This window comes from Gilliamella sp. W8126 (assembly GCF_016102185.1).
Classification (GTDB): Bacteria; Pseudomonadota; Gammaproteobacteria; order Enterobacterales; family Orbaceae; genus Gilliamella; species Gilliamella apis_A.
In genome coordinates, this window is the sequence record NZ_JACFPE010000003.1 from 230,687 (window position 1) to 273,735 (window position 43,049).

Annotated in this window: 38 protein-coding genes (1 of these 38 cut by a window edge); 21 read left to right on the forward strand and 17 right to left on the reverse strand. The window is 34.2% G+C overall.

Annotated elements, in window-relative coordinates; translation table 11 throughout:
- From dnaN to H3S74_RS08170, 5 genes are all read right to left on the reverse strand, one after another.
- Positions 1-582, reverse strand: the 5' portion of a protein-coding gene (dnaN, locus tag H3S74_RS08150; RefSeq protein WP_110447016.1) for a DNA polymerase III subunit beta. 522 nt of this gene lie to the left of the window's left edge; 582 of the gene's 1,104 nt are visible here — the first part of the coding sequence; the start codon lies at positions 580-582; its stop codon lies beyond the left edge, outside the window.
- A gap of 15 nt (positions 583-597) precedes the next feature.
- Entirely contained in the window at positions 598-1,956 is a 1,359-nt protein-coding gene (gene dnaA, locus H3S74_RS08155) for a chromosomal replication initiator protein DnaA (RefSeq protein ID WP_110447017.1), read from the reverse strand.
- Between the two features lie 165 nt (positions 1,957-2,121).
- Complete coding sequence (gene ompA / locus H3S74_RS08160) at positions 2,122-3,225, reverse strand: porin OmpA (protein ID WP_198247644.1); 1,104 nt, start codon at positions 3,223-3,225, stop codon at positions 2,122-2,124.
- A 189-nt stretch (positions 3,226-3,414) separates the two neighbouring features.
- Entirely contained in the window at positions 3,415-4,323 is a 909-nt protein-coding gene (locus H3S74_RS08165) for a recombination-associated protein RdgC (RefSeq protein WP_110447019.1), read from the reverse strand.
- A gap of 119 nt (positions 4,324-4,442) precedes the next feature.
- Complete coding sequence (locus H3S74_RS08170) at positions 4,443-5,192, reverse strand: MipA/OmpV family protein (protein ID WP_198247645.1); 750 nt, start codon at positions 5,190-5,192, stop codon at positions 4,443-4,445.
- 167 nt (positions 5,193-5,359) lie between these two features.
- Between H3S74_RS08170 and H3S74_RS08175 the strand changes: the two genes are divergently transcribed.
- From H3S74_RS08175 to H3S74_RS08185, 3 genes are all read left to right on the forward strand, one after another.
- A complete protein-coding gene (locus H3S74_RS08175) occupies positions 5,360-6,769 on the forward strand; it encodes an aspartate aminotransferase family protein (protein ID WP_232354876.1) in 1,410 nt (469 codons plus the stop codon).
- Between the two features lie 73 nt (positions 6,770-6,842).
- Complete coding sequence (locus H3S74_RS08180; protein WP_110447022.1) at positions 6,843-7,892, forward strand: GNAT family N-acetyltransferase; 1,050 nt, start codon at positions 6,843-6,845, stop codon at positions 7,890-7,892.
- Positions 7,889-8,761 carry an arginase family protein gene (locus H3S74_RS08185; RefSeq protein WP_198247646.1) on the forward strand — a complete coding sequence of 291 codons (873 nt, stop codon included), beginning with the start codon at positions 7,889-7,891 and terminating at the stop codon, positions 8,759-8,761. Before H3S74_RS08180 ends, H3S74_RS08185 begins: the two co-directional genes overlap by 4 nt.
- Before the next feature lie 57 nt (positions 8,762-8,818).
- Here the strand turns inward: H3S74_RS08185 and H3S74_RS08190 are convergent, their stop codons facing one another.
- The 4 genes from H3S74_RS08190 to H3S74_RS08205 are packed head-to-tail and all read right to left on the reverse strand — an operon-like array spanning position 8,819 to position 11,147.
- Positions 8,819-9,217 carry a multidrug efflux SMR transporter gene (locus H3S74_RS08190; protein ID WP_110447024.1) on the reverse strand — a complete coding sequence of 133 codons (399 nt, stop codon included), beginning with the start codon at positions 9,215-9,217 and terminating at the stop codon, positions 8,819-8,821.
- A 1-nt stretch (position 9,218) separates the two neighbouring features.
- Positions 9,219-9,575, reverse strand: a complete 357-nt coding sequence (locus H3S74_RS08195) for an EamA family transporter (RefSeq protein WP_034901884.1) — start codon at positions 9,573-9,575, stop codon at positions 9,219-9,221.
- Complete coding sequence (locus tag H3S74_RS08200; protein WP_198247647.1) at positions 9,575-10,408, reverse strand: carboxylesterase; 834 nt, start codon at positions 10,406-10,408, stop codon at positions 9,575-9,577. Before H3S74_RS08200 ends, H3S74_RS08195 begins: the two co-directional genes overlap by 1 nt.
- A 10-nt stretch (positions 10,409-10,418) precedes the next feature.
- Complete coding sequence (locus H3S74_RS08205; protein WP_110447025.1) at positions 10,419-11,147, reverse strand: MtnX-like HAD-IB family phosphatase; 729 nt, start codon at positions 11,145-11,147, stop codon at positions 10,419-10,421.
- A gap of 161 nt (positions 11,148-11,308) precedes the next feature.
- Between H3S74_RS08205 and H3S74_RS08210 the strand changes: the two genes are divergently transcribed.
- The 4 genes from H3S74_RS08210 (at position 11,309) to purL (ending at position 19,535) form a co-directional block, all read left to right on the forward strand.
- A complete protein-coding gene (locus H3S74_RS08210; protein ID WP_198247648.1) occupies positions 11,309-12,037 on the forward strand; it encodes a response regulator transcription factor in 729 nt (242 codons plus the stop codon).
- Positions 12,034-13,377: an ATP-binding protein gene (locus H3S74_RS08215; protein ID WP_198247649.1), complete on the forward strand. Its 1,344-nt coding sequence runs from the start codon at positions 12,034-12,036 to the stop codon at positions 13,375-13,377. Before H3S74_RS08210 ends, H3S74_RS08215 begins: the two co-directional genes overlap by 4 nt.
- Positions 13,378-13,583: 206 nt before the next feature.
- Positions 13,584-15,260: a glutamine--tRNA ligase gene (gene glnS / locus H3S74_RS08220; RefSeq protein ID WP_198247650.1), complete on the forward strand. Its 1,677-nt coding sequence runs from the start codon at positions 13,584-13,586 to the stop codon at positions 15,258-15,260.
- Between the two features lie 372 nt (positions 15,261-15,632).
- The gene (purL, locus tag H3S74_RS08225) at positions 15,633-19,535 is read left to right on the forward strand and encodes a phosphoribosylformylglycinamidine synthase (RefSeq protein ID WP_198247651.1); all 3,903 of its coding nucleotides are present in this window, start codon (positions 15,633-15,635) and stop codon (positions 19,533-19,535) included.
- A gap of 60 nt (positions 19,536-19,595) precedes the next feature.
- Here purL and H3S74_RS08230 read toward each other — a convergent pair whose 3' ends face one another.
- Positions 19,596-20,675 (reverse strand): 3-deoxy-7-phosphoheptulonate synthase, encoded by a 1,080-nt coding sequence (locus H3S74_RS08230; protein ID WP_110447029.1) that lies wholly within the window; start codon positions 20,673-20,675, stop codon positions 19,596-19,598.
- A gap of 258 nt (positions 20,676-20,933) precedes the next feature.
- The gene (aroB, locus tag H3S74_RS08235; protein WP_110447030.1) at positions 20,934-22,013 is read right to left on the reverse strand and encodes a 3-dehydroquinate synthase; all 1,080 of its coding nucleotides are present in this window, start codon (positions 22,011-22,013) and stop codon (positions 20,934-20,936) included.
- Between the two features lie 113 nt (positions 22,014-22,126).
- Between aroB and H3S74_RS08240 the strand changes: the two genes are divergently transcribed.
- Together H3S74_RS08240 and glnB are read left to right on the forward strand one after the other, a co-directional pair.
- Positions 22,127-23,734 carry an NAD+ synthase gene (locus H3S74_RS08240; RefSeq protein WP_366940001.1) on the forward strand — a complete coding sequence of 536 codons (1,608 nt, stop codon included), beginning with the start codon at positions 22,127-22,129 and terminating at the stop codon, positions 23,732-23,734.
- A gap of 23 nt (positions 23,735-23,757) precedes the next feature.
- The gene (glnB, locus tag H3S74_RS08245) at positions 23,758-24,096 is read left to right on the forward strand and encodes a nitrogen regulatory protein P-II (RefSeq protein WP_065577823.1); all 339 of its coding nucleotides are present in this window, start codon (positions 23,758-23,760) and stop codon (positions 24,094-24,096) included.
- On the opposite strand, the gene H3S74_RS08250 is transcribed toward glnB, so the two are convergent.
- A complete protein-coding gene (locus H3S74_RS08250) occupies positions 24,089-24,730 on the reverse strand; it encodes a hypothetical protein (protein ID WP_198201627.1) in 642 nt (213 codons plus the stop codon). The two genes, glnB and H3S74_RS08250, sit on opposite strands and share 8 nt — an antisense overlap.
- 337 nt (positions 24,731-25,067) lie before the next feature.
- Between H3S74_RS08250 and H3S74_RS08255 the strand changes: the two genes are divergently transcribed.
- Positions 25,068-25,685, forward strand: a complete 618-nt coding sequence (locus H3S74_RS08255) for a TfoX/Sxy family DNA transformation protein (RefSeq protein ID WP_198201626.1) — start codon at positions 25,068-25,070, stop codon at positions 25,683-25,685.
- A 98-nt stretch (positions 25,686-25,783) separates the two neighbouring features.
- Here H3S74_RS08255 and rhlB read toward each other — a convergent pair whose 3' ends face one another.
- Positions 25,784-27,010 (reverse strand): ATP-dependent RNA helicase RhlB, encoded by a 1,227-nt coding sequence (gene rhlB, locus H3S74_RS08260; protein ID WP_198247653.1) that lies wholly within the window; start codon positions 27,008-27,010, stop codon positions 25,784-25,786.
- 153 nt (positions 27,011-27,163) lie between these two features.
- Between rhlB and trxA the strand changes: the two genes are divergently transcribed.
- The 5 genes from trxA to nrdG all read left to right on the forward strand — a co-directional run bounded on the left by trxA (position 27,164) and on the right by nrdG (position 33,660).
- A complete protein-coding gene (gene trxA, locus H3S74_RS08265) occupies positions 27,164-27,490 on the forward strand; it encodes a thioredoxin TrxA (protein WP_198201625.1) in 327 nt (108 codons plus the stop codon).
- A 325-nt stretch (positions 27,491-27,815) separates the two neighbouring features.
- A complete protein-coding gene (gene rho / locus H3S74_RS08270; RefSeq protein ID WP_065577819.1) occupies positions 27,816-29,078 on the forward strand; it encodes a transcription termination factor Rho in 1,263 nt (420 codons plus the stop codon).
- 173 nt (positions 29,079-29,251) lie between these two features.
- A complete protein-coding gene (gndA, locus tag H3S74_RS08275) occupies positions 29,252-30,667 on the forward strand; it encodes an NADP-dependent phosphogluconate dehydrogenase (protein WP_110447036.1) in 1,416 nt (471 codons plus the stop codon).
- Between the two features lie 375 nt (positions 30,668-31,042).
- Positions 31,043-33,178: an anaerobic ribonucleoside-triphosphate reductase gene (nrdD, locus tag H3S74_RS08280; RefSeq protein ID WP_065577817.1), complete on the forward strand. Its 2,136-nt coding sequence runs from the start codon at positions 31,043-31,045 to the stop codon at positions 33,176-33,178.
- 17 nt (positions 33,179-33,195) lie between these two features.
- Complete coding sequence (nrdG, locus tag H3S74_RS08285; protein ID WP_086359305.1) at positions 33,196-33,660, forward strand: anaerobic ribonucleoside-triphosphate reductase-activating protein; 465 nt, start codon at positions 33,196-33,198, stop codon at positions 33,658-33,660.
- A 2-nt stretch (positions 33,661-33,662) separates the two neighbouring features.
- On the opposite strand, the gene can is transcribed toward nrdG, so the two are convergent.
- From can to H3S74_RS08305, 4 genes are all read right to left on the reverse strand, one after another.
- Positions 33,663-34,322 carry a carbonate dehydratase gene (gene can / locus H3S74_RS08290; protein WP_086321232.1) on the reverse strand — a complete coding sequence of 220 codons (660 nt, stop codon included), beginning with the start codon at positions 34,320-34,322 and terminating at the stop codon, positions 33,663-33,665.
- 56 nt (positions 34,323-34,378) lie between these two features.
- The gene (locus H3S74_RS08295) at positions 34,379-35,437 is read right to left on the reverse strand and encodes an FAD-binding protein (RefSeq protein WP_110447038.1); all 1,059 of its coding nucleotides are present in this window, start codon (positions 35,435-35,437) and stop codon (positions 34,379-34,381) included.
- 154 nt (positions 35,438-35,591) lie between these two features.
- On the reverse strand, positions 35,592-36,626 hold the full coding sequence (locus H3S74_RS08300) for a GTP-binding protein (RefSeq protein ID WP_198247654.1): 1,035 nt from the start codon (positions 36,624-36,626) through the stop codon (positions 35,592-35,594).
- Between the two features lie 17 nt (positions 36,627-36,643).
- Positions 36,644-36,841 carry a YbdD/YjiX family protein gene (locus H3S74_RS08305; protein WP_034883017.1) on the reverse strand — a complete coding sequence of 66 codons (198 nt, stop codon included), beginning with the start codon at positions 36,839-36,841 and terminating at the stop codon, positions 36,644-36,646.
- Between the two features lie 305 nt (positions 36,842-37,146).
- Here H3S74_RS08305 and murA point away from each other — a divergent pair, with 305 nt between their 5' ends.
- The 6 genes from murA to H3S74_RS08335 all read left to right on the forward strand — a co-directional run bounded on the left by murA (position 37,147) and on the right by H3S74_RS08335 (position 42,636).
- Positions 37,147-38,400 carry a UDP-N-acetylglucosamine 1-carboxyvinyltransferase gene (murA, locus tag H3S74_RS08310; RefSeq protein ID WP_198247655.1) on the forward strand — a complete coding sequence of 418 codons (1,254 nt, stop codon included), beginning with the start codon at positions 37,147-37,149 and terminating at the stop codon, positions 38,398-38,400.
- A 53-nt stretch (positions 38,401-38,453) separates the two neighbouring features.
- A complete protein-coding gene (locus tag H3S74_RS08315) occupies positions 38,454-39,029 on the forward strand; it encodes a DJ-1 family glyoxalase III (protein WP_110447041.1) in 576 nt (191 codons plus the stop codon).
- 11 nt (positions 39,030-39,040) lie between these two features.
- Positions 39,041-39,937 (forward strand): cation diffusion facilitator family transporter, encoded by an 897-nt coding sequence (locus H3S74_RS08320; RefSeq protein WP_086364378.1) that lies wholly within the window; start codon positions 39,041-39,043, stop codon positions 39,935-39,937.
- Positions 39,938-40,030: 93 nt separating this feature from the next.
- A complete protein-coding gene (pfkA, locus tag H3S74_RS08325) occupies positions 40,031-40,993 on the forward strand; it encodes a 6-phosphofructokinase (protein WP_110447042.1) in 963 nt (320 codons plus the stop codon).
- A gap of 169 nt (positions 40,994-41,162) precedes the next feature.
- Positions 41,163-41,414, forward strand: a complete 252-nt coding sequence (locus H3S74_RS08330) for a GNAT family N-acetyltransferase (protein ID WP_110447043.1) — start codon at positions 41,163-41,165, stop codon at positions 41,412-41,414.
- Between the two features lie 151 nt (positions 41,415-41,565).
- Entirely contained in the window at positions 41,566-42,636 is a 1,071-nt protein-coding gene (locus H3S74_RS08335; RefSeq protein WP_110447044.1) for an acyltransferase, read from the forward strand.
- Positions 42,637-43,049 lie beyond the last annotated feature (413 nt).

Sequence of the window (43,049 nt, forward strand, 5' to 3'; positions counted from 1 at the left end):
AACTGAACAGGATTCTGAGATATTTTGACCTACGGGTTGAGCACACACAGCTAAACGGTGACCATCTGTCGCAACGGTTTTTAATAATCCATCTTCGATCTCAAATAGCATACCATTTAAATAATATCTGACATCTTGATTAGCCATTGAAAATTGGACTGCATCAATAAGTCGTTTGATTGTCTTTTGTGGTATAGATAGATCAACATCACTTTGCCAATTTTCTAAATTAGGAAAATCTGTAGCCGGTAATGTGGCTAAGGAAAATTTACTACGCCCAGATTGAATGATTAATCGATTATCGTCAACGCTTATCGAAATTTGGGCATTACTTGGCAGATTTCGGCAAATATCGAGGAACTTTCTTGCCGGAACTGTTGTTGCTCCTGGCTCACAAGATTCGGTTAAAGGAAGATGAGATATCATCTCAATCTCTAAATCGGTTCCGGTCATTGATAGAGTATTATCGATGACTTGTAATAATAAATTACCTAAAATAGGTAAAGTAGGGCGACTGCTTAATGGTGCGCTAACAAGCTGTAAGGGCTTAATAAGTTTTTCACGATCTATAATAAATTTCATAGTGTTAATTCTTTTTTAAGTTGATAATGTTCTAATTAAATTGGAATAATCCTCTTTAATATCATTGCTTTCTTCTTTTAATTCGGCAATTTTTCGGCATGCATGTAATACAGTTGTGTGATCTCTACCGCCGAAACCATCTCCAATCTCTGGAAGGCTCTTATTCGTCAACTCTTTTGCTAACGCCATCGCGACCTGTCTTGGTCTTGCAACTGAACGGGAGCGGCGTTTTGATAATAAATCAGAAACTTTGATTTTATAATATTCAGCAACCGTTTTTTGAATATTTTCAATAGTAATCAATTTTTCTTGCAAGGCAAGTAAATCTTTCAAAGCATCTTTCACAAAATCAATAGTGATAGATTTGCCTGTAAAATTGGCATTGGCAATCACTCGATTCAATGCGCCTTCTAATTCACGTACATTTGAACGTAAGCGTTTAGCAATGAAAAATGCAACTTCTTCAGGTAGTTTTATATTATTTTCTTCTGCTTTTTTCATTAGAATTGCAACGCGAGTTTCCAGCTCCGGTGGCTCGATAGCAATGGTTAAACCCCAGCCAAATCTTGATTTTAAACGATCTTCAACGCCATTAATTTCTTTTGGATAACGATCAGAAGTTAAGATAATTTGTTGATTACCTTCTAATAACGAGTTGAAGGTATGAAAAAATTCTTCTTGAGATCGTTCTTTATTAGCAAAAAATTGTATATCGTCAATAAGTAGAGCATCAACAGAACGATAATAATTTTTGAATTCTTCAATAGCATTATTTTGTAGTGCTTTTACCATGTCTTGCACAAAGCGTTCTGAGTGCATATAAACCACTTTGGCATTTGCTTTACCGGCCATAATCCCATTGCCAACTGCATGTAATAAATGGGTTTTACCTAAACCGGTTGAACCATATAAAAATAACGGGTTATAAGCTTTTCCTGGATTTTCCGCGACTTGTTTTGCAGCTGCTACAGCTAGTTGGTTAGATTTACCTTCAACAAAACTATTAAATGTATGTTTATGATTAATCCCTGAATAGTAAGTATGGTTACTATTGCTTTCTTTGGTTGTTTTCCAAGCTGGAACAACATCAGATTTAGATTGGTTAACTTCGGATTTTTTTTCTACCGATAGAGTGGAGCCGACTTCAAGGTATAATTTTAATGAATCATTACCTAAAAGTGTGTTCAATAACTGTGAAATAGTCGTTAAATATTTATTTTTGACCCAATCTAATACAAACCTATTGGGTGCATAAATATAAAGTTTATTCTCAATCATTTCTGCTTGCAAAGGGCGAATCCATAAGTTGAATTCTGTTGTTGGAAGAGCTTCTTGTAATTGAGAAAGACAATCTTGCCAAATCGCAGTAGACACGGCTACTCCTTTAACTAGGATACTAACAATATTTTATTGATTATAATCTTTTTTGTGGATAATTTATAGCTTAAAAGCAAGATATAATTTATTAATTAACAAAAGGTATAAATAAAAAACCCAGCTTTAAGCTGGGTTTTAACAGATATCACTAATCAACAATTATTATTTTGTTTGATCAATTACTTGAACTTCTTGAACGTTACGTGCTTTAACTTCAATTTCAACACGACGATCTGGTGCTAAACATGCTTTTAAGTCAGCGCCACGAAGTGCATTACATTTAGTACCAGTAACTGGTTGTGATTTACCCATACCACGTGAAGTGATAATTTCAGCTGGCACACCTTTTTGTACTAAATAGTTTAATACAGTGTGGGCACGACGTTCTGATAGTTTTTGGTTATAGTTATCAGAACCAATACGGTCAGTATGACCAATTACTACGATAGCACTTTCAGATGGATTAATTTTAACAAGCGTTGCTAATAAGTTATCAAGCGCTTGGCGCCCTTCTGCTTTTAAGTCAGCTTTTGCATAAGCAAATAATACATCTTCATTTAAAACATAGCGATTTACTTCAGTTTTGATTTCAACTGGAGCTGCAACCGCTGGTGAACCTAAACGGTAAGTGATACCCAAGCTCACAGTACCTGCGTCTGGAGATGCATCAGTTTTAGTATGAATATGTTGAACATATTGATATTCTAAACGAGTTGAGAAGTTTTCGTCAAAACGATAATCAAGGCCTAAAGCATAAACAGGCGATAAATCAGTTTTTGTTCCGCCTTTACCGTATTCTTCTTTAACATCACCACCATTTTTCCATTTAGCAATAGTTACCATTCCACCCGCGCGGCCATAGATATCTAAATCGTCAGAGATAAATGATAATGGATAGCTTAATTTACCAGTTAAAGAAACACCTTGAGCAGAAACTTTACTGTTTCCTGCTTTAGAATCACTATCATAACGATAATTTCTTTTATATTTTGCTGAACCTAACCAATCATAACCTAGTTCAAATGCTAAATAAGGATTAGCTTGGAAACCTAAGAATGCACCGCCAGCGATGTTACTTCTATTAGAAGTTTTGATTCCAGCTTCTTCTTTATCAAAAGCACGAACTTTATTTGCATCTAAGTTATAAAGCTCAGACCAACCTAATTTAGCACCTGTATAAAAAGTGTTGTCTTCATATGCTGCATTAGCGGCAGTAGCGGTTAAACTTGCAACTGCAATTGCTAGAGCTAGAGTCGTTTTTTTCATTTTTTGCCTCAACTTATTTGTTGTTATAGACGTTGTTTAATTTGATTTTATTGTTTAAATTTACTTCTTATAAATAGATATTACTAATAATTATGTTACACATAATCTAGCTTTAATTATAGCACATAAATTGCGCAAAGCTAGATAGAATAAACTTACATTGTAAAAATTAAATAACTTTAATTTGCATTAACCAATTTGATTAACTGTAATATATAAATCATTTATGGAGTTAGATAAAGTATTGGCCATAATGTAAAAATCCGCTTCAAGTCGTTTATCAAACTCATCAGAACCAATATCTTCATTTTCGTCCATTATAATAGAATCAAATTTTACTTTTTTCAATGTAAAGTCTGGGTTGATAATAAAATTGATACCACGTTCATCAATAATTTTAAGTTTGGTTACCCATTTACCAGAATCTAAGTGAACTAACATTTCGTCGCTAGTAATATCTTGGTTTTTGCAGTTAATAATTCCATTACCTTCCAGTGGATCTTTTAATTCAGCTTCATCACCTAATATAAAAGGAGGAAAATTTAACTTTTCTTTAACCCAATTGGTCATTATCTTTTCAAGTGGTTTATCGATTGATAATGGGGTTAATGCTAAAGATCCAAGCTCTTTACGTAAAATTGCTAAAATATCTTCAGCTAGTTTAAAACTACTACAATCAATAATAATTCTTCTATTTTCAGTATCGATCCATAACCAATAATGGTTATATTTACTAAATGCTCTAGGCATTAAATCGAACATCACTTCATCTTTTAATGTGGCTTTTTCATTTTTGCTGAGCTTTCGACTTAATGCTTTCTCTTGTTTGTCAATTTTATCAATTAGTGCTTGTTTAATTACTGGCGCTGGTAATATTTTAGTTTCTTTTTTAATCCGTAACAGTAAATGTCCTTGCATATCAATAATGAAATCATCTAAGTTATTATCATTATAAGGCGATACCCATCCCATCTTAGTGGTATCTAAATTACCGCACGGCGAAAATGAAGCCGATTTAAGCGCTTGTTCAATAGTTTGTTTATCAAGTAAATTGTCATTATTAAGTTGGTAAATAATTGCGTTTTTAAACCAAAGCATAGTGTTATATTTCCAAATATTTGCTTTACGAAGTTTATTTTATCATAACGATTTATAATAAAAATTTCATAGACGATGATATATTATCGCCTTAGTAATAAGATTTGATAAGAAATTCTTTAAAATTTATAAGATACACCCATATAAATAGATGTTACCGTACTATCATCAACCATTGGGCTATCGGCTGCATCACCTGTTAGTTTATCAATATGGACTCCACCAAAGGTTGCAATATTATCTGTTAACGAATATTGAGCCGCAATTTCAAAGTAAGGCGTAAAAGAGCTATCAGCATTGAAATAACCTAAGCCTGAACGTGCAGATTCTTTGTGCGAGATTCCATAATAATAGTCATTATGTTTACGATTTGCCCAATTTATACCGATAGTTGGTGCAACAATCAAATTATTTTCAATATAAGGTACAGTATAATCAGCATTAACTAAAATACTACTACTAGTATCAAGGATATCAGTGCCAATACTACTAGAAAAAATCCCCCAATTGGTATTAAGTGAATATTCAATATCCGCTAGTAGGGTTGAATGGCGACTATCGAGCTGTTTTAGTTTATGATTATTAGAATCGTGAGGTTTAAATTCATTAGCTAAATAGCGAGCGCCAAAGGATAGACTTTGGTTATCATCATTGAGGGCATAAACCCCAGCAGAAAGATCATCAATAAAAAACGAGCCATTGTCATAATCAATGTGTGGTATAGGATAGTAGTTTGAACTATAACTTTTATATGGTGAAGTTGACCAACCTAAACCGATTCCCAATGAGGTAGATTCTGCTGATACAATTTGCGTATATCCTAGAGAACACATTGATAATAGCGAAATTATACAGCTTATTCTTTTCATTTTGATACCTATTCATAGTGATATGGTTTACGAGAGCTATTGTGATTTCTTTATCTCAAGTCCGTCGTCACAAAATCTATACAGTAATTGTACATTGTTACAATCACTTTTCTCCGATAATAATGCCACATTTTGTCATATTTGAATATGGATTAGTGAGATAAATTATGAGTAAACCAACTAAAGAAATGATTAACAGTCGCCCTGACGACGCAGTATTATTAGCTGATGAAGCAAAATATTGCTCATTTGGTGATACCGTGCATTACGTTGAACCTCCGAAGATTTTTGATGGCTGTGAAGGTAGCTACATGTATGATAAAGAAGGTAAAGCCTTTCTTGATTTACAAATGTGGTACTCAGCTTGTAACTTTGGTTATGCTAATGAGCGTCTAAATAACGTACTTAAAAAACAAATCGATACTTTACCACAATGTGCTAGTCAGTATCTTCATCCAACTAAAATTGAATTAGCAAAAACTATTGCTCAAGGTATGGAACAGCGATTCGGTTACCAAGGGCGTGTTCATTTTAATGTTGGTGGTTCTCAATGTATTGAAGACTCACTAAAAGTAGTGCGTAATGCTACCGGCGGTAAATCACTAATGTTTGCTTTCCAAGGTGGTTACCATGGTCGTACTCTTGGTGCATCATCAATTACTTCAAGTTATCGTTATCGCCGTCGTTATGGTCATTTTGGTGATCGTGCTATGTTTGTTCCTTTCCCATATCCATTCCGTCGCCCTAAAGGAATGACTTCAGAAGAGTATGGTGAACATTTAGTTGCTGAATTTGCTCGTTTATTTGAAACAGAATATCACGGTGTTTGGGATCCTAAAGTAGGTCAAGCTGAATATGCTGCTTTCTATGCCGAACCTTTACAAGCAACAGGCGGTTATATTGTCCCTCCTCGTAACTACTTTAAAGGTTTGAAAAAAGTTTTAGATCAATATGGTATTTTATTAGTCGTTGATGAAATCCAAATGGGCTTTTATCGTACTGGTAAACTATGGTCAATCGAACACTTTGATGTTAAACCTGATGTAGTGGTATTTGCCAAAGCATTAACTAATGGTTTAAATCCACTAGGTGGGTTATGGGCTCGTGAAGAGTTAATTAATCCTGAAGTATTTCCTGTTGGTTCAACACATTCAACTTTTGCTTCAAATCCATTAGGTACTGCGGTTGGCTTAGAAGTATTAAAAATGACTTCAGAAACCGATTACGAAAAAATGGTGATGGAAAGTGGTGCATACTTCCTTGAAGGATTAAAAACACTTGAGAAGAAACATAAAGAAATTGGTGAGGTTGATGGCTTAGGTCTTGCACTACGTGCTGAGATTTGTACCGATGACGGTTTTACAGCTAATAAAGCATTAGTTGATAAAATGGTTGATATTGGTATGTCAGGTGATCTTGACTGGAAAGGTAATAAAATGGGCTTGGTGCTTGATATTGGTGGTTATTATAAAAATGTTATCACTTTTGCTCCTTCATTACATATTACTCGTCAAGAAATCGATCAAGGTATTGAATTACTTGACCAATTAATTACTCGAGCTAAAAAAGAACTTTAAGTCTTAAAGCAAAATAATCCCGCTAATATGTGTTAGCGGGATTCTAGTTATACCCGATCCTTTATAGAAAGTTATGCGATATATCAATCAACTAGAACCAAATGAACTAATCAATAATTTTATTTCTCATCCACCACAGGAATTTACGAGCTGGATGAGTGAAGATGGTGTACCTGCTTTTTCTGCTAAGTTTGATTTGCTCACAACTGCCGATGATGATTTTAAAAATAAAGTTCATAAATTACCTTTTTATAGCAAATGGCGACATTGGTTACAACCAAAAACATGTTTTGTCGGAACGACAGTTTCAGAATACAGTTTGTTAACTGATAAAGTGAATGCACAGCAATTAGCTGATAATGTTAAAACAGCGTATGCAAAGAAATATCCTTTTACTATTGTGAAAGATTTACCTTCCGATTCGCCTTTACTAAGTAAGCAGGATAATCAATATTCTAAACAGGTTATTGGGTCATTAAAAGATAACGGTTTTATTGAAGTTGAAGGACAAGCTTTAGCGTGGGTTCCAATCGATTTCGAATCGATAAATGACTTTTTGGCAAAATTATCCTATAGCCGTCGTAAGAATTTAAGAAGAAAGCTGAAATCTCGTGAAAAATTAGAGATTAATATCTTACAAACTGGTGATGACTATTTTTTTGATGACGCCAATCTTGATTTATATTATCAGCTTTATCTTAATGTATATGAACAAAGTGAAATACATTTTGATTTATTAACCAAACCATTTTTTATCCAATTACTGCAAAGTAAAGCAGCAAATGGGCGTATTTTCACTTATCACTATAATGGCCAATTAATTGGTTATAACATCTGTTTTGTGGTGAATAATGTTCTAATTGATAAGTATATTGGTATGGTTTATCCACTGGCACGGGAGTTGAATCTCTATTTTGTTAGCTGGTTTGTTAATCTTGAATATGCATTACAACAGAAACTAAGTAGTTATGTCGCAGGTTGGACAGATCCCGAAGTTAAAGCTTCGTTAGGTGCTAGTTTTACTTTAACCAAACATCTAGTTTATATTCGAAATCCTCTGTTAAGACTAATTTTACGTAAATTAATAGGCCATTTTGAAACCGATAAGGAGAAAGTAGCATGACATTGCCGGTTATCCTTAATTTTGATCAAAGCGTAGGTGAAATTAATGACGCTAAAACGATTGATTTCACGCAGTGGCAAGATGTAATTCGCTTTGGTTGTAATGAAAAAAATTTCCAAAAATTTAAAATGCAATTACAACAATCATTACCAGAAAACTATGGCACAGTGTTGATGGGGAGCGGTGATTATCATCATATTTCGCTATTACTAATTGAGCAACTTGCTAAGCAATATTCAGCAGATAATCCAATTGAAGTGATTATTTTTGATAATCATCCAGACAATATGCGTTATCTATTTGGTGTTCACTGTGGCTCATGGGTGAGCTATGTAGCAAGTTTACCGTTCGTAAGTCATGTTCATGTGTTAGGCATAACTTCTAATGATATTGGATTATGGCATTTTTGGGAAAATAGATGGTCACCGCTATTTCATAAAAAATTGACTTATTGGAGCTTAGATGTCAATGTTTCTTGGGCGAAAAAAATTGGCTTGAATCAAGCTTTTCGTCATTTTGATTCGCCTGATGATTTGATTACCCAGTTTCTATCTGAACAATATCGTAATACTAAACCAATATATTTATCGATAGATAAAGACGTATTAAGTGAAGAGGTTATTCATACTAATTGGGATCAAGGAAAACTGCAAACTTATCACTTATTGGATACTATTTCCTCAATTAAACCACGAATTATTGGTAGTGATATCACAGGTGAATTATCAATATGGCAACCGAAAAGTTGGTTTAAACGATTGGTTAGTTCATTAGATAAACAACCAGAAATATCCTTAGAGAACTTAAATGGTTGGCAACAAGAACAACATCAACTCAATTTAACATTATTAAACGCTTTAAAAGCTTAGTATTATTAATCTATTATTCTTTTAATAAAATACAGCTAGGCTTGACTTTAGTTTTGATTAATAACTGTTATGACTGTTTTTGTTGGTTAGTTTACTTTCCGCCAATGCCAGAAACATAATTCCTGAAACAATCAATATTGTTCCAATTAACTTAAATAACGTTATTGGTTCATTAAATAACCAAACTGATGCAATCATTACTGTGACGACTTCGAAATGAGATGCCGCAAAAGCTGGTCCGACAGGCGCTTTTTTTAATAAAGTCATCCAAGTGAAGAAAGTAAAAATATAACCTGCAATTGATACATAGATCCAATGGCCAGAAAAAACCCTAATAATCCATTCAACACTCATCGCAAGAGGTTGTGCATGCTCAGCAGCCAATTTGAAGCTGCACTGGGCAATGGTATCAAACATTAATAATACGGTAAAACCAATCAAATAAAACTTAGCCATATTAAGACATTCCCACAAAAATAACACCAGCAGTTATTAATAACATACCAATAATGCGATAAAGAGTGAGTAATTCTTTGAAAAGAATTCGACCAACTAACATAATAGTAATAATATTAAATGAGGCCAGTAATACTCCTTGAGATAGTGGCACTAAAGTTAAAAAGGCTAGCCACAATAAAAATTCAGCAATGTAAGATGCTATTCCTACCCAAATCCAATGATTTTTAGCCAAATCCAACCAGTAATACCAACCATCTCGATTGGTCGGTGATATTGCAGCATATTTAAAGGCAACTTGTCCTAAAGTATCAAAACAGATATTACTAACCCAAAGAAAAATAACTAAGGATGACATTATGCTTGATTTCCTTCTACAATATGATTAAAGAATGAAGCACATTCTTTAATCACTTCTCGGCGTTGGCTATCAATGGTAATTAAATGATAACTATCATTTAATACGATTAACTGTTTTGGGCCGGAAACGTGTTTTTCAACTAATTTTGCATTTGTTTCAATATTGGCAATGTCATCATTGCCTGAATGCATAATTAAACACGGTGAGGTAACTTTAGGTAACTCCTGACGCATATGTTTAGCCAATAACTGCATTTCAGCTAAAGCTGGGAAAGGGTTACCTGCCAGTCCTGCAGAGGCGGCGTCACCACTTAACATGCTTTCAGACACAACAGCCCGAATCCGCTCATCCTTAAGGCCATAAGGTGGTTTTTCAATAAAAGATACTTTTTGAAAAATACCAAGTTTTTTGAAATAGACTAATAAAAAGAAGAATTTTTTAGCCCAAAATGGCATGCTCCAGCCATCATAAGAAAAAGTAGGTGCTAAAACACCAACACCTTTCACTTGATTGGGACGATCGGCAGCTAATTTTAACGCTAATAATGCGCCCATAGATAAACCTGCGACAAACAGATTATCAACATGTTGAGCTAAATAATCAGCACCATCTTGAACACTTTTATACCAATCTTGCCAAGTTGTTTTACATAGATCTGCTTCTGTACCACAGTGACCCGCTAACTGTATTGCATACACAGTAAATCCAGCTTTATGTAAACCATTGGCTAAAATACGCATTTCATTTGGTGTACCAGTTAAACCGTGAATTAATAGCACACCATTTTTATTACCAGATAAAAAATAAGATAAATCTTCAATTGTACTCATTATTATTCCTTTATTTTACCGCCATGACTGGAATTAGTGTTTGTTGCATCTGTTTTAATGCTGCGGTTACATCAGCAAAACTCTCAATAGCACTGTGTTTAATATTGTTTTTTTCGCAATAATTAATCAACTTATCTTTGGCGAAAACAAGATCGACATGATGAGAAACGCAAAAATCGGACGTACCATCACCAACATACAGTATCTGAGGAAAATGTTGCTGTTGTTTAACATGATTGCATTTGCAGTTACCGCTTTGTTTAATACAATTTTTATTGGCAAATGGGAACTCCAGGCGCCAACTTCGTTGATTATTATGCATTAACTTATTGGCATAAATAGGTAAATTCTCAATACCATGGTGTTTTAACACAAACTGAATAGCATAATCTAAGCCGTCACTAACTACATGAACTGGAATATGATTTTTTTCAGTGTAATCAATAAATGCTTTAAAATTATCATCAATTTCAATTTTTGCTAATGCTTGATTGAGTTCCTCTAGGCTAGCATCCATTAATGCAATCTGTTTACTCATACATTCTTGAGAGCCGATTTTGCCACTAACCCATAACTCTTCAAGTTCATCACAACCATCTTGACCAAATTGACTAAGTAAAGTATCAGTAACATCTTTAACACTAATTGTGCCATCAAAATCACATAAAATAATAGGGTTTTGGTGGTGAGTATAAGATGGCTGAAAAAGATGATTAGTAATTGATGAAAAAGTATTCATAGTTAACGAAAAAATTGCTTAGTTATAGATATTGGCGCCAATTCTCTCATATAGCGGTCGTAAACTTTGTAGGCTCTTTGTATATCTTTTGTAACGAGGCTTCATTTACCTGTATAATAAGGTATTTTGAAGTACACATTATACGGTAAAGAGAGCCGAAAATGAGTGAACGTATATTAATCATCGAAGATGATGAAAGATTAGCCAATTTAATCCAAGTTTATTTAATCCGTCAGGGGTATATGGTTGATTGGCATAATAGTGGTGCAGGTGCCGAAGAAAAAATACAACAGATCAATCCTGATTTAGTTATTTTAGATGTCATGCTGCCAGAAAAATCTGGATTTGATATATGTCGAGATATACGTTCGTGGTTTACAAACTATATTCTGATTATGACCGCGAGTGAAGACAATATTGATGAAATTGTTGGTTTAGAGTTAGGTGCAGATGATTATCTAGCTAAACCTATAGAACCGCGGTTATTACTTGCTCGTATTCGTGCATTGTTGCGACGAAAACAGATCGAAACTGATAAAGAAAGCTATAAGGAACTAATAACTTCGTTTAACAATAATACTCTGGTCTTTGATAATTTGGTTATTGATGGTGAAAATCGAAGAGTGTTATTAGATGGGGAAGATATCGATTTGACTACGGCAGAATTTGATTTACTTTGGTTATTAGCAAATAACGCCGGTAAGATTTTATCGCGAGACGATATATTTTCTCAAGTAAGAGGTATTGATTTTGATGGTAGCGATCGTTCTATTGATGCGCGCATTTCTCGATTACGGCGCAAATTACTAGATGATCCTGACAACTCATCACGGATTAAAACCGTGCGTGGAAAAGGCTATTTATTTATGCGTGAAGGGGAAAACCATTGAAACAATTATTAGCTAAACCGCTATTCTTCAATCGCCGCATCGTCTTTTATCTCGTTATTTTGCTTTCATTACAATGTATTATTGCTTATGGTGCATTATTGGTATTCGACTCATTGCCTTCGTCATTGACTGATATGCCTGATGATCATATTGTTTTTCGTGAATCACAACGTGGAACTGTCAACTTAATTCGTAAACACATTGATGAAAATAAGCAACGTCCATTGCAAGAAGTAGTGAATGAATTGCAGCCTTCTTTTGGTTATCCAATAAAAGTTTTACCAGAACAGACTATCTTGTCTCATTCCGTTGAAAAAGAGTTAGAAAAACTCGGTTTTGCTTATGATGGTGATGACGAGGTTGTCTATATTGATTTAAAGGATGGGCATCTATTGCAACTAGGTCCGATTTTAATGCGAGATATATTAGAATCGAATACTATGTCGTTGAGTGTATTTCTTATTATTTGGGCCTTGTTTAGTGCCATTATCTTTTTTATTTTAATCTATTTTGCTTTTAGTGCCGTTTGGAAAGATTTGGTTAATATTCGCCAAACCGCAGAGCAATTGGGACAAGGAAATTTAAAAGCGCGTACTGAAAATGTAAAAGGTTGGTTATTTAAACCGTTAGCTAATGTACTTAATAACATGGGGACTCAGATAGAACATTTAGTTAGTACCAACCAAACGATTTCACATGCGATGGCTCATGAACTACGTACGCCACTTGCACGGATGCGATTTGAGTTAAGTATGCTTGAAGAGTCCAGCGATGAGCATGAAAAAGCATTACTGCAAAAAGGAATGAGCGATGATATTAATGAACTTGAAACGCTGATAAATGCCAGTTTGAATTATTTCAAAATGCAGCAGAGTAATATCGAATTAAATCTTACTAATGTATCGTTGAAAGAGTGGGGAGAAAAAGTTTGTCAATCATTAGCACTATTTAAACCAGAAGGGTTTGAGCTAGTTTGTAATAGTCAAGATGTAGAAGCCAAAATTGATATTAATTTGGTTGAAACCATGGTCAAAAATTTACTACTCAATGCGTTTAAATATGCTACACATAAAGCTGTGTTGAATATCACGAAACAGGATCATCGAGTGATTTTAGAGATTGATGATGATGGGACTGGTATTCCTTTTGATGCTCGTGAAAAAATTTTTATGCCTTTTGCTCGACTTGATACTAGCCGCACACGTTCAACCGGCGGATATGGGTTAGGGCTTGCTTATGTAAAATTAATGGCTGAATTTCATGACGGTAAAGCATTCGTGGTGACTAGCCCATTAGGGGGTGCTAGATTTGTGGTTTCGATAAAATCAGGTGATGAATAATCAATCTAGATTTTATAAAATTTAATTAAAAACTATTAAGAAAGATATGGATTTGAATAAGAATATTTTTTCAGATAACTTAAAACTCTCGTTTTAACGTTTCGAAAAAACAAAAAATTTGTTATATTCTTTGCTCAAAATGATAAAAGTGAAAAATCTCATTTCTAAATTGGTCATGAGTAAACATATATAATTAGAGGTTTTTTATGAGCGGTGTATTACCGGCAGAGAACGAAACTCGTCCAACTAACTTTATACGTCAAATTATTGATGCAGATCTTGCGGCTGGAAAATATAAAACAACCCATACCCGTTTTCCACCTGAACCTAATGGCTATCTACATATTGGTCATGCAAAATCTATCTGTTTAAATTTCGGAATTGCGCAAGATTATCAGGGTAAATGTAATTTACGCTTTGATGATACCAATCCAGCCAAAGAAGATATCGAATACGTTGAATCTATAAAAGAAGATGTTCGTTGGTTAGGATTCCAATGGGATGGTGAAATTTGTTACTCATCTGACTATTTTGACCGTTTATATGAATATGCAATTGAACTGATTAATAAAGGTCTTGCTTATGTTGATGAATTGTCTGCTGATGAAATCCGCGAATATCGTGGAACATTAACACAAGCAGGTAAAAATAGCCCTTATCGTGATCGAAGTATTGAAGAAAACCTAGCATTATTCATTCAAATGAAAGAAGGTAAATTTGCAGAAGGTAAAGCCTGCTTAAGAGCAAAAATTAATATGGCATCGCCATTTATTGTTATGCGTGATCCCGTATTATATCGTATAAAATTTGCTGAGCATCACCAAACAGGCAATAAATGGTGTATTTACCCAATGTATGATTTTACACATTGTATCTCGGATGCTATTGAAAATATAACTCATTCACTTTGTACACTTGAGTTTCAAGATAATCGTCGTTTGTACGATTGGGTTTTAGATAATATTACTATTGAAGCTCGACCACATCAGTATGAGTTTTCAAGACTAAATCTTGAATATGCTATTACTTCTAAACGAAAATTAACTCAGTTAGTTTCTGAACAAATTGTTGACGGTTGGAATGATCCTCGGATGCCTACCGTATCGGGTCTGCGTCGCCGTGGTTATACACCGGCATCAATTCGTGAATTTTGTCGTCGAATTGGTGTAACTAAACAAGAAAATACGGTTGAAATGAGTACACTCGAGTTCTGTATCCGTGAAGATCTCAATGAAAATGCGCCACGAGCAATGGCGGTACTTGATCCTGTTAAAGTTGTCATTGAAAACTTTTCGGAAACACTTGATGAAGTACTTAGCATGCCAAATCACCCTAATCGCCCAGAATTAGGTCATCGAGAAGTGACATTCACGCGTGAAATTTATATTGATCGAGCTGATTTTAGGGAAGAAGCAAATAAAAATTATAAGCGTTTAGTGTTAGGAAAAGAAGTTCGCTTGCGTAATGCTTATGTGATACGAGCAGAGCGTGTTGAAAAAGATGCGGACGGTAATATTCAAACTATTTATTGTAGTTATGATCCTGCTACATTAAATAAAAATCCTGAAGATGGACGTAAAGTTAAAGGCGTTATTCACTGGGTGTCAGCTAAATTTGCTAAGCCAGCTGAAATTCGTCTTTATGATCGGCTATTTAATACTCCAAATCCAGGTAGTGCAGAGGACTTTTTATCAACTATCAATCCAAATTCATTAATTATTAAACATGGGTTTGTTGAGCCTAGTTTGCAAAAAGCTGAAGCAGAACACGCTTATCAATTTGAACGTGAAGGTTATTTTTGTCTTGATAGTAAATATGCCACTGAAGATAATTTAGTATTTAATCGAACAGTGGGATTAAGAGACAGTTGGAACGAAGCTTAATCATAATCAATACGCCAACTTTGGTTGGCGTATTGATTTAATCCACTCTACTTAATATTTTTATTGATATCATCGTCAGAAGCTTAGTTTGGCTTACTTTTGCAGTATGAATATAATCCTCAATAATAATGATTACTAACAGATTGTAATTAAAAATTTTCTTAATTTAATAATAAACATTAAAGATTTATTTTAAAAAATTGTAGTGTTTTAAATAATCATAAAAAGCCGAATTGAACATTAAAAAACCCCTTTCCTCAAAATTCTTTAATTACATTATATTATGATTTTTAAGATAGCCTCTTTGTTCAGTTTATTTTATAATGTTGTTCTATTTTTTTCCTATTTTGGCTTAAAAAGAGTACTCTTAGCATGAAAATTTTAGCTGGTTCTTCTGCTCTATCTGCATTTCGTATTAATAAAATTTTATCCTCTTGTCGTGAACAATCTATCCCTATAACAAATATTGAAGCCCAATACATTCACTTTATTGATTTAAGTGATGAATTAACTGTTCAACAACAATTAACCTTAGATAAGTTGTTACAATATGGTCCCAAAAGTGCGCAAATAAATGTCGAAGATAAAACCAGTAAAATACTCTTTTTAGTTACTCCACGCGAAGGTACTATTTCGCCATGGTCATCTAAAGCTACTGATATTGCACATAATTGTGGATTATCAAAAATCCATCGAATAGAACGAGGTATTGCTTATTATGTGCAAGCTAGTTCTCTGTTAACTGATTGTCAAAAAAATACTTTTTTAGGATTGATACATGACCGAATGATGGAGACCGTATTAAACAGTTTTGAGCAAGCAGAACAATTATTTAAGGCTGACCAACCCAAACCAGTAACAATTATTGATTTGTTAGGACAAGGTCGTCAAGCATTAGAGGAAGCTAATCTAAAATTAGGTTTGGCTTTAGCACCAGATGAAATTGACTATTTGGTTGAGAATTTTCAAAAATTAAACCGTAATCCGACTGACATTGAGCTTTATATGTTTGGTCAAGCAAACTCTGAACATTGTCGTCATAAAATATTTAATGCTGATTGGATTATTGATGGTGTTAAACAACCAAAATCATTATTTAAAATGATCAAAAATACTTTTGAACATACGCCTGATTATGTGTCATCCGCTTATAAGGATAATGCCGCTGTTATGGATGGTTCGAAAGTTGGACGATTCTTTGCTGATTATGATAGTCGAAGTTATGATTATCATCAGGAATATGCTGATATTTTAATGAAGGTGGAAACCCATAATCACCCAACGGCAATATCACCTTGGCCAGGTGCGGCAACCGGTAGTGGCGGTGAAATTCGAGATGAAGGAGCGACAGGAAAAGGAGCTAAACCAAAAGCAGGATTAGTTGGTTTTTCTGTTTCGAACTTACGAATTCCAAATTTTGAACAGCCTTGGGAACAAGATTTTGGTAAACCCGATCGAATTGTTAGTGCGTTTGACATTATGATGGATGGGCCCTTAGGTGGTGCAGCATTTAATAATGAATTTGGTCGTCCAGCTTTACTTGGTTATTTTCGTACTTATGAAGAGAAAGTAAACAGTTATAACGGCGATGAAGTCAGAGGATACCACAAACCGATTATGTTAGCTGGTGGTATGGGCAATATTCGTCGTGAACATATTCAAAAAGGTGAATTTCCTATCGGCTCCAAATTAATTGTATTAGGTGGGCCTGCCATGAATATTGGTTTAGGTGGTGGTGCTGCCTCATCTATGACATCAGGACAATCAGATGCAGATCTTGATTTTGCTTCAGTTCAACGTGATAACCCAGAAATGGAGCGTCGTTGCCAAGAAGTAATAGATCGTTGTTGGCAACTTGGTGATAAAAACCCAATTTTATTTATTCATGATGTTGGTGCTGGTGGTTTGTCCAATGCGATGCCTGAACTAGTTAGTGATGGTGGTTGTGGCGGTCAATTTGAATTGCGCAAAATATTAAGTGACGAACCAGGTATGTCACCGTTAGAAATTTGGTGTAATGAATCACAAGAGCGCTATGTACTGGCTATTCATCCAGAAAGCTTAGAATTGTTTGATGAACTTTGTAAGCGTGAACGTACACCTTATGCAGTAATTGGTGAAGCTACAATTAATAAAGCAGTCGTGTTACATGATGAACATTTTAATAATAATCCAATAGATTTACCGTTAGATGTGCTATTGGGTAAAACGCCAAAAATGTTACGAGATGTTAAAACTAGCCAAGCACAAGGTGATCATTTTTCAACATCCGATATCAATTTATATGATGCGGTAAAACGAGTATTACATTTGCCAGTTGTGGCGGAAAAAACTTTCTTAATTACCATTGGTGATCGTTCGGTAACAGGTATGGTTGCTCGTGATCAGATGGTAGGACCTTGGCAAGTGCCGGTTGCCGATTGCGCAGTGACAACAGCAAGTTTAGACAGTTATTACGGTGAAGCCATGTCAATGGGGGAACGAGCTCCTGTTGCCCTGCTTAATTTTGCGGCATCAGCTAGATTAGCGGTTGGTGAAGCAATTACCAATATTGCTGCGACAAATATTGGCGACATTAAACGTATTAAGCTTTCAGCTAACTGGATGGCTGCAGCTGGTCATCCTGGTGAAGATGCTGGTCTTTATCAAGCTGTTAAAGCCATTGGTGAAGAGTTATGTCCTGCTTTAGGATTAGCCATTCCGGTTGGTAAAGACTCTATGTCAATGAAAACAACATGGCAACAAGATGGTGAACAAAAAACGGTAACTTCACCGTTATCATTGGTGATTTCCGCATTTGCTCGAGTTGAAGATGTGCGTAAAACAGTTACCCCACAACTTTGTACAGATGAGGATAATCTATTACTATTTATTGATTTATCTAAAGGTCATCAAGCATTAGGGGCAACAGCATTAGCACAAGTTTATCGTCATCTAGGACAAAGAACAGCTGATGTTCATGATGCTAAAGAATTAGCCGCTTTTTATCAGGCCATCCAAAGTTTAGTTGTGCAAAATACCTTACTTGCTTACCACGATCGTTCTGATGGTGGTTTATTGGTAACCTTAGCAGAAATGGCATTTGCAGGACATTGTGGTATAGATATTGATATTAATTCACTTGGTAGCGATGTTATTGCCTCACTATTTAATGAAGAACTCGGCGCAGTTATTCAAATTCGTAATAGTGATTTAGAAAAAGTCATGACATGCTTTAAGCAGTTTGGTTTATCTCAAGCGATTCATACATTAGGAATAGCTAAAACAGGACAGCAATTTATTATTCGTAATAATAGCGCTGTGGTGTATAGCGAATCGCGATTGACATTAAGAACATGGTGGGCAGAAACCACTTGGCAGATGCAACGCTTACGTGATAACCCACAATGTGCAGATCAAGAACACCAAGCTAAGCAAAATGATGAAGATCCAGGTTTAAGTGTTCATCTTACTTTTGATATTGCGCAAGATATTGCTGCACCTTACATAGTCAAAGGCGTGAAGCCTAAGGTTGCAGTTTTACGTGAACAAGGTGTCAATTCACATGTTGAAATGGCAGCAGCATTTGCTCGAGCAGGTTTTGAGTCAATTGATGTTCATATGACGGATTTATTATCAGGTCAAGTGACTTTGAATCAATTTAATACTTTAGTTGCTTGTGGCGGTTTTTCTTATGGCGATGTATTAGGGGCCGGTGAAGGTTGGGCTAAGTCTATTTTATTTAATGAACAGGTTCGTCATGAGTTTGAGCAATTCTTCCAGCGCAATGATACTTTATCGTTAGGTGTTTGTAATGGCTGCCAGATGATGTCGAATTTAAAAGAACTGATACCTGGTGCTGAGTTATGGCCTCGTTTTGTTCGTAATGTATCGGAACGTTTTGAGGCTCGATTTAGTCTAGTTCAAATTCAGTCTAGCCCTTCATTACTTTTTACTGATATGGCTGGATCGCATATGCCGATTGCTGTTTCACATGGTGAAGGTCAAGTTGAAACCTATGATTTAGCGCATTTAACTAATTTAGAAAATTCAGGTTTGGTTGCCGCACGTTATATTAACCACTTTGGTCAAGTGACAGAAGTGTATCCTGCTAATCCAAATGGATCGCCAAACGGTATTACTGCGGTAACATCTAATGATGGGCGTGCAACAATCATGATGCCACATCCTGAACGAGTATTTAGAACCGTAACCAACTCATGGCACCCTGATAATTGGGGAGAAGATAGCCCGTGGATGCGAATTTTCCGTAATGCACGTAAACAACTCGGTTAAAAAAAATTCGCCGACCATTGGTCGGCGAATTTACTTACTGTTATAGAAAATAGGCTAAATTTAGATAGTCTGCTTTTGTCGACTAAGTAGTGGTTTAGCTAAATCACTATCCATTCTTCGCAATAATTGCTCAGTCGTTTCAAAGTTAATACAAGCATCAGTAACGGATACTCCATATTTGAAATTTTCTTTTGGTTGTTCAGATGATTGATTACCTTCAAATAAATTACTCTCTATCATTACTCCAATAATTGAGTTATTGCCTTGCTTAATTTGCTCAATAATCGAGTCTGCAACGATAGGTTGATTGCGGTAATCTTTGTTGGAATTAGCATGACTACAATCTATCATTAAGTTAGGGACTAATTTAGCCTTATCCATTTGCTGTTCACATAAAGCAACATTTTCAGCATCATAATTAGGTGTTTTTCCGCCTCTTAGAATCACGTGACCGTGCGGATTACCTAAAGTTTGTAATACTGTAACTTGCCCTTTTTGATTAATACCAACAAATCGATGCGCCATTGAAGCTGATTTCATTGCATTAATTGCTACGTCTAAACTTCCATCTGTACCATTTTTGAAACCAACAGGCATTGATAGTCCAGAAGCCATTTCTCGATGGGTTTGTGATTCAGTTGTTCTCGCTCCAATAGCTGACCAGCTAATTAAATCACCAATGTATTGCGGTGTGTTTGGATCTAATGCTTCTGTTGCAATTGGTAATCCAATCTTAGTGATATCAAGTAACAATTTACGTGCTTTTTTTAAGCCATGTTCAATATCAAACGAGCTATCCATATGCGGGTCATTAATCATACCTTTCCAACCAACAGTAGTTCTTGGTTTTTCAAAATAAACTCGCATAACAATAAATAAGTTATCTTTCACTTCATCAGAAAGTTTTTTTAGTTTATGTGCATATTCAATAGCTGCATCAGGATCATGAATAGAACAAGGACCACAAACTATAAGTAATCGGTGATCTCGACGTTCTAAAATATCAACAATGGTTTGTCGGGATGAAGCAATTTGATTTTCTAATTCAGATGATAATGGATAAAGTTTTTTTATTTCTTCTGGTGTGATTAACATATGCTCATCTCTGATTCGAACATTATTTAGTGTGTCTTTTAACATTTGGTTTTCCTTGTTAAAATCATTCATATTTTTATATGTAAAATATTAATTACATAAACAGGCAATATGTAAACACAAAATTACGGAATAGTAAATAAAAAATTAACATATTGTTAGATTAATTGATGGCATGTAAATTAATGTTTACAAGAATTCATGATTAAACTTGCATGAATGTAAATAAATATATACGGATGCGGTGAGAGAATTGTATGCATCCGTATATTGAATATGGCAGGTTATGTAAAAAAGAAGAATTTAAATAGATGAGATTGCTTCTAATATCAATTGTTTATCTACAACATCAATGACTTCAACTGCACCTATTTTAGTTGGTAAGACCAATCTAATTTGTCCTGACAGAACTTTTTTATCTCGTAGCATATGTGGAATATAGGATTCAATTGTCATTTGTTCCGGTCTTTTAACTGGTAGTTTAGCTTTAATTAATAAATTTTTTATTCGTTGAATATCTTTATCTGTTAACTTACCAAGTAATTTAGCTGTTTGTGCCGCCATTAACATACCAACACTAACTGCTTCACCATGTAACCAATTACCATAGCCGAGTTCCGCTTCAATAGCGTGACCATAAGTATGACCAAGATTCAAAATAGCGCGCATGTCTTGTTCTGTTTCATCGGCAGCAACGACTTGTGCTTTTAGTTTACAGCAGTGATAAATACAATAACTCAAGGCATCTACATCTAAATTAAGTAGATCATCGATATGTGTTTCTAACCAATTAAAAAACTCAGAATCCATAATGATGCCATATTTAATTACTTCGGCCAAACCGGCTGAAAGCTCTCGTGGTGGCAGAGTTTTAAGACAATTAATATCAATGACAACAGCTTGTGGTTGATAAAATGCACCAATCATATTTTTACCAAGAGGATGATTAATAGCTGTTTTTCCTCCAACGGATGAATCTACTTGTGATAATAATGTTGTTGGTACTTGTATAAATTTAATTCCTCGTTGATAAGCTGAAGCAGCAAAACCAGCGACATCACCAATAACACCTCCACCTAACGCTATAAGGATGCTATTTCGAGTATGATTGTTGGCAAGTAGAGCGGTTAGAATTTGATTCCATGTTTCCATGGTTTTATATTGTTCACCATCAGGGACTATAACAAAATCTGTTTTTATCCCATGAGCTTCAAACATATCTATCAAATGCTGTAGATAAAGCGGAGCAATTGTGTCATTTGTGGCAATAAGTACTCGCTGGCCGCTGTGTAGTTTGAAATGTTCGAATTGACTAAGTAAGTTTTCGCCAATAGTAATAGGGTAACTGCGATTTTCTAATGCTACATTTAGGATCTTTTGCATAATTATTTCCCAACAAGTTTATGCCAATTTAATATTGCATGTTAACGATAAAAAAGTGGCAGCGCAACTTAGAATCATTTAAACTTACTGCCAATTTTTATCTGTAATGTTGAATTTATATGTCCTTATCTTTCGTATTAGCACAAAAAAATTGGCGTGTAGGTGATATTGAAGGTAATACTCAGCAAATCATTGAATTGATGCAACGCCATTCATCTCATGATCTTATTATTTTCTCTGAACTTGCAATTTGTGGTTATCCTCCAGAAGATCTAATTTATCGTGATGACTTTAAAAATCGTTGCCAACAAGCGCTATCGGCCATCAAACAAGCTAGTCGACAATGTGGAGTAATTGTTGGTCATCCTCATTGGCAAAATGGTTTGGTTTATAACTCATTGTCACTATTTTTCGATGGACAACAATTAGCGTGTTATCACAAACAGCAATTACCTAATTATGATGTATTTGATGAAAAACGCTATTTTGCTGCTGGTGAGCAAACTTGTGTGGTTGATTTTAAAGGTAAAAAAGTTGGCTTATTAATCTGTGAAGATCTTTGGCAATGTGAACCGATTGATCGAATTGCAGCAAACAGTGCCGACTTGGTTATTTCGATTAATGCTTCACCGTATGCTTATGAAAAACCGCAGTATCGTCAAGAACTTATTAAACAACATGCAGTAAGAACCGGATTACCAATTGTGTATGTGAATCAAATTGGTGGTCAAGATGAGCTTGTTTTTGATGGTAGTTCATTTGTCTGTAACGAGAAGGGTGATATCGTCCATCGATTAAATTCGTTTGAAGAGCAAATTTCTATTTTTCTGCTCAATGATAATTATAAACCAATACCTAGCCTTAAAGACGATCCATTAGCGGCTGTTTATGATGCGTTAGTACTTGCAACGCGTGATTATATTACTAAAAATGGTTTCCAAGGTGCGGTATTAGGGTTATCAGGTGGTATTGATTCAGCGTTAACTTTAGCTATTGCGGTTGATGCGTTGGGTAAAGATAAAGTACAGGCTGTTATGATGCCATTTCGTTATACGGCTGATATTAGTATCGCTGATGCAAAGGAAGAGGCGGAAATATTGGGGGTTGAATTTGATATTATTTCAATTGAACCGATGTTTGATGCCTTTATGACCTCTTTAACACCGATGTTTTTAGGTACAGCAAAAGATACTACCGAAGAAAACTTACAAGCACGTTGTCGGGGTGTTATTTTAATGGCTTTGTCAAATAAACGTCGTAGGCTAGTATTAACAACAGGTAATAAAAGTGAAATGTCTGTCGGATATGCAACACTTTATGGTGATATGGCTGGTGGTTTTGATGTACTTAAAGATGTACCTAAAACTATGGTATTTGCATTGTCTAAATATCGAAATAGTCGCTCTTATGTTATTCCAGAACGTGTGATTACTCGCCCGCCATCAGCTGAGCTTGCTCCAGATCAAAAAGATGAAGACAGCTTACCACCTTATGATATTTTAGATGGAATATTAAAGGGTTATGTTGAACAGGATTTTTCGATTGAACAACTAGTTGCACAAGGTTATGATGAAGAGACAATAAGACGTGTTATTAGATTAGTTGATATTAATGAATATAAAAGACGACAATCAGCAGTAGGTCCAAAAATTACTGCTCGTAACTTTGGTAAAGGCAGACGCTATCCAATTACTTCTGCTTTTGGATTTAAGAATTGGTAATCTCGAATTAAGGGTAAAGAGATATGAAAAAAATTGAGGCAATCATCAAACCTTTTAAATTAGATGATATTCGAGAAGCACTCGCTGATCAAGGTATTACAGGTATGACAGTGACTGAAGTGAAAGGTTTTGGCCGTCAAAAAGGACATACTGAACTTTATCGTGGTGCAGAATATATGGTTGATTTTTTACCTAAAGTAAAAATAGAACTTGTTGTACCTGATGATATTTTAGAAACCTGTATTGAAACTATCATGAAAACAGCGCAAACAGGTAAAATTGGTGATGGTAAAATATTCGTTTATAACGTAGAACAGGTGATTCGTATTCGTACTGGCGAGATGGATGAATCGGCTATTTAATAACTTTATTTGCATAAATATCAGGGCGTTCTTGCTTAAGTAGATTATTAGTAACAACGCCTTGAATTGAACAAATCAAAAGATGCATATTCTCACCTTTTTCAATTAATAATAATTTTTCAGTTGTATTTGGTGCGGGAATTGTTTTTACACCAACAACAGAGCCGGTATTTTTATGCCAAACTTGAATATCATCATTAATACTTCGAATTTTTGGATTAGCGATATAGAGTAGGTTATCTTCCATATTTTTCCATTCTAAAAAATCTAAGCTATCGCGGATTTGGTTGATATCATTTTCAATAATGAAACCCCAAAAATAATATTTCCCCATTTTTTTTAAATCCATAGCACTATCATAGTAACCAATAAGCTTAAGATTTTTATATGCGATAGGGCTTTGAAAATAGATGAAGTTTTTTGTCGGATCACTACGGTTTTCAACCGGAATATAGGCTTGGTTCTGATTAAAAGTTTCAACGTTAGTGTGATTTTTTAGCTCATCTTTGTAATCATATACATGTTTAAAAAAATCAGGATTACAAGATGTTAATGCTTCTATCAGAGCTAATTTGTCGGCTGATGCGGTTGATGCAAGAAACAAAAACAGTAATATAAAAACGTTTTTAAACATGTTGATTCATCTTGACAAAAATATCTACCATTAAATTAACTATTATTGATTGTATAATTATTACAACATAATAACAATGTAAAAACAGCTTTTCTTTTTTAAAGAAATATTAAGAGATGCTGCAAATTTAAACGATTAAAAAAGTCATAATTTTTTAGAACAAAAAAATATAATTAATCAAGTATAAATATTATTAATGTTCATTTATGGAAGACAGATCCCATATTTATCAATTTATATCAAATAATCATTTAAATATCAAAGAAATTGCTATAGTTTAACATAAAAACACTCCCACTAAAATTACTTAAACGAGTAAGTTAAAAAGGAACTTATTATGCGTAGAAAATTAGCGGAAAAAATAAAACAAGAGTTTTCTGGTTTTAAAGACGTTTCGATAAGATCGTTTTTTGGCGGATTTAGTCTTAATAGTGAGTCAACTATGTTTGGGTGGGTTGATCAAAAAAATTTTTATTTAAGAGCTCATCCTAATTATCGATCTCTTTTTATTGATCTAGGGATGAAGCCTCTTAATTTAGTTTTTGATGGTTCAAATAAATTACTTGATTATTATAAAGTTGGTGACGATCTGTTGACAGATCGTAAGAAGTTACATGATATTGTGAAAATAGTTATTGAGTATGCTAAACAAGATCAAAACGAAAAATTAGCAAAAACACAAAATCGTTTAAAAGCGTTACCGAATATGACGGTATCCTTAGAAAAACTAATGATAAGTGTTGATATTACTGATATTCAGAGCTTTAAAAGAATAGGTTATTTGGAAACTTATTACCGAATTAAGCATAAGAATCCGAAACTTTCGCTTAATATTTTATTTGGGTTATATGGCGCATTATCTGGCCAACATATGGCATTATTATCTCAAGAATTAAAAAAAGAAATAAAATTAGCTTATCAGGAGTTTTTGCAAACTAAGCAACATATTGATTAGTTGTCTGTTTATCTTATAAGTTCAATACCATCATTAAAGTTATTAACTTAATGATGGTAATGAATTAACTCTTATTTAAGCAGATAGCAGCTACCTTGTTATGATGGCTTTCTACGAGTTGTTCTTTTGAAAGGTCGTGGTGTCGGTAGATCTGTAAGTAATGCTTGAGGATCATATTGACTAACCGGAATAGCATGATCAATTGCTTTTTCAATAGCTGGTAGGTTTTGAGAGTAACGCTCACAAGCTAATGAAATTGAATAACCTGCAGCTCCAGCACGGCCAGTACGACCAATTCGATGTCGATAATCATCACAATCATCAGGCAGATCATAATTAAAAACGTGAGTTACATTTGGAATATGTAAACCTCGTGCAGCAACATCCGTTGCAACTAATATATCAAGATCACCTTGAGTGAATTTATCAAGAATAGATAAACGTTTTTTTTGTGCTATATCACCCGTCAATAAGCCGACACGATGACCGTCAGCCACTAAATGGCGCCAAATTTTCTCACAAGCAACTTTAGTATTTGCAAATACAATACAGCGATCTGGCCATTCTTCTTCAATTAAAGTTTGTAGTAAAGCTAATTTATCCTCATTTGATGGGAAAAATAGTTCTTCTTTAATTCTATGACCAATTTTTTGTTCAGGTTCAACTTCAATATATTGTGGTTCATTCATATATTCAAAAGCAAGCTCACGAACATTATGAGTTAAAGTTGCAGAAAATAACATAGTGAGGCGTTTTTTAGGCGCTGTCATATGTTTAAATATCCAACGAATATCACGGATAAAACCTAAATCAAACATACGATCTGCTTCATCAAGAACGGCAACCTGAATTGCCTCTAAGTTAATATAATCTTGTTTTGCATAATCAATTAGTCGACCAGTGGTAGCAATTAATATATCAACACCAGCAGACAACATTTTTAATTGTTTATCATAACCATCACCTCCATAAGCTAAACCTAATTTGAGGCCAGTTTGTTCTGAAAGCGTTTGTGCATCATGATAAATTTGTACCACTAATTCACGTGTTGGTGCAATAATGATAGCTCGTGGCTGATTCGGCTTATGATCGGCTAATGGATCATTATTCAATAAATGATTAAATGTTGAAGCCAAAAACGCAATCGTTTTACCCGTACCAGTTTGTCCTTGTCCTGCAATGTCAATTCCTTTTGAGGTTAATGGTAATGTTTGTTCTTGAATTGGGGTACAGTAAACGAAACCTTTTTTCTCCAATGCTTTTATAACTAATGGATGCAGGGGAAATTGATTGAAAGTTGTTTTTGTAAGATATGATTGAATCATTATTGTTTAAAGTATAATTATCAGAATTCGGCAATTGTAACATACTAAATATAACAACTTCACTAATAATTATATCCTATTATAATAATTACTAGCAGTAGATATGAAAATATCCTAATATAATTTCAGATAAATTCCTTAGGAGATAATTAAATGAGTCATAGCATTGTTTCACTTTCTGAAGCTACATTTGATAATACAATTAACGAATCAACAAAACCTGTATTAGTTGATTTTTGGGCTGAATGGTGTGGACCTTGTAAAATGGTTGCCCCTATTTTAGAGGAAATCGCTCAAGAGTATGGTGATAAAATTATTATTGCTAAATTAAACGTAGAACAAAATCCAAATATAGCGCCAAAATTTGGTATTCGTGGTATTCCAACATTATTAATTTTTAAAAATGGTGAAGTAGTAGCTACTCAAGTGGGTGCATTATCAAAAGCACAACTTAAAGCATTTATCGATCCACAACTTTAATTTGTTCAATAAATATAAATAATAAGCGTTTATAATGGCGCTTATTATTTTTATTTCCATAAAATATAATTAAAAATATAGACAGCCTTATAATTTTAGTGTAAATTGCTAAAATTCTTACAGAAACCCCTTTCAGCAATCCATTGTTTTTCTTGATAAAGTGGTGAAATTCAATATCCAATCGCGTAATTATCATCAAAAGCTAAGTAATAATTAATTTTATACATTGCTAGAAAGAGAAATTTTTAGAAGTAAATGAAAGAAATATACAACAAAAGCAGTAATTGCAAACATATCAATTTTATCCTCAAGAATTTTTAAAACTATGAATTTAACTGAATTAAAAAACACATCTGTTGCCGAGCTTGTAGCGCTTGGTGAGAAAAAAATGGGGCTTGAAAATCTTGCCCGTCTTAGAAAACAAGATATTATCTTTGCAATCTTAAAACAGCATGCTAAAAGTGGTGAAGATATTTTTGGCGACGGTGTTCTAGAGATTTTGCAAGATGGTTTTGGCTTTTTGCGTTCTGCTGATAGTTCTTATTTAGCAGGGCCTGATGATATATATGTTTCACCAAGTCAAATTAGGCGCTTTAATTTAAGAACTGGCGATACTATAGCCGGTAAAATTAGACCGCCAAAAGAAGGCGAGCGTTATTTTGCTTTATTAAAAGTAAATGAAGTTAACCACGATAAACCTGAAGATGCTCGCAATAAGATCCTTTTTGAAAACTTAACTCCTCTACATCCAAATTCTCGCTTACGTATGGAACGTGGCAATGGCTCAACCGAAGATATTACTGCAAGAGTACTTGATTTAGCCTCTCCAATCGGTAAAGGTCAACGTGGTTTGATTGTTGCGCCTCCTAAAGCGGGTAAAACCATGTTACTACAAAACATTGCTCAAAGTTTAGCGGTTAATCACCCTGAGTGTGAATTAGTCGTATTGATGATCGATGAGCGACCAGAAGAAGTGACTGAAATGCAACGCCTAGTTAAAGGTGAGGTCGTGGCTTCAACGTTTGATGAACCAGCGGCAAGACATGTTCAAGTTGCCGAAATGGTAATAGAACGTGCAAAACGTTTGGTTGAGCACAAAAAAGATGTCATTATTTTATTAGACTCAATTACTCGTTTAGCTCGTGCATACAATACTGTTATTCCATCATCAGGCAAAGTATTAACTGGTGGTGTTGATGCTAATGCCTTACATCGTCCTAAGCGCTTTTTCGGTGCTGCACGTAATGTGGAAGAAGGTGGTAGTTTAACCATTATAGCGACGGCTCTAATTGATACAGGTTCTAAAATGGATGAAGTTATTTACGAAGAATTTAAAGGTACTGGTAATATGGAAGTACATTTATCGCGTAAAATTGCTGAACGCCGTGTATTTCCTGCTATTGACTTTAATCGCTCAGGTACTCGTAAAGAAGATTTAATGACTTCTCCAGACGAATTACAGAAAATGTGGATTTTACGTAAAATTCTCAATCCAATGGGCGAAATTGACGCAATGGAGTTCTTAATCGATAAACTTGCCATGACTAAAACCAATGACGAGTTTTTTGAAATGATGAAACGCTCATAATTTGCTTTGTTTAAAGTAATTTAATTAAAGTTATGAAAAAAAGCCGTATTAAGTATTGATACGGCTTTTTTTATGGCAGAATGTAATCTAATTATGACTAAATAATTGTGTTAACGTAGTAATATCAAACCTTATAAGGTTATAAAGATTAAATCAAGTAAAGGAGCCAAATTATGTCTAAACAACAAATCGGTGTCATCGGAATGGCCGTTATGGGGCGAAACCTAGCACTGAATATTGAAAGTCGTGGATTTTCAGTATCAATCTACAATCGCTCTAGAGACAAAACAGAAGAGGTTATAGCAGAACATTCTGATAAACGATTGGTTCCTTATTATAGTATTGAAGATTTTGTTAATTCTTTAGAAAAACCTCGCCGTATCCTAATTATGGTGCAAGCAGGTAAAGGCACCGATGCTGTCATTGATGAACTCAGACCCTTGTTAGATAAAGGTGATATTATTATTGATGGTGGTAATGCTTATTTTGAGGATACAATTCGTCGTAATAAAATGTTATCTGATGAAGGCTTTAATTTTATCGGAACAGGTGTTTCAGGTGGTGAAGAAGGCGCACTAAAAGGGCCATCAATTATGCCTGGCGGTCAAAAAGAAGCTTATGAACTTGTTGCACCAATTTTAGAAAAAATTGCAGCAAAAGCAAATGGGGAACCTTGTGTAGCTTATATAGGTCCTGATGGAGCCGGACATTATGTTAAAATGGCTCACAACGGTATTGAATATGGTGATATGCAACTAATCGCTGAAAGCTATAGTGTGTTAAAACATGTAGGTGGATTAACTAATGATGAACTTTCTGATGTTTTTTCTGATTGGAATAAAGGCGAGTTAGATAGTTATTTAACCGAAATTACCGCAGATATCTTTAAATATAAAGATAAAAATGGCGATTATTTGGTTGATAAGATTCTGGATGCCGCAGGCAATAAAGGAACTGGCAAATGGACAAGCCAAAGCGCATTAGATTTAGGTGAACCATTATCTTTAATTACTGAATCAGTATTTGCACGTTATATTTCAGCGATTAAAGATCAACGTGTAGCTGCATCAAAAGTACTAAAAGGACCTAGCAAAGAGGTATTTATAGGAGATAAGCAAACGTTAATTGAGAAAGTTCGTAAAGCACTTTATATGGGGAAAATTATCTCTTATGCACAAGGGTTTGCTCAATTAAAGGCTGCATCAGAACATTACAACTGGCAACTAAATTATGGCGAAATTGCTAAGATTTTTAGAGCAGGTTGTATTATTCGCGCACAATTTTTACAAAAAATTACTGATGCTTATAGTGAAAATAATAATATTGATAATTTACTTTTAGCACCATATTTTTCTAAAACAGTTGAAGCCTATCAACAATCATTGCGTGATGTAATTTGTTTAGCTGTTTCGCAAGGTATTGCTGTTCCTACACTGTCGGCTGCAATCGCATATTATGACAGTTATCGTTCAGCAGTGTTACCCGCAAATTTGATTCAAGCCCAACGAGATTATTTTGGTGCGCACACTTATAAACGAATCGATAAAGAGGGTGTGTTCCATACTGATTGGTTAAATATTGAATCTTAATTTTGATAAATATCTATACTTTTTCTTATATAAGAGTGCAAAATTAATTTGCACTCTAACAAAATTTATTCACCTTTTATATCCTATTTATCCAAATTTTTTTAATGCTATTCACCGGAAGACTTGTGATTATTGGCGTTTGCTTTGTCAAGTAAATTATTTTTTTAAAAAACTAGAAAAACACAATATATGGCGTATAATTCAAACATATTTACTACATATAGTGTTTTCTAAAGCGATGTGAAAATCCGAGTTTATATCCAAAAGCCTCATATTTTAATAAAAAATCAATAGTTTTGAATAAGTACATTAACTATTAAGGTCGATAAAAACTCATGCTAAGCGCTAACTATTAATGAATATTGAGGAGTATATATGCCCGTAGTAATCAAACGTGATGGTTGTCAGACTGCATTTAATGAGACTCGTATTAAGGATGCTATTATAAGAGCAGCTGTTGCGGCTAATGTTAATGATCCAGATTATTGTGCAGCGGTGGCTCGCGTAGTGACTAATCAAATGATGGATCGTGAAAGTGTCGATATTAATGAAATTCAAAATGTTGTTGAAAATCAACTAATGTCAGGCCCTTATAAAAAATTAGCGAGAACCTATATTGAATATCGACATGATCGTGATCGTGCTCGTGAAGAGCGTAGCCGTTTAAATCAAGATATTCGTGGGCTAATAGAACAAAGTAATGTCGCTATTTTGAACGAAAATGCGAATAAAGATAGTAAAGTCATTCCTACTCAACGCGATTTATTAGCAGGTATTGTTGCTCGGCATTATGCGAAACAATATTTATTACCAAAGGATATTTCGCGCGCGCATGATAGTGGTGAAATACATTATCATGACCTTGATTATGCTCCATTTTTCCCAATGTTTAACTGTATGTTAATTGATTTAGATGGCATGTTAACTAATGGTTTTAAAATGGGTAATGCTGAAATTGAACCGCCAAAATCTATCGCCACAGCGACAGCAGTAACAGCTCAAATTATTGCGCAAGTCGCCAGCCATATTTATGGTGGTACCACCATAAATCGTATTGATGAAATTTTAGCAAAATTTGTCACTATTAGTTATCAAAAACATAAGCAAGTTGCTGAAGAATGGAATATCCCAAATCCAGAGGCTTATGCAGAAAGTCGTACCCAAAAAGAGTGTTATGATGCATTTCAATCTTTAGAATATGAAGTAAATACTTTACATACGGCTAATGGACAAACTCCATTTGTTACATTTGGGTTTGGTTTAGGAACAAGTTGGGAATCACGGTTAATTCAAGAATCAATTTTAAAAGTGCGTATAAAAGGGTTAGGTAAAAATCATAAAACGGCGGTATTCCCTAAATTAGTGTTTGCAATTAAAGATGGTATTAATCACAAACAAGGTGATGCTAATTATGATATTAAACAGTTAGCCTTAGAGTGTGCAAGTAAACGTATGTATCCAGATATTTTAAACTACGATAAAGTTGTAGAAGTAACTGGATCATTTAAAACGCCGATGGGATGCCGTAGTTTTTTAGGTGTTTATGAAGAAGATGGTCAACAAATTCATGATGGTCGGAATAATTTAGGTGTCATTAGCCTTAACTTACCTCGTATTGCCATTGAAGCTAAAGGTGATGAAGCTCGTTTCTGGGAAATTTTAGATAAACGTTTAACACTTTGTAAAAAGGCATTGATGACTCGTATTGCTCGTCTTGATGGTGTCAAAGCTCGTGTTGCTCCGATTTTATATATGGAAGGTGCTTGTGGTGTTCGCTTAAAAGAAGATGACAGTGTTTCTGAAATCTTCAAAAATGGCCGTGCATCAATCTCTTTAGGTTATATTGGTCTGCATGAAACTTTAAATGCACTTTATGGTAATCAAACTCATCCATTCGATAGTGAAACCTTACGTAATAAAGGTGTAGCAATCGTTGAACATTTAGCTAAAGCGGTTGAGCAATGGAAAAAAGAGACTGGTTATGGATTTAGTTTATATAGTACACCGAGTGAAAACTTATGCGACCGATTCTGCCGTTTAGATACTTCTGAATTTGGTATTATTCCTGGAGTAACAGATAAAGGTTACTATACTAACAGTTTCCACCTTGATGTTGAGAAAAAAGTGAATCCATATGAAAAAATCGAATTTGAAAAACCTTATCCAGCAGTAGCAAGCGGTGGTTTCATCTGTTACGGCGAATACCCTAACATGATTAATAATGTTAAAGCATTAGAAGATGTGTGGGACTACAGCTATACGCGTGTACCTTATTATGGTACCAATACGCCAATTGATGAATGTTATGAATGTGGTTATACCGGTGAATTTTCATGTACTAGCAAAGGTTTTGTTTGTCCTAGCTGTGGTAATCATGATTCAGCTAAAGTTTCTGTTACTCGTCGTGTTTGTGGATATTTAGGCAGTCCCGATGCTCGTCCATTTAATGCAGGTAAACAAGAAGAAGTCAAACGCCGAGTTAAACATTTAGATAATGGGCAAATAGGCTAATAAATTATTTTATCATTATGAATTATCATCGTTATTATCCTGTTGATGTGGTTAATGGTGAAGGGACTCGTTGTGCACTTTTTGTTGCTGGTTGTATACATCAATGTCCTGGCTGTTATAACAAAAGCACATGGGGAATAAACTCTGGTAAGCCATTTACACAATCACTTGAAGATCAAATTATTAAAGATTTACAAGATACTGAAATAAAACGCCAAGGATTATCACTTTCTGGTGGTGATCCTTTGCACCCACAAAATGTCCCTGCCATTTTAAAACTGGTAAAACGAGTAAAAAATGAGTGTGATAATAAAGATATTTGGTTATGGACAGGCTATAAGCTTGATGAGTTAACCGATGCTCAACAAGCTGTAGTTCCCTATATAGATGTTTTGATTGATGGAAAATTTGTGCAAGAACTGGCTGATCCTAAGCTATTATGGCGAGGCAGCAGTAATCAAATTATCCATCGATTTAAATAAAATTATTGTGATTTATGCAAATTTAATAGATAAGAAATAGCTTCTCGATAATTGATTTCAAGATTTTCACTGCTCGATGATGTAATATGTAAGTCAGTAATCTTGCCATTATCAATCCCATAAACCCAACCATGTAAATTAACTTTTTTACCTCTTTGCCATGCGGATTGAATAACGGTTGAATGTCCTAGATTATAGACTTGTTCAATAACGTTAAGCTCACATAAAATATCTAAACGAATATCGGCGGGAAATTCGCCGATTAAAGAACTATAACGGAACCATAAGTCACGAATATGTAGTAACCAATTGTTAATTAGACCTAGATCGGGATTTTCGACTGCAGCTTTAATTCCACCACAACCTAAGTGTCCACAAATGATAATATCTTCTATCTCAAGTACATCAACGGCATATTGCACGACAGATAAACAGTTAAGATCGGTATGGATAACCAAATTACCAACATTACGGTGAACAAATAATTCTCCGGGTTTTAATTTAATCAATTTTTCAGCGGGCACTCGACTATCAGAACAGCCAATCCATAAAAATTTTGGGTTCTGAGCAACGGCAAGCTGTTTAAAAAAATCAGGATCTTCTTGTTCTATTTTTTCTGACCATTCGTGATTAAAGCGAATAAGATCGCTAACATCAAACATAATGTCTATTCCTTGTTATATTTCATTGTTAGAAACATTTGCTAATTTTGTATTAACTAAATTGTTTTTATATGCTGAATTTTACTTTTCATTATTAACTTTCGCCATATTGGCGTAGTAAGAATTTTTGCTTTAATAATTTTGCTATATAGTTTAAAGCGTAAAGGCATTGTTTTTTGATAATAATGTTTATTAGGTTTTGCTACGCCACTATTTAATATTTTGCTAAGAATTTCAGCGCTATCAAGTGCATAACTGATACCTTCTAGCGAGCTAGCACTAATAAAGCCCGCAGCTTCACCAATTAAAAAGATATTTTCATTACCAGTATAAAAATCTCGGAATCGATTTGGGTAAACAACAAGACACTTTTCGGTTTTTAAAGGTTCGCCAAAAATAAAACCTTGTTGAGCTAATTTTTCTTTTAATAACTCGAAATGTTGATTGGCTGTCTTTTTAGGGAAGGCTCCACCAAAAATGAAATGTTTATTTTTGGAAATGCTCCACGCATAACAATTTGTGGTTTTATTATCAAAAATACAAGAATAAAAAGGAATTTTATGGTTGTCTGTAAACCATTGTTGGATAGCAACATATTGTCTAATTGAATGATTAGGATAGCGCATACGTCGAACAACTGAATTTGCGCCATCAGCTCCAACTACATATCTAGCGGTAATCTTATGTTCAATTTTATTTTCATCAATATAAGTGACTTGATATCCATCAATGACTCTTCTGATTTCTTTGCATAGCGTATCATGTAACACATTGACACTATTTGGTATAAGCGACTTTAACCATAGGTCGAATTTATGTCGATCAAAACTGACATAACTGCGTTGATAATTACGGATCAGTTTCGTTTGCAGATCGATGGTTTTTACGCTGAAAATTTGCGGATCAGTTAATATATCCAATGGTAAATTCAGCTTTTGTCTTACAAACGCTTTTTGTGCATCATTAGCCAATAAGCCACCACATGGTTTTTGAAAACCTTCATCACCAGCTTGATGTTTTTTATCTAATGCAATGATCTTAAAAGATGGGCTAAGTAACCGAGCGAGCGTGCTACCGGCAGGTCCAAGTCCAATGATGGCAATATCGTAATCCATATTCTTGTGTTATCTGTTTTATTTGGTTGAAAGCTGACCATTTTACCATATTCGATAAAAAGGCAGTTAATAGTAAAATCGAAGATTTAGTCGATTTTACTAAAAAATTTTGAGGAAAGGGGTTTTTTAGTCGATTTTAATTAATTGTGATCAGTTAATTTGCTACCGTCTGTAAAAATTCCTTATTTAATTCATCAAATGGTAAAGTTCGACTAATCACAACTAAGCGAGATATTTTTTCGGAAGCTTGTTGCCATGGAGAACCGTAATCAAAACCGACAATTTTATGGACTCCTTGAACAATGAGCCTTTGGTTATTGTCTTTAATTGCAAGTATCCCTTTATAGCGCAGCATATCATTACCGTATTTATCAACTAGATTTTCCATAAATGAGCCAATCTTTTTAAGATCAAGTTCTCCAGCTTCAAAAAGATAGGAACAGATATCATCATTCCAAGATGAGGTTTGATATGGAATTGTTTTAAAATTAGTTTCTAACTGTTTGGATGGATTAACAATAAAAAAACCTTTATTAAGAACTAATTCCTCATCTAAATCAAAAGCATGGATATCTAACCATTGTGATTTTGCAATTTTACCATTAATCGCTTGATAGATAGTTGCTTTACTATTAATTTTCTGAAGGCGATTTAGAATTTCAATTTGTTGTTGTTCGGTGATGCAGTCGGTTTTAGATAAAATAATACGATCGGCAAAACCAATTTGAGAAACAGCAACTCGATGTTCATTTAAATGTTGCAAAATATGTTGAGAATCAACAATCGTAATAATTGCATCAAGTCTAATTGTTTCTCTAATTAGCTCATCAATAAAAAAAGTTTGAATAATAGGTGCCGGGTCGGCAAGCCCTGTGGTTTCGATAATAAGTCTATCAAATTGCAATTTTCCAGCTTGTCTTTCTGCGTGCAATTGATGGAGAGCTTTGGTCAGTTCACCTTGTACAGTGCAACAAATGCAACCATTGGTCATTTCAACAATTTGAATATCCTGATTCGGTGTAAGTAAGTTGCTATCAAGATTTACTGGACCAAATTCATTTTCAATAATCATTATTTTTTCATTGTGATTATTTTCAAGCAGGTAATTGATGAGTGTTGTTTTTCCTGAACCGAGAAATCCAGTTAATAAGGTGACTGGTAATAAGGAAGTACTAATATCTTGTGGCATAAATTATTCCTTTCTATTTAACAACACTTAAAGCCACCTTTGCCGCTATAACGAGCATCTTGTCGTTCTTTAAAAAACTCTTCATAAGTCATAGGAGTTTGTTCTGGATGAGTTAGTTTCATATGTTGTACATACGTATCGTAATCGGGAATTCCAACCATTAGTTTGGCGGCTTGACCTAAATATTTTCCAGCTTTAGCGATTGAGTCAAACATATTTATCTCTTTTTATTAAATAAAGCAGTTAAGATTATTTTATTTTTTAATTAATTGATCTTTTCAAAAATATCAATCTCACTATAAATGCCGATGTGAAGTGAGTCAATCTCTGATTAATAATAATTTTAATCTAATTTATTAAATAAAATTTAGGATAAATAAAAGAGATATATCAAATAATTGAAATCGTGTTGAGTTGCTTTAGTAAAGATAAATTAGTGATTATATTTTGGTAAAATTCATTTATCTATTGATAAATAACTTCTATAATAACGGCCATTTAAAATGAATAAGAGTTAACAATGGAAAAGTTTCACGTTACTGGCCCTACTTCTTTAAATGGGGAAGTTGTCATTTCTGGCGCTAAAAATGCTGCGCTACCTATTTTATTTGCTGCAATTTTGGCTGAAAAGCCAGTTGAGTTGCAAAATGTTCCCAAATTAAAAGATATCGATACAACACTCGAATTGCTTGCGCAATTAGGCGTGAAATACCAACGTAACGGTTCTATTCATCTTGATGCTGGCGAAATTGACAATTATTGTGCACCTTATGAACTTGTCAAAACCATGCGTGCATCAATTTGGGCTTTAGGTCCACTGGTTGCTCGATTTGGACAAGGGCAAGTTTCATTACCGGGTGGATGTGCTATAGGTGCAAGACCTGTAGATTTGCATATTACTGGTTTACAACAGTTAGGTGCGACAATCACTTTAGATGAAGGATATGTTAAAGCAACAGTTAATGGTCGTTTAAAAGGTGCTCACATTGTTATGGATAAGGTGAGTGTTGGGGCGACAGTAACAATTATGTGTGCAGCAACCTTAGCTGAAGGTAAAACTATAATAGAAAATGCAGCTTGTGAGCCTGAAATTGTTGATACCGCAAAATTCTTAAATATGCTGGGCGCTAAAATTACCGGTGTTGGTACTATGCGTATTGAAATTGAAGGTGTTACTAGTCTTGGTGGTGGCGTACACGAGGTTGTTTCTGATCGTATTGAAACAGGAACATTTTTGGTTGCAGCTGCTATTTCAAGAGGTAAAATAACTTGTCGTAAAACTGATCCAAATTTATTAGATGCTGTGCTATCAAAATTGAAGGAGGCTGGTGCTAATATTGAAACAGGTGAAGATTGGATTTGTTTAGATATGCAAGGCAAACGAGCAAAAGCTGTAAATATTCATACTGCACCACATCCGGGGTTCCCAACGGATATGCAAGCCCAGTTTTCATTATTAAATATGGTGGCAGAAGGAACTGGAATTATCAAAGAAACGATTTTTGAAAATCGCTTTATGCATGTGCCAGAGCTTATTCGTATGGGGGCACATGGTGAAATCGAAGGTAATACGTTAATTACTCATGGTGTTGAAAAACTTAGTGGTACTCAAGTTATGGCGACTGATTTGCGAGCTTCAGCAAGTTTAGTTTTAGCTGGATGTATCGCTGAAGGTTCGACCGTTGTTGATCGTATTTACCATATTGATCGTGGATATGATAATATTGAAGAGAAGCTTAGAAAATTGGGCGCTAATATCGAACGAGTAAAATAGTTTTAATTTTTGACGCTGTTTAAACACAGCTATTAGATAAAAAGGAGTGTAACATGACAAAGCAAGCATTAGTATTTTTATCAAATGGCTGTGAGGAAACCGAAGCAGTCACAACTATTGACCTATTAACTCGAGCCGGAATAAATGTCACTTACGCTAGCATCACCGAAGATAGACAAATTGAATGTTCTCGTGGAGTAACTATCTTAGCCCAAAAGGTATTTTCAGAAGTTAATAATCTTGATTTTGATGTGATTATTTTACCTGGTGGATTAAAAGGAGCGGAAAACTTTCGCGACTCCCAACAATTAATTGAAAAATTAAAACAAGCACATCAAGCTGGCAATATAATTGCTGCTATTTGTGCATCTCCGGCAATGGTTCTGCAACATCATAATTTATTTCCAGATGCATATATGACCGGTTATCCAGAAACGAGAGATGCTTTTAAACATTGGAAATCGGATAGAGTTTATTTTGATGCACAAAATAGAGTCATTACCAGTCAAGGTCCTGCAACGTCTATTGATTTTGCATTGAAAATTATTGAAATTCTATTAGATAAAAAGGCTGCAGCTCAAGTTGCTGCACAGCTAGTTCTACCACAAGGAATCGCATCCTACCAATAAATAGGTAACAAATGTCAAAATCACATTTGTACGAAAAGTTAATTAAAAGGGCTACATTAAGTGCCGTTTTAATTTCTGTTTTCCTAATTATTATAAAATTACTTACGTGCTGGTTTACTGGCTCGATGAGTTTATTTGCCTCTCTTTTAGATTCGAGTATTGATTTATTGGCATCTGGACTTAACTTTTTCTTAGTTCGTTATGCATTAAAACCGGCTGATGATGATCATACTTTTGGTCACGGAAAAGCCGAATCGTTGGCTGCATTAGCACAAAGCACCTTTATTATTGGTTCTGCAACTATTTTATTACTTTCAAGTATTAAATCTATTATTCATCCAGAAGCAATAGCTTCACCTTTATTAGGTATTGCTGTCTCTGTGATTTCAGTTATTGTGACAGGGGTATTAGTTTTATACCAAAAACATGTAATAAAACAGACTAAAAGCAAAGCAATTGAAGCTGATATGTTGCACTATTCTTCTGATATGTTTATGAATATTGCGGTTATTGTGGCTCTCTTTTTAAGTTGGTATGGTATTACTTATGCTGATGCCTGTTTTGCCTTTTTTATTGCGCTATATATTTTTTATAATGCTTATCAAATAGCTTATAGTGCAATTCAAGACTTATTAGATAAAGCCTTACCAGAAAGTGATAACCAAAAAATTAGTGAAATTGTTACTTCATACTCAAATGTACATGGTTTTCATGATCTGAAAACTCGACAAGCTGGGCCATTAAAATTTATACAATTGCATCTTGAATTAGACGATGATATGCCTTTAATCAAAGCGCATGCTGTCGCTGATGCAGTTGAAAAACATATTGCTCAAGAATTTGCGCCTGCAACAGTGATTATTCATCAAGATCCTGTTTCTGTTGTCCCCTTAGAAATGAATAAGTAGATAAACTAATCAAAATAGCCTCTAAACTTTTATTGTTAGTTAATTATTATGACCTTATAATAGCCGAAGGTTTATATATTGGAGTTATTTTGTATGATAAAAAAAATAGGTATTTTAACCAGTGGTGGTGATGCGCCAGGGATGAATGCAGCTATTCGAGGTGTTGTGAGAACCGCATTAACTGAAGGATTAGATGTTTTTGGCATTTATGATGGTTATTTAGGTCTGTGTGAAGATCGAATCGTTCAGTTAGATCGTTCTAGCGTTTCCGATATTATCACTCGTGGCGGTACATTCTTAGGATCAGCTAGATTTCCTGAATTTAAAGACCAAGAAGTTAGAAAAAAAGCGATCGCTAATTTAAAGAAACATCAAATCGATGCATTAGTTGTAATTGGCGGTGATGGTTCTTATATGGGGGCGATGCGTTTAACTGAAGAAGGTTTTCCATGTATTGGTTTACCTGGCACCATTGATAACGATATTCGTGGAACTGACTATACTATTGGTTATTTTACTGCTTTAGGCACCGCTGTAGAATCTATCGATAGATTAAGAGATACTTGTTCTTCACATCATAGAATTTCTGTGATTGAAATCATGGGCCGTGATTGCGGAGATTTGACACTAAATGCGGCAGTTGCTGGTGGTTGTGAGTTTATGATTATCCCTGAGGTTTCTTATACTAAAGAAGACTTAATTGAAGAGATAAAACTAGGTTTTGCTAAAGGTAAAAAACATGCGATAGTTACTGTGACTGAAAATATGTGTGATGTAAACCAATTGGCAAAGGATATTGAAGCTGCTGTTCATCATGAAACTCGAGCAACGATTTTGGGACATGTACAACGTGGTGGTTCACCAGTACCTTATGACCGAATTTTAGGTTCGCGCATGGGGGCTTATGCTGTTGAATTACTTATTAATGGTCATGCTGGACGTTGTGTAGGCATCCAAAATGGTAAATTAGTGCATCATGATATTATCGATGCGATTAATAATATGAAAAGGCCATTTGATATGGATCTTTATAATACTGCAAAACGTTTATTCTAAAAATTGCTCTATTAATAATCAAATAAGATGTGGATAATTGATAAGATTAAGGTTTTAAATAGATATATCAATTATCCACCCTATTGATCTTATAAAGATTTTTTTATTAATAAATTTCTATAATTTTCTAGTCATGGTTCATTAATTTCGATAAAAATTTGAGGTTTTTATGACATTACAATATAAGCAAGAAGATGACCGTTTTTATGTTTGTAATGATAATAATCAAGAAATAGCTGAAATGACATTTACTCGAATTGGTGATGATAAGGCAACGATTAATCATACATATACTGATCCTGCTTATCGAGGCCATGGTATTGCAGACAAGTTACTTGAACTTGTCGTTAAAAAATTACAGCAAGAAAAGCGTGAAATTATACCTTTATGTTCGTTTGCTAAAAATAAATTAAATAATTAATTAAAATCAGTTTTATATATAGATCTTTTGTAATTCTCTCCAGCTTTTGTCAAGAAATATTTTATTGTTTTTCTATAATAATCCTAGTTTTTATTAGCAGATTTTATGCTAATGTATGCTAAATTTTCTTCGTTAAATTTAGTGTGTTAAAATGGCAACAGTCAAACCTCAAAAAATCCACTCTATCCATGTATTACGCGGCGTAGCTATCATTATGATCGTCTTTAGCCATTGCTTAGGTGTTTTTAAAAATAGTAATTTAATCGCTAATAGTTATTTATTTTCTTTTTTGAATTTATTTGCTTTTAACTTCACCACTTTTTTTGTTTTAATTGCGGGTTTTTTATTTCAACATTTAACATACAAATATAAGGTAAAGGAATATTATTTATCTAAATTCAAAACAGTTGTATGTCCATATATATCAGTATCAATATTCTGTTTTTTATACTTTCACTATCAGTCTTTATCTAGCTTACCTTTTTTTTCATCTACTGAACCGAGTGCGCTTGGTTCTATTGTCAAGATGATGTTGACTGGCACGCAACTGTTACCATTGTGGTTTATGCCGATGATTATCATGATTTTTGCAATCAGTCCTTTACTATATTCCTGGTCTCAAAAAAGTTTGATTGTTATTGGTCTGATATCAATGTTTTGGGTAGTTATGTTTACTAAACCTGATTATACTCGGCCGTTATTAAATTTGTTGCATTATGGACCGGTTTATTTAACGGGTATGATGATAAAACAGAATTATGAAAAAATTATGCAATTAGTTAAAGATAATCTATTGCTAGTAATTTTCTTTTTTGGTTTATGTTTTTGTATTCCATTTGTGTATCGTTATGTTGACTATTTAGGTGTTGAAAAACTTTATTATGATACATTACAAAAAATTATTTTATTTATTTTAGCGCTTTATTTTTTAGATGGTTTAAACCGTAAGAATGAACATGGAAGAACATATAAGTTTTTTTCATATATGGCCAATATAAGTTTTCCAATTTACTTTATTCATGAAATTATTGTGTTACTTTTGGAACAACAAGTATTTAATTCACCAATAGCAGATGTAATTAGAACCGATAACGGACAATTAGCTTCACTTGGTGCAATTAGCTTTTTAATATCTACATTAACGATAAGTATCATTATAGCTAATCTAATAAAATGGATATTTAAAGATAAAGCAAAATATTTAATTGGCGGTAATCGTTAAAATAAAATTGCTATTAAAAGAGAAAAAATAGGTTTTTTATTTTTTTTATGTTGAAAAATGTGATTTATAGCAAAGTTTTGTTTTTTATTATGTTTATAATAATTGCTGAAGATATATTATAAATATACCAACATGAGCATTGAACAAATAAAAAACAAACGGAATCGTAATTGCAATTTTTCACTTGCCAAAAAAAATGAAGTGCCTATAATGCGCATCCACTGACACGGCGTCAGCGACAAGCAGATAAAGGTCGTGTTAGTGAGCAAGGTCAAAAATTTTAAAAAAAGATCTTGACGAATGAAAAGGTGTAGCGTAGTATACGCAGCCCTTGAGACAGCAAACTGAAACAAGAAATTGTGAAGTAAATTAAAAAGCTGTCAGCTCTTTAAAAAGAAGAAACAGACAATCTG

Coding starts and splice junctions, on each gene's coding strand:
- ompA (WP_198247644.1), bottom strand. CDS start 3,225: ATGAAAAAAACGACTCTAGCTCTAGCAATTGCAGTTGCAAGTTTAACC.
- H3S74_RS08165 (WP_110447019.1), bottom strand. CDS start 4,323: ATGCTTTGGTTTAAAAACGCAATTATTTACCAACTTAATAATGACAAT.
- H3S74_RS08170 (WP_198247645.1), bottom strand. CDS start 5,192: ATGAAAAGAATAAGCTGTATAATTTCGCTATTATCAATGTGTTCTCTA.
- H3S74_RS08175 (WP_232354876.1), top strand. CDS start 5,360: ATGAGTAAACCAACTAAAGAAATGATTAACAGTCGCCCTGACGACGCA.
- H3S74_RS08180 (WP_110447022.1), top strand. CDS start 6,843: ATGCGATATATCAATCAACTAGAACCAAATGAACTAATCAATAATTTT.
- H3S74_RS08185 (WP_198247646.1), top strand. CDS start 7,889: ATGACATTGCCGGTTATCCTTAATTTTGATCAAAGCGTAGGTGAAATT.
- H3S74_RS08190 (WP_110447024.1), bottom strand. CDS start 9,217: ATGGCTAAGTTTTATTTGATTGGTTTTACCGTATTATTAATGTTTGAT.
- H3S74_RS08195 (WP_034901884.1), bottom strand. CDS start 9,575: ATGTCATCCTTAGTTATTTTTCTTTGGGTTAGTAATATCTGTTTTGAT.
- H3S74_RS08200 (WP_198247647.1), bottom strand. CDS start 10,408: ATGAGTACAATTGAAGATTTATCTTATTTTTTATCTGGTAATAAAAAT.
- H3S74_RS08205 (WP_110447025.1), bottom strand. CDS start 11,147: ATGAATACTTTTTCATCAATTACTAATCATCTTTTTCAGCCATCTTAT.
- H3S74_RS08210 (WP_198247648.1), top strand. CDS start 11,309: ATGAGTGAACGTATATTAATCATCGAAGATGATGAAAGATTAGCCAAT.
- glnS (WP_198247650.1), top strand. CDS start 13,584: ATGAGCGGTGTATTACCGGCAGAGAACGAAACTCGTCCAACTAACTTT.
- purL (WP_198247651.1), top strand. CDS start 15,633: ATGAAAATTTTAGCTGGTTCTTCTGCTCTATCTGCATTTCGTATTAAT.
- H3S74_RS08230 (WP_110447029.1), bottom strand. CDS start 20,675: ATGTTAAAAGACACACTAAATAATGTTCGAATCAGAGATGAGCATATG.
- aroB (WP_110447030.1), bottom strand. CDS start 22,013: ATGCAAAAGATCCTAAATGTAGCATTAGAAAATCGCAGTTACCCTATT.
- glnB (WP_065577823.1), top strand. CDS start 23,758: ATGAAAAAAATTGAGGCAATCATCAAACCTTTTAAATTAGATGATATT.
- H3S74_RS08250 (WP_198201627.1), bottom strand. CDS start 24,730: ATGTTTAAAAACGTTTTTATATTACTGTTTTTGTTTCTTGCATCAACC.
- H3S74_RS08255 (WP_198201626.1), top strand. CDS start 25,068: ATGCGTAGAAAATTAGCGGAAAAAATAAAACAAGAGTTTTCTGGTTTT.
- rhlB (WP_198247653.1), bottom strand. CDS start 27,010: ATGATTCAATCATATCTTACAAAAACAACTTTCAATCAATTTCCCCTG.
- trxA (WP_198201625.1), top strand. CDS start 27,164: ATGAGTCATAGCATTGTTTCACTTTCTGAAGCTACATTTGATAATACA.
- rho (WP_065577819.1), top strand. CDS start 27,816: ATGAATTTAACTGAATTAAAAAACACATCTGTTGCCGAGCTTGTAGCG.
- gndA (WP_110447036.1), top strand. CDS start 29,252: ATGTCTAAACAACAAATCGGTGTCATCGGAATGGCCGTTATGGGGCGA.
- nrdD (WP_065577817.1), top strand. CDS start 31,043: ATGCCCGTAGTAATCAAACGTGATGGTTGTCAGACTGCATTTAATGAG.
- nrdG (WP_086359305.1), top strand. CDS start 33,196: ATGAATTATCATCGTTATTATCCTGTTGATGTGGTTAATGGTGAAGGG.
- can (WP_086321232.1), bottom strand. CDS start 34,322: ATGTTTGATGTTAGCGATCTTATTCGCTTTAATCACGAATGGTCAGAA.
- H3S74_RS08295 (WP_110447038.1), bottom strand. CDS start 35,437: ATGGATTACGATATTGCCATCATTGGACTTGGACCTGCCGGTAGCACG.
- H3S74_RS08300 (WP_198247654.1), bottom strand. CDS start 36,626: ATGCCACAAGATATTAGTACTTCCTTATTACCAGTCACCTTATTAACT.
- H3S74_RS08305 (WP_034883017.1), bottom strand. CDS start 36,841: ATGTTTGACTCAATCGCTAAAGCTGGAAAATATTTAGGTCAAGCCGCC.
- murA (WP_198247655.1), top strand. CDS start 37,147: ATGGAAAAGTTTCACGTTACTGGCCCTACTTCTTTAAATGGGGAAGTT.
- H3S74_RS08315 (WP_110447041.1), top strand. CDS start 38,454: ATGACAAAGCAAGCATTAGTATTTTTATCAAATGGCTGTGAGGAAACC.
- H3S74_RS08320 (WP_086364378.1), top strand. CDS start 39,041: ATGTCAAAATCACATTTGTACGAAAAGTTAATTAAAAGGGCTACATTA.
- pfkA (WP_110447042.1), top strand. CDS start 40,031: ATGATAAAAAAAATAGGTATTTTAACCAGTGGTGGTGATGCGCCAGGG.
- H3S74_RS08330 (WP_110447043.1), top strand. CDS start 41,163: ATGACATTACAATATAAGCAAGAAGATGACCGTTTTTATGTTTGTAAT.
- H3S74_RS08335 (WP_110447044.1), top strand. CDS start 41,566: ATGGCAACAGTCAAACCTCAAAAAATCCACTCTATCCATGTATTACGC.